Genomic DNA, 57,671 nt, shown 5'->3' on the forward strand with positions numbered 1-57,671 from the left:
TCTTCCGCGAGCCGCCGTCGAGTCCGGCGGCATCCCAGTTGACCTCGCCGGCGTACAGCACACCGTTGCGGCCGCGGCCGATGTCGACGAAAGCCGCCTCCATGCCGGGCAGCACGTTCTGCACGCGGCCGAGGTAGATGTTGCCCACCATCGACGACGACGTCGCCGTGGTGACGAAGTGTTCGACGAGGACGCCGTCCTCGAGCACCGCGACCTGGGTGTAGTCCTCCACCGCGGCGAGCTCGTGGCCGTCGCCGTCGGAGATGCTGCTGTTGGCGCTGCGCTCGCGCACCACCATCACGCGGTCGACGGCCTCGCGACGGGCGAGGAACTCCGACTCGGTCAGGATCGGCGGGCGTCGACGGCCCGCGTCGCGTCCGTCGCGACGGCGCTGACGCTTGGCCTCGAGTCGGGTCGAACCGGAGATGCCCTGCACCTCGTCGCGCGCACGCTTGCTCCGGGGTTCACGTTCGTGGACCACCGTGTTCGGCGGATCGTCCGGCGAACCCTCGTCGGGTTCTCCCCCGCCCTTGCGCCGGCGGCGGCGACGCCGACGGCGGGTCGAGGACGCCTCATCCGAGTCGTCGCCTTCACCGTCGTCCGACTCGGTGTCGTCACCGGAATCGGTGGCCGTCGAGGAGTCGCCCTCCGACACATCCGCGGAAGCGGCCTCCTTCTGATCGGCCTCCTCCGAGTTCTCTCCGGCTGACCGCCGGCTGCGACGACGTCGGCGTCCGGTCGGCTCGCCATCACCGGCGGCCGACTCCTCGGACTGCGACTCATCCGTCTTGTTCTCGTCGCCGGATTCGTCGGCCGTCGACTCGGAGTCGGTTGCCGAGTCCTCGGCGCGGTCACCGGTCTCGTCCGACTCGGTGTCATCCGACGAATCGCCGGACTCGCCCTGGTCGCCGCGGCCGCGACCACGACCACGACGTCCGCGACGGCGACGACGGCTACGACCCGAACCCGAGTCGTCGGCGTCGGTGCTGTCGGTGTCGGTCTCGTCGGCGTCCTCTTCGGGAGCCTGGTCGTCAGCGGAGGTGTCGGCAGAAGGTGCGCCGGTCGACGGCGCTTTCTTCTCGGCTTTCGCCGGCTTGTCGGGCTGCTCTGACTTCTCGGGCTGCGCCGGCTTCTCCGCCTGCGCTGGCTTCTCCGCCTGCGCCGGCTTCTCGGGCTGCGCCGGCTTCTCGGCCTGCTTCGCCGCGCGCGCGGTCTTCGGCTTCTCGGCGGGCGCCTGTGGCTGGAGGAACAGCGGCTGGGTGCCGAAGGACGTGTCGTCCTCGGCGGCCTGCGCCGCGACCGGCTCGTCGTAGCGGGTGGCCGCGGCCGAGAACAGACTCGGCGGCTCCTCGACCTTCGGAACCTCGACGGCCGGCTCTTCCACCTTCGGCGCCTCGGCGACCGGCTCTTCGACCGTCGGTGCCTCGGGGGTGGTCTCTTCGACCTTCGGCGCCTCGGGGGCCGGCGCTTCGACCTGCGGCGCCGCGGGGGTGGCCTCTTCGGCCGGGACCGGCGTCACCGCCTCGTCCGCTTCCACGTTGGCCCGCACCCGTTCGGCCACGGCCTGCGCCAACTCACGGTCGACGCTGGATTGTGGGCTGCGCGTCTGCACCCCGAGATTGGCCAGGTGCGCCAGCACCTGCCGACTCGTCAGGCCCAGGAAGCGGGCCAGTGCGTGCACACGAAGTTTGCTGGGAAATTCTTCCACCGGTTCTGACGCTGCGTTCGCGTCAGCCGGTGACCCGTTGTCGGTCACTCAGTCTCCTCGAACCCCCGGGCGCGTCGGGCTGACGCGGCCACGCGAGGGTCTGCTCTGTGTCCCGGTCACGTATGACCGGTGTTGTGTGGTCTCCGCGTCATCACGCTGATCCGAGAGTCGGTTCAGCAGAGAACGCTCTTGCTGTGTCGATGACCGCATCCCGGGCGCCTTCCACGCCACCGGGCACAGGGCAGAGCCTGAGTGTTCGGCTGCTGGCAGCAGTACGAACCTCGGCGGGATCAGCTGTGGTTGTGGGCGTCGCGATGCGGATCTACCGCACCGCGACGCGCCGAACCAGGGCGCGTCATCCGGCCATCGTCGACAAAGTGTGCCGGCGATAACCCTGCAAGTATCCCACACGGTGGTCGGATGACCGCAAAGTATGCGCGTTTGAGCCGCGCGTCGAACCGAGGGAACCTCGGTCAGCCTGCGAGTTCGGGGAACCAGAGAGCGATCTCACGCTCGGCCGATTCCGGCGAGTCCGAGCCGTGGACCAGGTTGTACTGGGTGTTCAAGGCGTAGTCCGCGCGGATGGTGCCGGGCACCGCCTTATCGACGGGATCGGTGCCGCCGGCGATCTGCCGGAAGGCGGCGACGGCGCGCGGGCCCTCGAGGACGGCCGCGACCAGCGGGCCGGAGGTGATGAACTCCAGCAACGAGGGGTAGAAGGGCTTGCCCTCGTGTTCCGCGTAGTGGCCGCGGGCGACCTCGTCGCTTGCGGTCTTGAGCTCGAGAGCCACAAGAGTGAGCCCCTTGCGCTCGATGCGGCTGATGATGTCGCCGACGAGCAAGCGTTGGACGCCGTCCGGCTTGATGAGTACGAGAGTGCGTTCAGTCACGCCTCACACCTTAACGACCGGCGACCGGATTCCGACGGTCAGGCGCAGTACTCACCGGCGACCGGGAAGAAGCCGTAGTTGAACAGGCTGCCCGACCGCGACTGTGGGTCGACGACGACCTGGAGACACCCACCGGGCGAGGCCAACGCACCGGCGAGAGCGAGGTCGAATTGTTGCGCGAGAGCAAGATTCGCCGGACGGTACTGGGCGGGCACCGGCAACGTCGCGATGGCCTCGGGCGCCTTCATACCCGCCGCGCGCTTGGTGACGGAGTGGGTCGCGAGGTAGCTGAACTCTCCCTGCGAGACGGGAACCGGAGCGCCTGCCTCGGGTACCGCGAACGCTTCCAGGGCCGGCGGCGTCTGCTCAGGTGCGGGTGCCGCCGAGGCGACGGCGGGCGCGGCCAGAGCGAATGCCGCCGCACCGGCGAGGGCCATTCCGGCCGAGCGGCCGATTCGGGCGGAGGTGCGGGGGCGATCAGAACCGGAGGGGGTCCGGGAAAACAGGAACTGCACGTACGTCCTCACGTTGGATGTCGTCACGATGGCGGGTTGCGGTGGGATGAAGCCAGGCGGGAACTCGCCGGCTCCCCACGGCTTGCGCCATTGTTGCAGCAACCCTCGCGGTCCGCTCCCGTTCGCCGATAACGGTCCGGACACAGGTCTTGCGACCACCAAACCGCTGTCGGGACAGCGTTGACTCCCCAGGTGGGACGTGCGTCAGTCGATCGGTTCCTGACCGGGGAGCATGCCCAGTTCGACGCGTTTCTCCACATCTCGCTTGATGTAGACGATGTAGAGCCAGACCGATCCGAAGACCACACCGACGACGGCGATGGACCAGTGGAAGATGCCACCGACGATCACCGCCATCTGCAGGCCGAGGTCGAGCTTGAGCGCGTACGGGCGGCCCTGCATCCCTGCGGCCGCGATCATCGCGAGCACGAGGAGGGTCAGGTATCCGCCGGACAGCCAGGTCAGGCCGCCGCCGAGTCGCCAGACGATCGGGAACGCCAGGATGATCACGATGACCTCGAGGATCATCGTCCCGGCCATCACCCCGCGCAGGCCCTTCCACGGGTCGTTTGTGGGCGGCGTGTACCGGGTCATGAGGGTTCCTTACCGAACAGGGTGCGGGCGGCGCCGGCGGTCACGACCGACCCGGTGATGACCACTCCCGCACCCGAGACACGCTGACCTTCGGAGTCCTCCGCGAGGGCGATGGCTTCTTCGACGGCGTCGGGCAGGAACGGCTTGACGACGACCCGTTCCTCGCCGAACACCGCGTGTGCGTACTCTGCGAGCGTCTCGGCGTCGAGGGCACGCGGCGAACCGTTGTTGGTGATGACGACGGCGTCGAACACGGGCTCGAGAGCCTCGAGTAGTCCTCGGGCGTCCTTGTCGCCGAGCACTCCGATGACGCCGATGAGGCGGCGGAAGTCGAACTCCTCGGCCAGCGCCTGAGCCAATGCGGTCGCGCCGTGCGGATTGTGCGCGGCGTCGGCGAAGACCGTCGGTGCGCTGCGCAGCCGCTCGAGCCGTCCGGGGTTGCCGACGGCGGCGAACCCGCTCCGGATCGCGTCGATGTCGAGCTGGCGATCGGGGCCGGCACCGAAGAATGCCTCCACCGCGGCGAGGGCCAGAGACGCGTTGGCGGCCTGGTGGGCGCCGTGCAGCGGCAGGAAGACCTCGTCGTAGACGCCGCCGAGTCCCTGGATTCTCAGCATCTGGCCGCCGACGGCGGTGGCCGAGTCGAGAACCGCGAACTCCGAACCCTGACGGGCGACGACCGTGCCCGCCTCGACGGCAGCGCGCAGCAGTACGTCCATCACCTCGGGGCTCTGCTCGGCGATGATCGTGACCGGGTCGACGGCGCCGAGTGCGCCGGGCTCGCCGGGTTTGATGATCCCTGCCTTCTCCCCCGCGATGGCGGTGAGCGTGTCGCCGAGGTAGTCGGCGTGGTCCATCGCGATCGGCGTGATGACCGAGACGATTCCGTCGATGACGTTGGTGGCGTCCCAGCGTCCACCCATGCCGGTCTCGACCACCGCGACGTCGACCGGGGCCTCGGCGAAGACCGCGTAGGCCATCGCGGTCAGCACCTCGAACTTGCTCATCCGCGGGCCGCCCGCGGCGGTCGAGCTGTCGTCGACCATCGTGATGTACGGCTCGAGCTCGCGGTAGGTGTCGATGTAGGTCCGCGCGCGGATCGGTTTGCCGTCGACCGAGATCCGCTCGGTGACCCGCTGCAGGTGCGGGCTCGTGATCCGGCCGGTCCGGCGGTGCAGGGCGGTCATCAGCGCATCGATCATCCGCGTCACCGACGTCTTGCCGTTGGTGCCCGCGACGTGGATCGCGGGGTAGCTGTGCTGGGGCGACCCGAGCAGGTCCATCAGGGCCGCGATGCGCGTCAGCGACGGTTCGATCCTGGTCTCGGGCCAGCGGGTGTCGAGTTCGGCCTCGACCTCGGCGAGTTCGGCGAGATCGTCTGCACTGTCGTGGACGGTCAGCGGCGGCCGGTCGGTCTCGGCGTCCGCCGCTCGTTCCTCCGCGTCGAGTAGCTCCGACAATCCCAGCGGATCCTCGCCGACGACGGCGGGATCCTCTTCCGGGAAGCCGGTCTCGTCGCTCACGCGCCGCCGGCCAGACTCGCCAGCTTCGCGTTCAGCCGCTCGACCTCTTCGGTGGCGATCCGCTGGCGGTTCCGGATCTTGCTCACCACCTGGTCGGGAGCCTTGGACAGGAACTGCTCGTTGCCGAGTTTGGCCGAGGTGGTCGCCAGTTCCTTCTCGGCGACCGCCAGGTCCTTGGTGAGACGCTTCCGTTCGGCTTCGACGTCCACGGTTCCGGAGGTGTCGATGGCGACGGTGACGGTTGCGACGGACAGGCGGACCTCGATGGTCGCGGTGGCCCCGAAGCCGGGTCCGGCGGCATCGAGACGCGCCAGCGACTGCACGTAGGGCAGCAACGGCTCGAGGCCGGACTCCCCCAGTCCGTCGAACTGGGCGGCGACCCGCTGCCCCGGACGCAGTCCCTGGTCGCTGCGGAAGCGGCGCACCTCGGTGATGAGGCGCTGCAGATCGGCGATGCGAGCCGCCGAATCGGTCGACCAGTCGCGTCCCGACGGGGTCGGCCACTCGGCGATGACGAGCGATTCGCCCCCGGTGAGCGTCTTCCACAGCACCTCGGTGACGAAGGGCATCACCGGCGACAGCGCGCGAAGCAGCGGTTCGAGAACCGCACCGAGCACGACAGATGTTGTCTCCGAACGCTTCTCGTCATTCTCGGCGAACTGGACCTTGGCCAGCTCGAGGTACCAGTCGCACACCTCGTCCCAGGCGAAGTGATAGAGCGACTCGCAGGCCTTGGAGAACTCGTAGGACTCGAAGCCGGCGTCGACCTCGGCGAGCACCTCGTCGAGACGGCCGAGAATCCACCGGTCGGCGTCGGTCAGGGCCGACGCATCGGGCAGCTCGGCGACCTTGGCGCCGTTCATCAGCGCGAACTTGGTCGCGTTGTACAGCTTGGTCGCGAAGTTGCGCGACGACTGGGCGTGATCCTCGCCCACCGAGATGTCCGCGCCCGGGTTGGCACCGCGAGCCAGGGTGAAGCGCAGCGCGTCGGCCCCGAAGCGCTCGACCCAGTCGAGCGGATCGATGCCGTTGCCCTTCGACTTCGACATCTTGCGGCCGTGCTCGTCGCGGACCAGGCCGTGCAGGAACAAATTGTGGAACGGGATCTCGTTACCCGGACCCAGATCCTTGCCGACGTAGGTCCCGAACATCATCATCCGCGCCACCCAGAAGAACAGGATGTCGTATCCGGTGACGAGAACCGAGGTGGGATAGAACTTCTCGAGATCGTCGGTCTTCTCCGGCCAGCCCATGGTGGAGAAAGGCCACAGGCCCGAGGAGAACCAGGTGTCGAGGACGTCGGTTTCCTGGACGTATCCCTCCGGCGCCTCCTCATCGGGTCCGACGCACACGACCTCGCCGTCCGGGCCGTACCAGATCGGGATGCGATGTCCCCACCACAGCTGACGCGAGATGCACCAGTCGTGCATGTCGTCGACCCAGCCGAACCAGCGCGGCTCCATCGACTTCGGGTGGATCACCGTGGACCCGTCCCGGACGGCGTCGCCGGCGGCCTGCGCCAGCGACGAGACGTCGACCCACCACTGCATCGACAGGCGGGGTTCGATCGGCTCACCGGTGCGCTCGGAGTGTCCGACGCTGTGCAGGTACGGACGCACCTCCTTGACGATGCGCCCCTGCTCGGCGAGGGCTTCGCGGACCTTGACCCGCGCCTCGAAACGGTCCATGCCGTCGAATTGAGTTCCCGTGTCGGCGATTCGGGCCGATTCGTCCATGATCGTCGGCATCGGCAAGTTGTGCCGCTGGCCGAGCGCGAAGTCGTTGGGGTCGTGCGCCGGGGTGATCTTCACTGCGCCGCTGCCGAATTCGGGGTCGACGTAGTCGTCGGCGACGACCGGGATCTTCCGATCGAGGAACGGGTGCGGCAGTTCGGTGCCGATCAGATGCGCGTAGCGCTCGTCGTCGGGGTGCACGGCGATCGCGGTGTCGCCGAGCATCGTCTCCAGACGCGTCGTGGCCACCACGATGTGGGGTTCGGAGTCGTCGAGGGAGCCGTACCGGAAGCTGACGAGTTCACCCTCGACGTCGGCGTAGCTGACCTCGATGTCACTGACCGCGGTCTTGAGGACCGGAGACCAGTTGACCAGACGCTCGGCCTGGTAGATCAGCCCGTCGTCGAACATCTTCTTGAAGACGGTGTGCACCGCGCGTGACAGACCCTCGTCCATCGTGAAGCGCTCGCGGGACCAGTCGACGCCGTCACCGAGGCGACGCATCTGCTCGCCGATGTTGCCGCCGATCTCGGCCTTCTCGGCCCAGACGCGCTCGATGAAGGCCTCGCGGCCCAGGTCGTCGCGGGTCTTGCCCTCGGTGGCCAGCTTGCGCTCGACCATCGTCTGCATCGCGATCGCCGCGTGGTCCATGCCGGGCAGCCACAGCACCTCGTAGCCCTGCATCCGGCGACGGCGCGACAACGCGTCCATGAGGACGTGCTCGTACGCGTGGCCCATGTGCAGCGACCCGTTGACGTTGGGCGGCGGGATCACGATGGAGAACGGGGGCTTGTCACTCTCGGCGTCGGCGGTGAAGTAGCCGGCATCGACCCAGCCCTGGTAGAGCGTCGCCTCGTGCTGGGCGGGGTCCCAGGATTTCGGCAACTCGTTCTCGGGCGGCGCGGATGTGGGGTCGAGTGATGTCACGGCCGCCATTCTATGTTTCCGCCGGGTGTGACCTCGCCCCGGACCTCACGTGAGTACGCGGCAGCGGCGCGTCGGTTCATGCGGTCTCGGCCGGAAGGGCCGGCCCGAGGAGAAGTCCGCCGTCGATGACGTACTCCGATCCCGTGATGAACGACGCGTCGGACGACGTGGGGAACACTCGAGCGCTGCCGTTTCGGGTGAGACCACGAACGGCCCACTTGCCGGCGACGTATGGCGCGTCGAGCGCCGTGCCGCCCGCCCGGCAGGAGGTGTCGGCGACCCGGCCGCGCAGGTCAACTCGTCGACACACGCAGCCGGTGCACGTCCTCGGGCGCGTTCACGTTCACGAGCCAGTCGGCGTCGGAGACGCCCACCCGGTGGGCGTTGAGGGCGTCGATCGCACCGAGCATCCGGCGTTCGCCGCCGGCCACGAGATCGGCGATCACCGGGCCCGCGTCGGTGCGGTAGATCCCGGCCATCGGATGGTCGCGCTGTGCGTCGCGGGCGATCACCGCCTGGGTCGAGCCGGTCAGCCCCCGACGTAGTTCGTCGATGAGCTCGGGGGCGATGAGCGGCATGTCGGTGGCGCAGACGAAGGCGAGGTCGGCGCCTGCGGCCGCGGCCTTGGCCAGGCCCGCGACCAGGCCACCCAGAGGGCCGGTCCCCTCCTGTTCGTCGGTCACCCAGTGCACCTTGGACCGGTCGATGCCGGGGGCGGCGCGGTCGCGGATGTCATCGATGCCGCGGAAGGCCGCGGACGTCTCGCCGGCCACCACCAGCACCGGGTCGCACCGCTGCGCGACGACCCGCACGACGCGGGCGAGCATCGGCTCGCCTTCCCAGTCCAATGCCGCCTTGTCGCTGCCCATGCGCCGTGAGCGCCCGCCGGCCAGCACGATCGCCGCGAGTTTCGAACCGTCTGATCCCGTGTCTTGAGTCACAGCTCCCAGTGTGCGTGATCCGTCACCGCGGCGAGGCGAGATGGTCATCATGCCCCACGACGAAGCCTGTGCGTCAGGCGGTCTTGTCGCGACGCTCGTCGCTCGACGCCTTGCGCGGCACGATCGTCGGCAATACGTTGTCGCGCACCGTCTCACCGGTGACGACGACCTTCTCGACGTCGTCCCGGCTCGGGATGTCGTACATCACCGGAAGCAGCACCTCTTCCATGATGGCGCGCAGACCACGAGCACCGGTGCCCCGATGGATCGCCTGGTCGGCGACCGCCTCGAGAGCGTCCTGGGTGAACTCGAGTTCGACGTTGTCCATCTCGAACAGCCGGGTGTACTGCTTCACCAGTGCGTTCTTCGGCTCCGACAGGATGCTCACCAGTGAGGCCTTGTCGAGGTTGGTCACCGACGCGACGACCGGCAGACGGCCGATGAACTCCGGGATCAGGCCGAACTTGATCAGGTCCTCGGGCATGACGTCGGCGAACTGATCGGTCGTGTCGACGTCGTCCTTGCTCGCCACGTCGTTGCCGAAGCCCAAGCCCCGCTTGCCGATTCGCTCGGACACGATCTTCTCGAGACCCGCGAACGCACCCGCGACGATGAACAACACGTTGGTCGTGTCGATCTGGATGAACTCCTGATGCGGATGCTTGCGCCCACCCTGGGGCGGCACCGACGCCTGAGTGCCCTCGAGGATCTTCAGCAGAGCCTGCTGAACGCCCTCGCCGGACACATCGCGGGTGATCGACGGGTTCTCGCTCTTGCGGGCGATCTTGTCGACCTCGTCGATGTAGATGATGCCGGTCTCGGCGCGCTTGACGTCGTAGTCGGCGGCCTGGATCAGCTTCAGCAGGATGTTCTCGACATCCTCACCGACATAACCGGCCTCGGTGAGAGCGGTCGCGTCGGCGATGGCGAACGGCACGTTCAGCATCTTGGCCAGTGTCTGCGCGAGGTACGTCTTGCCACATCCGGTCGGGCCGAGCATCAGGATGTTCGACTTCATCAGCTCGACGGTCTCGCCCGTGCGGGAGTCCTTCTTCTCCCCCGCCTGGATGCGCTTGTAGTGGTTGTAGACGGCCACCGCGAGCGTGCGCTTGGCGGTGTCCTGACCGATGACGTACTTCTCGAGGAAGTCGCGGATCTCCGCGGGCTTCGGGAGCTCGTCGAGTTTCACGTCGCCGTTCTCGGCGAGCTCCTCCTCGATGATCTCGTTGCAGAGGTCGATGCACTCATCGCAGATGTACACGCCGGGACCGGCGATGAGCTTCTTCACCTGCTTCTGACTCTTCCCGCAGAAAGAGCACTTCAGCAGGTCGCCGCCGTCTCCGATTCGTGCCATCTCGCGTAGTACCTACTTCCTCGTTGCCGGACTGTCGTCATGGTCCGTCGCGTCGCACGCAGCCGGGCACGGGTCATCTGAACGACATCCGAATGCCCAGTAACCCGACGGTACCCGCGCACCGCTCGAACTTCGACCGATAAGGCCAAATGTCGCGACAGAAAATCCCCGCGACTCCTGTGCTGTTTGCGTTGCCGTCAGGACTTCTTCATCGACTTCTTGCGGTACTCGAAGACCTCGTCGATGATTCCGTATTCCTTGGCCGCCGCGGCGGTCAGGATGTTGTCGCGGTCGGTGTCCTTGCGGATCTTCGCCTTGTCCTGGCCGGTGTGGCCGGCCAGGATCTCGTCGAGCCGGTCGCGGATGCGCTCGATCTCGGCGGCCTGGATCTCGAGGTCGGAGACCTGGCCCTGGTAGGCGCCGCCGGTGCGCGGCTGGTGGATCAGGACGGTCGCGTTGGGCAGCGCGGCGCGCTTGCCCGGGGTGCCACCCGCGAGCAGGATCGCCGCCGCCGAGGCGGCCTCACCCAGGCACACGGTCACGATGTCGCAGTGGACGTACTGCATCGTGTCGTAGATGGCGAGCATGTCGGGCACGCTGCCGCCGGGCGAGTTGATGTACATCGTGATGTCGCGATCGGGGTCCTGCGACTCGAGGACGAGCAGCTGGGCCATCACGTCGTTGGACACGACCTGGTCGATCGGGGTGCCGACGAAGACGATGCGCTCCTCGAACAGCTTGGCGTAGGGGTCGTACTGGCGCTGACCGTTCGGGGTGTGCTCGATGAACTGCGGCAGGATGTAGCGCGCCTCGATGTTCTTGAGCGCCAACGCCGACGCGGGGATTCCGGCGGCGACCTCGGCGGGCATGCCGTCCAGGGAAAGGGAGTTGGTCATCTGTTGCTCCAATGAGTAGGTGTGGCTCGGAGGTGGCGGGGTGCTCGGGGCCGGGTCACTGCCCCGGACGCGAGATCACCTTGTCGACGAAGCCGTACTCTTTGGCCTCCTCGGCGGTGAACCACTTGTCGCGATCCGCGTCGGCCTCGATCTTCTCGAGCGGTTGACCACTGAACTCGGCGTTGAGCCGGTTCATCTCCTTCTTGGTGAGCGCGAACTGCTCGGCCTGGATGGCGATGTCGGCGGCGGTACCACCGATACCGGCGGACGGCTGGTGCATCATGATCCGCGCGTGGGGCAGGGCGTGGCGCTTGCCCTTGGCGCCGGCCGCGAGGAGGAACTGCCCCATCGATGCCGCCATGCCCATCGCGTAGGTGGCGACGTCGCACTCGGCGAGCTGCATGGTGTCGAAGATGGCCATGCCCGCGGTGACCGAGCCACCGGGCGAGTTGATGTAGAGGTGGATGTCCCTGGTCGGGTCCTCGGCGGCGAGCAGCAGGATCTGCGCGCACAGCCGGTTGGCGATGTCGTCGTCCACCTGGGTGCCCAGGAAGATGATGCGTTCGCGCAGCAGACGCTCGAACACCGAATCGGTCAGGTTCAACCCAGCCACACCCGAACTCATCGAGGGTGTGTGGATGGTCGGCTCACTCACGGGTTCCTACCTTTGCCTTGTTGTCATGACCTGTGCGCGCCGTCTCGGGCGTCGCACACGTTCCGATCTGTCTGATGACGTCCTCACCGACACTAACCAATCCACACCCCCCGGCACTCCCGAGGACACGTCTATTCGCTGAGAGCAGAACGGGCCATCACAGTGAATGGCGAATGCAGTTCGACGGATTCGACGACGATCGCCGGCCCCCGCGAACGGGGACCGGCGATCGGTGGTGGGAGTTGAGGCTCCGGCCGACTCAGTTGTCGGTGTCGGCGGCTTCGTCCGAATCGCCGTCCTCGTCCTTGCCCCCGAAGAACTCGGAGGTGTCGACGGTCGCGCCCTTGGTGTCGGTGACGGTGAACTCGCCGACGATGCCCGCCAGCGACTTGCCGCGACGGACGTCGGCGTAGACCGCGCCCACCTGGTTGGCCTGCGTCAGCTGCTGGATGAACTCCTGCGGCTGCATGCCGTAGCGCTGCGCGGTGAAGATGATCTGCTGGGTCAGCTCGTCCTGGCTGACCTCGGTCTCCTGCTGGTCGGCGATCGCGTCGAGGAGCAGCTGCTGCTTGACCGACTTCTCGGCCTCCTCGCGGGCCTCGGCGTCCCACTCCTCGCGGGTCTTGCCCTGCGCCTCGAGGAACTTCGCGACCTGCTCGTCGTCGTGGCCGAGAGCGTGGACGATCTGGTGCTGCTGGCCCTCGATCTCTTCCTCGACGACTTTCTCCGGCAACGGGACCTCGACGGTCTCGATCAGCTTCTCGAGCACGGCGTCGCGGATCTTGTTGGCCTGCTCGAGCTTCGCCGACTGCTCGACGCGCTCCGCCAGGCTCGCACGCAGCTCCTCGACGGTGTCGAACTCGCTGGCCATCTGGGCGAACTCGTCGTCGACCTCGGGGAGCTCGCGCTCCTTGACCGACTGCACGGTGACCTTCACCAGGGCCTCCTCACCGGCGTGGTCGCCGGCGACGAGCTTGGTGGTGAATTCCTTGCTCTCGCCGGCCTTCAGACCGATGAGGGCGTCGTCGAGTCCGTCGATGAGCTGGCCGGAGCCGACCTCGTGAGAGAGCCCCTCGGTGGTCGCCTCCTCGACAGCCTCGCCGTCGACGGTGGCCTCGAGATCGATCGAGACGAAGTCACCGTTCTCGATGCCGCGCTCGACACCCTTGAGGGTGCCGAAGCGGGCGCGCAGGCCCTCGAGCTGCTCGTCGACGGCAGCGTCGTCGATCTCGATGGCGTCGACCTCGACCGAGAGGGTCGAGTAGTCGGGCAGGGTGATCTCCGGGCGGACGTCGACCTCGGCGCTGAAGGTGACGGACTCGCCGTACTTCAGCTCCGACAGATCGATCTCCGGCTGGCCGATGGCCTTGGTCTCGGTCTCGGCGACGGCCTCCGAGTACTTGGCGGGGATGGCGTCGTTGACGACCTGCGCCAGGATCGAGTCGCGACCGACGCGGGCCTCGATCAGCTTGGCGGGCGCCTTGCCCGGACGGAAGCCGGGAATCCGGATCTGCTGGGCCAACGACCGGTACGCCCGGTCGAAGTCTGCGGACAGCTCCTCGAACGGGACCTCGACGTTGAGCTTCACTCGGGTCGGGGTGAGTTGCTCGACAGTGCTCTTCACGCCTGGTGCTCCTTATATCTGCGGTGGTGATGAAAGTTCGGTTCGGCGGTTGTGCCGCCGCGACCTACGCGGTCACATCGACAAGTCGGGATGACAGGATTTGAACCTGCGACCCTCCGCTCCCAAAGCGGATGCGCTACCAAGCTGCGCCACATCCCGCGGTCCGTGGTCGCGGTGTAGGCCTCATGGCCGACCGCGCATCAGGGCCAACAGAAGATAGTACGGGGCGCCTCCAGCGCCACGACCAACGGGTGCCCACCGCACCGACGCCCACCCCGATTTCCAGATCCGGCGCGCCGCCAGGTACAGTCACTCATCGCACGCGGCGTACCGGGTCACCGGTGATCGCGAGCACGCGGGTGTAGCTCAATGGTAGAGCCCTAGTCTTCCAAACTAGCTACGCGGGTTCGATTCCCGTCACCCGCTCCACAACGAGGCCACGCCGGCTCCGACGGCGAACCTCGACGAGAGTGCACGCCGACCGCCTGAGTCCGCGTGCATTCGCCGATCCGTCGGGTGCGTTCAGTACCGGTAGTCGTGAAACTCCCATTCGTACCAATACGGGTACGGACGGTAGTAGTGCCACGGGTACTCGTAGTCCTGCGGACGGGATCGTTCCACCCCGGGGGTCGAATCCGGTGAGTCGTCACCGGGGCCCGTCGAGATGACCGGCGGAGGACACGGCGCGTACTGACCGTTCTCGATGTACATCTGGCAGGGCTTGTCTTCCGCTACTGCAGATCCGGCGCCCAGGACGAGGACGCCGGCGAAGGCAGCAAGAGCGACGGTCGACCCCATCAAAGCTCGGTTCATGGGTCTGATCTCTCATCGAAGCTCAGCACCCCCCTCCGCGCGGAAATGTCTCCCGACCTGCGTGCCCTCCCCCGTTCACGCGCCCCGTCCTTCCCGAGTGCCGTCCTATACGTTGCTCCCCCGGGCCGCGAGATCGGGCAAGCTTCGCGAACCTGAAACCAGGCTGTGACCCACGACACATCCCGCGTAAGGTGGGGCCATGCCCTCTTCACACACCAAAACCCAGCGAAAGTGTCCGACCTGCGGGGCGCCGCTGTATCTACGCAGGGACACCACCGAATCCGAGATCGGCGTCAGCCGCGTCGACGTCATGCTCGTCTGTCGCGACGAGGCATGCACCCAGCCGGTGCGCCACCTCCGCACCGAGCACCCGCAACCCGCCTGACCCTCCGACGCCGCTCTGGGACAAGCGACCGGGTTGACACCATCGCGACAGGGACGATGATGTACGTCGTCGAGATGATCGGTCCAAGCGCCGCCGATTTGTGACGACCGTCACATGCAGCACGGTCGATGCGCTCACCACGGGTTTTTGCCAGCCCGCACCCGCTGTTTGCGATCGCGGCACCCGTGCGGGGGCGGCATTCTTTGGCCGCCCGACAACGGTTGTGTAACGATGGATTCGCGCTTTCAGATGTTATGCGCGAGACATTCATCGAACCGAAGGTACGACTAGTGCAGACCAATACTGAGCCGATCACGCGGTCTCGTCGACGCTCGACTCGACGCCTCACCGGGATCGCCGTCGGCGTCCTCGCCATGGCTCTCGCCCTCCCCGGCGTCGCGAACGCTGCACCGGTCACCGTGATCCCGGGTCTGCCCCCGGTGGAGATCCCGGTGATCCCCGGTCTGCCCACTCCGCCGGCACCGAGCGCCCCGAAAGCTCCGGAACCGCCGTCGAGCGCCACCACTCCGGAGAAGCCGGCCGACCCGGCGATCCCGAACGTGAAGACCCCGACCGGCTACATCGCACTCGCCGACGACAAGACCCACACCATCACCTGGTGGAAGAACGGCGAGGTCGTGAAGAAGATGCCGATCTCGATGGGTTCGGACAAGCACCCCACCCCGAACGGCGTCTACCACACCAAGGAAAAGTACCGCGACATGTACATGGACTCGTCCACGTACGGCGTGCCGGTCGACTCCGCCGAGGGCTACCGCACCTACGTCGAGTACGCGACCCGCATGTCCTGGGACGGCATCTTCATCCATGCCGCACCGTGGTCGGTCGCACAGCAGGGCAACAGCAATGTGAGCCACGGCTGCATCAACGTCACGACCGAGTACGGCAAGTGGGTTTACGACAACGTTCCGCGCGGGACCCCGATCGTGGTGCGCAACACCGTCGGCGGCCAGTACCAGGGCGACTGACCTCTCCCCCGCATCCGACTCCGACGAGGGCCGGTCACCGACACGGTGACCGGCCCTCGTCGTCGTATGGGTTCCTCATGCGGCCCGGACGGGACCCGGGGAAGGAGCGGGGACCTCACCGGCGAAGGTCGCCTGCACCTGGAGCCAACCCGCGATCACCTGGCATCCGGTCGAGGCGGGATCGGTGACGGACCCGCGACGGTACGGCTCGTACTGGTACGAGGTGTGGCGTCCGCCCGGCGAGTTCGTCAGCACGATCCCGAGAATCCGCATCATCGACGGCAGATAGCAGCGGATCTCCCACCACGCCGAGGCCAGTCGGTGAACGTCGCGCCGCCACTGCGACGGGCGCACCGCGGTGCGGCGCGCGTTCTGGAAAGCATTGCGGCGCAGTACCTCCCACGCATTGCATCCCCACCGGCCCAGTGCGGCGAAGGTCATCGTCCGCGTCAGGTCGGCGAAGTCACGGACGAGTGAGTCGGCACGCGCGTTGCAGATCACGTCGTCGGGAGCGCCCACCCACATCACCGGGAGTCCTGGCGGCAATTCCGCACCGGGACCCGCGACACCCCATCCGTCGCAGCCGGGTACCGCACCGGGCGGCTGGTGCGGGTCCGCGACGAGTCCGACGCCGAGAAGACGCGTGACGACGGGATCACCCCGCGTCCACAACCCGGCGAGCGCAGCCCGGATCACCACGGCTCCCTGCGAATAGCCCAGCAGGGCAACCGGTCCCGCCGTCCGCTCGAGCAGCCCGGACAGTCGTCGGGCGCCGATCGCCACGCTGTCGGCGAAGCTCATGCCGCCGGGGTGGGGTGCCGGACCGTAGCTCGCCGGGTAGGCGACCCAGCGGGAGTCGAATCGTTCGTCGAGTTCGTCGGTCACCGCCGAGAGAAGACCGACGACCTCGGTACGGACATCGCCGGGGTACGACTCACCGGTTCCACCCACCACGAACACCGTGATACCCGCCGGCGCGCCGTCATCGACGACGTGATCGCGGGCCTGGTCGTCGCTGTACACCCCATCCATCGTGGCGGCCGCACATGTGAGCGGACGTCAGACGACGCTGTGGGTTCGCTGAGATCCGCGAGCGCGTCCCACGACGGGGAGGATCAGAGCATGCCGCCGGGTGGCGGCTTGGCGACGTAGTCGGCCGTCTCGATGATCGCGATGAAGAATCCGCTCCCCTCGATCACGTTCGCGCTGTGGACCAGTCCGGCCGGGATGTAGATACTCGCCGGCGCCTCCACCACATACGACTCGTCGCCCAAGGTGATCTCGTACACCAGATGATCGAGGGACAGGAGGATGTTGATCTCGGGACAGTCGTGCACGTGCGGTTCGCAGTAATCGCGGTTCCCGGCCGACACGGCCCGCATCTCGTGGGCGACGACCCGCTTCTCTGCTTCGGGGAACAGATCGCCCCCGGCGAGCACGCGTCGGGTGACCGGTGCGTGGGATGCGCCGTGAAACGGCACGTCCTTCAGTGGCGAGATCTCACCGCGTGAGATCAGACCCGCGTGGACACGGGAGTCCTCGGCTATCGACACACTTTCCCCCAGTCTCGGCATGGGGCGCCCTGCCCCGATCTTCCCGAGATATTACTGAGGTTTGCCTAGCCTTTCTATTCGGCCTCGCGTCACGTCTGACAGACGGGGCACCAATAGAGCTTGCGCGCATCGAGTTCGGCGAGCACGACCGGTGTACCGCAGATGCGACACGGCTCCCCTGCCCGGCGATAGACATAGGTCCGGGGACGGTTCGCCGCATACGCCGGCGCTCCGTGGTCGTCCTCAGGACGGACCACATGGATACGTCCCCGACGCACGCCAACCTTCATCAACGCCACGAGGTCGTGCCACATCTCGTCGAATTCGCTTCGGAGAAGCCGATTTCCGGGACGCATGGGATCGATCCCGGCACGGTAGAGAACTTCGGCGCGATACACGTTCCCGATGCCCGCGATGACTTTCTGGTCCATCAGCAGCGCACCGATCGGGCGCGACGACCGGGAGATGGCCGCCCACGCCCGTTCCGGGTCGGCGTCACGGCGGAGAGGATCCGGACCCAGCCTCGCGATCAGAGCGTCGAGGTCGGTGGGGTGGTAGAGCTCACACGCCGTCGGACCGCGCAGATCGGTACCGGTCTCCTCGCTCTCGATGCGCAGCCGAACCTGTCCGACCGGTTCGGGCAACGGTGCGGTCAGCTCGGTGAAGGCACCGTAGAGGCCGAGGTGGATGTGCACCATCCGCTCGGTCCGACCGTCGCGATAGCGGTGCAGCAGGTGTTTGCCCCACGCCTCCGCAGCGTGGAAGGTCATCCCGTCCACGGCGGCGGCGCCGTCGGCGAATCGCCCCTGAGGGCTGCTCACCCGGACCCGGCGACCCCCGAAGAGTCGCTGCTGCCGGCGGGCGAGCCGGTGCAGGGTGTGGCCCTCGGGCACCGGTCAGGCCGGCGGCTGCGGGACCTCGGGAGCCACGCCGGTGCGCTCGTACTCGGCGAGGATGTCGATGCGGCGCTGGTGACGCGGCTCCTCCGACCACGAAGTGGCCAGGAAGGCGTCGACGATAACGAGGGCTTCCTCGGTCGAGTGCATGCGCCCGCCGATGCCGATCAGCTGGGCGTTGTTGTGCTGGCGGGCGAGCTGCGCGGTCTCCACGCTCCAGGCCAGTGCGCAGCGGGCGCCGGGCACCTTGTTGGCCGCGATCTGCTCGCCGTTGCCGCTACCGCCGAGCACGATGCCCAGGCTGCCGGGATCGGCCACGGTCCGAGCCGCGGCGTCGATGCAGAAGGCCGGGTAGTCGTCGAGGGCGTCGTAGACGTGGGCGCCGCAGTCCACCACCTCGTGGCCGTTCGCCTTCAGATGGTCGGCGATCTGGTTCTTGAGTTCGAATCCGGCATGGTCGGCACCGAGATAGACACGCATGGCGCCACTATAGATTGAGGGCGTGGACACGCCTGCGCCCATCCCCCGAGCGTCGATGAACCCGATCCCGAACGTGCCCGGGGTCGTCGATCCCCTCCCGGAAACAGCTCCCGATCCGTCACGACACTGGCTGCGAGCGGCCCGCTTCGCCGTGCGCCCGCAACTGCATCCCTGGGAAGTCCCCGTCCTGATCCTCGTCATCCTGACCACGACGGTGCTCTACGCGGCGATCATCATCCTCGTCGCACTCGGCATGGTGAACCAGATCCTGTTGGGCGCGTTGGCCTTTCCGTTGGTGTTGTTCGTGATCCGCGGTCTCACCTATGCGACGCCGCGGGTGAACGGTGTGCAGATGACGCCCACCCAGTTCCCGGAGGGCCATCGGATGGTGGTCGAGGCCGCCGCCCGCTTCGGTCTGGAGTACGTGCCGGACGCCTACGTCGTACTCGGCAACGGGCAGATCAATGCCTTCGCCTCCGGCCACGGGTTCCGGCGATTCGTCGTGGTCTACTCCGACCTGTTCGAGGTCGGCGGTGCCGCCCGCAGCCCGGAGGCGCTGGAGTTCATCATCGGCCACGAGGTCGGACACATCGCAGCCGGTCACACGTCGTACTGGCGTCAGTTGGCGACGGTCCTCGGGACGAGCATCCCGCTACTCGGCGGCGCCCTCTCGCGAGCACAGGAGTACAGCGCCGACAACTACGGCTACTACGCGAAGCCGGTGGGCGCACCGGGGGCGATCGGTGTCCTGGCCGCCGGAAAGTACATGCTGTCCGCGGTCGATTTCGACCAGTTCGCCGACCGCGCCACCCACGAACGCGGATTCTTCGTGCATCTGGTCAACGCGATCTCGACCCATCCGGTCCTCACCTGGCGCGCCGCGGCTCTCCGTGACCGCACCCGGGCCGGAGCGATGCTGCTCCGGCCGCGCCGGATCGTCCGCGGCGTCGGCAGCGGGAACGTCGTGACCGTGCCGCCGCCACCGCACCCGGCCTCGGTGCCGCCCGGTTCGCTCCCGAACGGTCTCGAGCTCCCGCCCCGGTTCTGAAGCGCCGAGGGAGGACTTCGGCGGGACCGGGTACTCATTCCCTCCCGCCACCCTGGTTCCAGTTCTGCGCCGGCCGGGCGCCGTCGAGGGTCAGTCGAACTCGGGATCCTCGGTGCGGCTGCGCTTGAGTTCGTAGAAGTGCGGGTACGAGGCGAGTGCGAGCGCACCGTCCCACACCTTGCCGGCGTCCTCTCCACGCGGGATGCGAGAGAGCACCGGACCGAAGAAGGCGACGCCGTTGACGTGGATCGTGGGTGTGCCGACGTCGTCGCCGACCTTGTCCATGCCCTCGTGGTGGCTCTTGCGGATGGCGTCGTCGAACTCCTCGGAGTCGGCGGCCTGCGCCAGCGAGGCGTCGAGTCCGAGCTCGGCCAGCGCGCCGGCGATGACCTGGTCGAAGTCCTTGTTCCCCGCGTTGTGGATGCGCGTGCCCATCGCGGTGTAGAGCGGGGCGAGGATCTAGTCGCCCTTGTGTGCCGCGGCGGCCGCGATGACGCGGACCGGGCGCCACGCACCCTTGAGTGCCTCGCGATACTCCTCGGGGATGTCCTTGCCCTCGTTGAGAACCGCAAGGCTCATGATGTGGAAGTTCACGTCGATCGGCCGGACCTTCTCGGCCTCGAGAATCCACCGTGAGGTGATCCAGCACCACGGACAGAGCGGGTCGAACCAGAAGTCGACACGATCGGTGGTGGACTGGCCCTGCTCTGACATCGTCTGCTCTGACATCCTCGGCGTCCTCTCAGAAGTTGTGGTCGAGCTCGACCGTACCGGCGGCACCGCCAACCCGGCTCAACAGCCATAGGGGCCCGGCTGTTCCCCGTTTGTGATGTGTGCGGCGAAAATTCGCGACGAATCCGGTTACGGTTTCTCGGGGGACGATTTTGCCACCGTTCTCGGAGAGGAAACGTCCATGTCGTCGCCGCCGCTCGATCCGGACTCCGGTCCCGGGCCGGCGGGCGGGCGTTCCAGTCCCCGGGGTCCGCGGGCGGAACAGATCATCCGGGCTGCGACGGCCCTCTTCCAGGACGCCGGGTACCGCAATGTCAGCATCGAACAGATCGGTGCCGCCGTTGGTCTGACCGGACCCGCGGTGTACCGCCACTTCCCCGGCAAACACGACATCCTCGTGCAAGCGCTGCTCACCCAGGTCGACCTGATGGATGAACTCGTGCGCGAGGCCGACGAGTATGCCGGCACACCCGAGGCCCAACTGTGGCGGTTTCTCGATCGCCTCGGCGATCTGACCGCCAACCAGGACGTGTCCATCCTCTGGCGCCGGGAGCAACGCCACCTCCGCCCCACCCAGCTCGAGCAGATGCGGAGCTACTTCACGAGGTTCAGCGACTACATCGCCGACAAGGTCGCCGCCGCGCGGCCGGATCTGTCATTCGACGACGGACGGCTACTCGGTTTCGCCGTCCTGAGCCTGTACTCCAACACCTCCGTCATCCGCGGGACGATGGCACCTGTACATGTGATGCAGATCCAGCGCGCCGTCGCGCATTCGATCATCAACTGCTCACTGCCCGAGACGAAACCGGACGCCACTCCGGCGATTCCGGTCACGCGGCGTCCGGCCGGCCGACATGAACGCATCCTCGACGCGGCGACGGATCTGTTCGCCGAGCGTGGTTTCCACGACGTCCGGATCGACGACATCGCGCGGGCGGCCGACATCTCCGTCGCCACCTTCTACCAGCAGGTTCCGGGCAAGACCGAGATCCTGCGGGCAGTCCTGGTCCGGGGAGTCGAGGGCATGCTCTATCTGACGACCCACGCCCTCACGGGCGTCGATCCCGGGGACGCCCTCGACGTGCTGATCTCGATTCATGTCGAGCAGGCACTCGGTGTCCACGGGCGGACCATCCCCGTCTGGACCCGCGACATCGTCTACCTCCCCGAGGCGGACCAGGATGCGTTGCGTTCGGCCCAGCGCGCGTACATCGCCGAATGGGTCGCCGCGATCCGTGCCCGGACGCCGGAACTGTCCGAGGCCGACGCCGCAGCCCTCACCCGGGCGTTCATCGGAGTGGCCGACGACATCGTCCAGGCCCCGGATCTGCGCGCACGTCCCGGGATCACCGACGACCTCGCCACGCTGTCGAAGACGATTCTGCAGCCTGTCGGTCTGCTGTCGAACGGCTGAGCACCGTCGGTCTCGATAAGCTGGCCGGTGTGACTGCTCCGAACCTCACCAGAGACCAGGCCCGCGAACGCGCCGCGATCGTCGACGTGTCGAATTACCGGATCGAACTCGACCTCACCGACGGGAAGGGTGCGCCCGGCACCGAGACGTTCCGTTCCACCTCCACGGTCACGTTCACCGCGACCGAGGGCGCCGAGACCTTCATCGACCTCGTCGCACCGACGCTGCACTCGGCGACCCTCAACGGCGTCGAGCTCGACGTCTCCGGCTTCGACGAATCCGCCGGCATCGTGCTGCCCGGCCTGGCCGCGGAGAACACCCTCACCGTGGTCGCCGACTGCGCCTACTCCAACACCGGTGAGGGACTGCACCGCTTCGTCGACCAGTCCGACGACTCGGTGTACCTGTACTCCCAGTTCGAAACCGCCGACGCCAAGCGCATGTTCGCCTGTTTCGACCAGCCCGACCTGAAGGCGACCTACACGCTCACGGTCACGGCCCCGGAGGACTGGAAGGTCATCTCCAACGCCGCACACGTGGAGACCGTCGCCGCCGAACCCGGAATCCATCGCTTCCGCGAGACCGCACCCATGAGCACCTACCTCGTCGCGCTCATCGCCGGACCGTACGCCGAGTGGACCGACGTCTACTCCGACGACCACGGCGACATCCCGCTCGGCATCTACTGCCGCGCCTCGCTCGCCGAGCATATGGACGCCGACCGGTTGTTCACCGAGACCAAGCAGGGATTCGCCTTCTACCACAAGAACTTCGGCATCCCCTACGCCTTCGGGAAGTACGACCAGCTCTTCGTGCCCGAGTTCAACGCGGGCGCGATGGAGAATGCCGGCGCGGTGACCTTCCTGGAGGACTACGTCTTCCGGTCGCGCGTCACCAAGTACCTCTACGAACGTCGCGCCGAGACCGTGCTGCACGAGATGGCGCACATGTGGTTCGGCGACCTGGTCACCATGCAGTGGTGGGATGACCTGTGGCTCAACGAATCCTTCGCCACCTTCGCCTCGGTGCTCTGCCAGTCGGAGGCCACCGAGTACACCAACGCCTGGACGACGTTCGCGAACGTCGAGAAGTCGTGGGCCTACCGGCAGGATCAGCTGCCCTCGACCCACCCGGTCGCCGCCGACATCCCCGACATCGCCGCCGTCGAGGTCAACTTCGACGGCATCACCTACGCCAAGGGCGCCTCGGTGCTCAAGCAACTCGTCGCCTACGTCGGCGTGGAGGACTTCCTCGCCGGCCTGCGCGACTACTTCGCCGCCCACAAGTTCGGCAACGCAACCTTCTCGGATCTGCTGGGCGCACTGGAGCGCTCGTCCGGTCGCGACCTGTCGGACTGGGGCGACCAGTGGCTGCGCACCACGGGCATCAACGTCATGCGTCCCGACTTCGAGGTCGACGGGTCCGGGGCGTTCACCCGGTTCACCATCGTCCAGGACGGCGCCGCCCCGGGCGCGGGCGAGACCCGCGTGCACCGGTTGCGCGTCGGCGTCTACGCCGACAACGGTTCGGGTGCGATCGAACAGACCCACAGCGTCGAACTCGACGTCGACGGCGAGCGCACCGACGTGCCCGGCCTGATCGGCGTGAACCGCGGAGATCTGGTGCTGCTCAACGACGGTGACCTCACCTACGCCTCGATCCGGCTCGATTCCGAGTCGCTGGCCACCGCGACCGCCCGAATCGGCGACATCACCGACTCGATGCCGCGCACTCTCGTGTGGTCGGCGGCCTGGGAGATGACCCGACAGGCCGAGATGCGTGCCCGCGACTTCGTCGAACTCGTGCAGCGCGGTATCGCTTCCGAGACCGAGATCGGCGTGGTGCAGCGTGTTCTGATGCAGGCGACCACCGCCATCGAGTCCTACGCCGATCCCGACTGGGCGGCCACGACCGGCCGGCCCGCGTTCAGCGCCCGCCTGCTCGAACTGGCCCGGGGAGCCGATGCCGGGTCCGACCATCAGCTCGCCTTCGTCAACACCTGGCTGGCCGGCAGGCTCAACGACGACCAGACCGACGTGGCGGGTGCCCTCCTCGAGGGAGCGGACCCGGCCGAACACGGTCTCGACGGGCTGGCCGTGGACACCGACCTCCGCTGGAAACTGGTGCGCGCGTTGGCGACCGCCGGTGCGATCGATCCGGAAGCCGATTCGACGCCGATCATCGACGCCGAGGCTCAGCGCGACAACACCGCCACCGGCACCCGTCAGGCCGCCGCGGCACGCGCGTCGCGACCACTCGCCGAGGCCAAGGGCGACGCCTGGTCGCAGGCGATCGACGACGATTCGCTGTCGAACATCTACACCCGCACCATGATCGAGGGCTTCGCACGTCCGGGCCAGGGCGAGCTGCTCGAGCCGTATGTCGAGAAGTACTTCGAGGCGGTCCCGCAGGTGTGGGCCCGACGCTCGAGCGAGGTCGCCCAGACCGTCGTCATCGGCCTGTACCCGAGCTGGGCGATGACCCAGCGGGCCCTCGATCTCGCCGAGGAGTTCCTGGCCGGTGATCATCCGCCCGCCCTCAAGCGGCTGATCTCCGAAGGCCGTGACGGCGTCGCGCGTTCGCTGCGGGCACGCGAGTTCGACGCGCAGGGCTGAGGATTCGCGGTATCGGTGGCTGTGGTCTCGGTGGCGCTGGTCAGCGTCGGCGCCACCGGTACCGCACCTGCGGCCGTCCGGCCGATCCGTACTGGCTGTCACGATCGAGCACACCGTCGTCGGAGAGCCGCTCCAGGTATCGCCACGCGGTGACCCGCGACGAGCCGAGCGCGCGGGCCACCTCCGAAGCGGTGAGCCCGTCGACACTGTCACGCACCGCGCGGCGGACCGCGTCCTCGGTCTGCGGCGCGGACCCTTTCGCCGACCCCCGGAGGTCCACGGCGCGCAGCTGCGCCAGCGCCCGGTCGACATCGCGCTGGCTGACCGCATCGGTATCACCGGCGAGCGCTTCCCGGTACCGCAGATACTGCTCGATCTTCTCGCGGAAGGCCGCGAAGGTGAAGGGTTTCAGCAGGTAGAGCAAGACCCCGCGGGACATCGCGTCGCGCACGGTCTGCAGGTCGCGTTGTGCGGTGATCGCGATGATGTCGGGAGCCGGACGCACCCCGGACAGCGCGGAGGCGAGGTCGGTGCCCCGGGCGTCGGGCAGACCGAGGTCGAGAAGCACCAGGTCGACGACATGGGTTCGCGCGGTGCGCAACGCCTCCTGAGCGGTGGTCACCGCTCCGACGACGTCGAAACAGCCGATGCGGCCGAGATAGTCACGGTGCGCCGCGGCGATGAGCGGTTCGTCCTCGACGATCAGCACCCGGATCACTGCGTCGCCCCCGCCCGTGACGGCACCGCCAGTATTCGCACCGTGACCACCGAACCGTAGGTGTTCTCCGCGGTCAACGTCCCATGGTGTCGCGCGACCACCTGGGCGACGAGTGCCAGACCCAGTCCGCGGCCCGCCTCGTCGCCACCGGACTTGGTGGAGTACCCGCGGGCTGTCGCCCGGCGGAAGAGATCGTCATCCATGCCGGAACCACTGTCGGCGACGACGATCTCGAGCGCTTCCTGGTCCCCGGTGACACCGACCTCGACCCACGGGTCGGCCGGATCGCACGCGTCGAGGGCGTTGTCGACGAGATTGCCCACCACGGTGACCATCTCTCCCGGCGACAGGATCTGGGTGGCGTCGGGCTGCTTCGTGCGCCTGGGACCGGAGCGCCTCGGCGAATCGTGTCATCGAGTCCAGTTCGCCGGTGATCTCGGCCAACTCGGTCCGGTCGCGGATCGTGACGACCGACGAGCGGCGTCGCCCGGACACCGGCGACCGGCTCACCAGCAGCACCCGCCCGCCCTCCGCATAGAGCTCGTCGGCGGCCGAAGCATCCGCACCGGTCAGGAACGCGGGCAGATCGCCTGCGGGCGTGTCGGTCCCGATTCGGAGGAGGCGTCGCGCCTCGTCGTTGACCAGAGCCGGTCGGCCGTCCTCGACGACGATCAATCCCTCGCGGACCGCGCGCAACACCGCGTCGTGGTGGTCGTACATGAGCCGGAGTTCCTCCGGTGCCAGCCCACCGGTTTGTCGCAGGAGGCGCCGCCGGATCCACCAGACGCCGACGACGGCTGTCACCAGTGCCGCGAACGCGGTGACCGCGATCGGCGGCAGCTCCCCGCGCCATGTCGACGTGAGCGAACGCTGGGTGATGCCCGCCGCCACCATGCCGACGACACGACCGTCGGTCGTCCGCACCGGCGCGATGGTGCGGACGGACGGGCCCAGGGTCCCGGTGTACGTCTCGGTCATCGTCTCACCGCGGAGGGCCGCGTCGATGCTGCCGATGTAGGCCGCGCCGATCAGAGCCGGATCGGTGTGGGTGTAGCGGGTGCGATCCGGACCGAGCACCGTGATGAACGCGATGCCGGTCGCCTTCCGGATCCGGTCGGTGACCGGCTGCAGGATCGCGCTCGGGTCCGGCGAGGTGAGCGCGGAGACCGTCGACGGTGACTCCGCCAGGCTGACGGCCACGGCGGTGACCTCGGCACGTGCGGCCCGGTCCCCGTCGACACGCGCGTCGACCGCAGCCAGGAGGCTGCCCGCGACGACCACCACCGCCACGACGACCAGCGCGAGAGCCGCGACCTGACCGGCCAGCGTTCGCGGATACCACCGCATTCCCGGCCCTCGATTCCTCACCGTGTTTCGACAGACCCCCTTGGGGGATATCTCTCGCCGGATCCCCTGAACGTAATGAACAGAATCGTGACCGGCGCCACCACACCGGTTGACAATCCTAACCACCGATGTCCCCTGCCCACGAGGAGAGAACTGCCGATGAACACAGATCAGAAGGCCGGTGACGGTCCGGCGGATGACGGCAAGGTGGCGGGTGACGCCACGAACGCCGCCCCGCCGGCCAAGCGCGATCGCACGCACTGGCTCTACATCGCGGTCATCATCGCGGTGGTGGCCGGTGTCGTCGTCGGACTCGTCGCCCCGTCGGTCGGCAAAGAACTCGGCGTGCTCGGGACCATGTTCGTCAGCCTCATCAAGATGATGATCGCGCCGGTGATCTTCTGCACCATCGTGCTGGGCATCGGATCGGTGCGTAAAGCGGCGACGGTGGGCAAGGTCGGCGGCCTCGCCTTCGTCTACTTCCTCGTGATGTCGACGGTGGCGCTCGCGATCGGACTGGTCGTCGGCAATCTCATCCAGCCCGGGGAGGGTCTGAACATCTCGTCGATGTCGGGCAAGGGCGAGGAACTGGCCAAAGAAGCCCACGAGTCGGGCGGAACCGTCGACTTCATCCAGGGCATCATCCCCGAGTCCATGCTGTCCGCCTTGACCGACGGCAGCGTCCTGCAGGCACTGTTCGTCGCACTGCTGGTCGGATTCGCGATCCAGGCGATGGGTCGTACCGGAGAACCGATCCTGACCGCGGTCTCGTACTTCCAGAAGCTGGTCTTCAAGGTCCTGACGATGGTGCTGTGGGTGGCGCCGATCGGCGCGTTCGGCGCCATCGCGAACGTCGTCGGACAGACCGGATGGGCTGCCGTGCAGCAGCTGGTGACCCTGATGCTCGCGTTCTATCTGACCTGTCTGGTGTTCGTCTTCGGTGTTCTGGGGGTGATGCTCCGGACGATCGCGGGCGTGTCGATCTTCCGTCTCGTCCGCTACCTGGCCCGCGAATACCTGCTGATCTTCGCGACGTCGTCGTCGGAGTCGGCACTGCCACGACTGATCGCGAAGATGGAGCACCTGGGTGTCGAGAAGACGACCGTCGGTGTCGTGGTGCCCACCGGGTACTCGTTCAACCTGGACGGCACCGCGATCTACCTGACGATGGCCTCGATCTTCATCGCCGATGCGATGGGCGATCCGCTCTCGGTCGGCGAACAGATCGGTCTGCTCGCGTTCATGATCATCGCGTCCAAGGGGGCTGCGGGCGTCAGCGGCGCCGGCCTGGCCACCCTAGCGGGCGGACTCCAGGCCCATCGGCCGGAGATGCTCGACGGCGTCGGGGTGATCGTCGGGATCGACCGGTTCATGTCCGAGGCGCGTGCGGTCACCAACTTCTCGGGCAATGCAGTGGCCACCCTGCTCGTCGGTTCGTGGACACACACCATGGACAAGCACCGGGTCGACGAGGTGCTCTCGGGACGCGCCCCGTTCGACGAGACCAACATGGTCGACGATGAACTCGACCACGCCGGGACGGGAGCGCACGAGAAGGTGCTCGAGGGGTCTGCGACGCGGTCCTGAGCTGCGGCCGGCCCGCGCACCGATGGCGCGGGCCGGAACTCTGGCATGATGGGCGTCGCCCCTTGATGCATCGCAATTACGGTTCATGTCTCTCGTGACGCGCCTCAGCTCCGAAAGCTGATCTCTCCGGCGTACCTGGCAACAATCAGAAGGCCAGAGGTACGCACTCTTGTCCCTTTCATCTGTGTCGCATGCCCGCGACACGAAATTCGTCAGTTCCTACACAGAACTGGCGGCGGAAGTCCGCGCATCGGGCCTACTCGACCGTCGCCGCGGCTTCTACGTCACCCGGATGGCGTTGACCGTCCTCGCGTTCATCGGCGTGTGGGCAGCGGTGATCGTGCTCGGCGACACCTGGTGGCAGCTCGTGCCGGCCGCCGTCCTCGCCGTGGTGAGTACCCAGTTCGGTTTCCTCGGCCACGACGGCGCCCACCGTCAGATGTTCTCTTCGGCCGGCGCCAACGAGTGGAGCGCGCGGATCCTCGCCGCCGCCGGAGCCGGCTTGTCGTTCCACTGGTGGCGGAACAAGCACAACCGTCACCACAAGGCCCCGAATCAGGTGGGCATCGACCCCGACATCGCCGACGGCCCCATCGCTTTCGTGCCGGAGGTCGCCGAGGAGCGGTCGGGCCTGTACGGCTGGTTCACCCGCCGTCAGGGATGGTTCTTCGTCCCGCTGCTGACGCTTGAAGGGGCCGCACTCCACGTTGCGAGTCTTCAAGGTCTCGCCGCACGCAACGCCGTTCCACACCGTGCCGTCGAGATCTCGCTGATCGTGCTCCGGCTCGCCCTGGGTGTCGCGGTTCCGTTCATCGTGATGTCGCCGGCGCAGGCCATCGCCTTCATCGCGGTGCAGCTCGCGGTGTTCGGACTCCTGCTCGGCGGTTCGTTCGCCCCGAACCACAAGGGCATGCCGCTGGTGCCCAAGGACATGCGCGTCGACTTCCTGCGTCGCCAGGTCCTGATGTCGCGCAACATCCGCGGAGGACGGGTCACCGACTTCATGATGGGTGGCCTGAACTACCAGATCGAACACCATCTGTTCCCCAGCATGCCGCGACCCAACCTGGTCAAGGTGCAGCCGCTCGTCCGTGCCCACTGCGAGCGTCATGGCGTGCAGTACACCGAGACCTCACTGATCGCGTCCTACGGGATCGTCATCCGTTACCTCAACCAGGTCGGACTCGGTGATCGCGACCCGTTCACCTGCCCGCTGGTCCGCATGTATCGCTGATCAGCCACCCGCACAACACAGACGAGGCCGCCCCACCGAAAGGTGGGGCGGCCTCGTCTGTGGTTCTTGTACCGGTGGGATCAGCCGGCTGCGGCGGCGGTCGCCATCACACGCAGCGACGCGATCAGGCCGTCGATCAGGTTGCCCTGACGGAAGCCGGTGACCGCAGCGGTCACGCCGAGTGCGGCGACCCGGTCGTTGACGCGGCTCGACACCTCGCGACCGGAGACGATGACGACGTCGCGCGTGTTCGGCGACACCGCGATGAGCGTGCCGTGCGCGGGCTCGGGCGCCTTCGCCAGGATGGCGCGGGCACTCGCGTCGAGGTCACCGTCGAGGTCACCGACATAGATCGAGAAACGCACGAGGGCCTTCTCGCTCGCGGCCTTCAGGGTGTCGTCGAGAGCGATCAGATCCCTCTTGCTGAAGGGCGGCGTCGTCGGCGCATCACCCGGGTAGCGGGCCGCCGAGATACGTCCGCTATTGGTGATCACGGTGCCCAGCGGCAGTTCCGCGGCCGAACGGGCCGCGACCTCTGCACTCACGTTCGCGTGCGAAACCTCACCACTTGCCACTTGCCGAGCTCCCATCAACGTCGCCGGGTTCCGCGTGCCGCGGAAGTGCCATCGGTTCGATGTCGGTGGCACTGAAGAGAAGCGGTGCATGCTCCCATTGCTTGTCGAGGGTGTACTCCTTGACCTTCGGGTACTTGACCCCGCCGGAGAACACCATCGCGACAACGCAGAGCACGACGAAGAGCACCGTCACGATCGTGACTGGCACTCCGATGGGGACGATCAGGCTGTCCATGTCACCCTTTCGATGGTCGCGCCGGACCCGGCCGGTTGTCGGCACAGGTCATCGTTGATCAATCTAGCCCACATCGGACCGACCGGTGCAGGGGCCCCTACAGCGCGTCGTAGACGCTTCCCGGTGACATTCCGGCCGGCGTTTCGAGTGGCTTCCCCCCTCATCATGCGGCACCCGCGTCGATGTACTGCATCCACGCCGGATGGATGTCCTTGACCGCGGCGATGAGGCCCCAGTGCCGGCCTCTCGGGGCGATCGGCCGCGTCCGCAACGCCCAGCCCAGTTCGCCGAGCAACCGGTCCGCCTTGCGGTGATTGCACGACGCACAGCAGGCGACGCAGTTCTCCCAGTTGTGCGCGCCGCCCCGGCTACGTGGGACGACGTGATCGATGGTGGTCGCGGGTCTGCCGCAGTATCCGCAGCGGAACCGGTCACGGTGCATCAGCGCGGAGCGGGTCAACGGCACCGTCGCGCGGTACGGGACCCGCACATAGGTCCGCAGCCGGATCACCGTCGGCACCGGCACCGCCGTCGCGGGCGAGTGGAACGCTCCCCCGGACTCGTCGGCGTGGACCATGTCGGCACGCCCACGCAGGATCAGGACGACGGCGCGGCGGACGGTAACCGCGCTGAGCGGCTCGTACGTGGCGTTGAGCAGCAGCACCCGGCGGCGTGTCCACGTTCGTGACCCGGCCGCCTGCGAGGCCGGTCCGCCGTGGAGCCTCGTCACCTCGGTCGTCGTGGAATGTGACCTGTGCGTCATTCGACCTCCCGCCAGGCCCGCGTGAACAGGTTGACCTGCACAGTTCACCACGGACGCCGACGTCGTGCAGGGAAAATCCGACGCAAGACGGCCTGCCGGGGACCAGTCCGGCAGCGCGTCACGTTGAGGCACTCCGCGGTCGTGGGGACAATGGCGGCTGTGACTGGCGAATCCGGCAACTCCCCCGACCCGTCCCCGCGCAGCTTCTACGAGGAGATCGGCGGCGCGGAGACATTCCGACGGCTCACCGAGGTCTTCTACACCGAGGTGGCGAAGGACGAGGTGTTGCGCCCGCTGTACCCCGAAGAGGACCTCGGACCCGCCGAGCGACGGCTCCGGATGTTCCTCGAGCAGTACTGGGGCGGCCCCCGGACCTACTCCGACGAACGCGGCCATCCGAGGCTGCGCATGCGCCACACCCCCTATCGCGTCGGCCCGATCGAGCGCGACGCCTGGCTGCGGTGCATGCACACCGCGATCGCCGCCATCGACGACGAGACCCTCGACCCGCCGCATCGGCAGGCGCTCGTCGACTACATGGAGATGGCCGCCCAGTCGATGATGAACTCGCCGATCTGAGGTCTCGCAGAAACCTTCTGCCGTTCGCCACCCGAACTCTCGACACGCCGACGACGCGCCGATTGACCTGGATTTCTCGCCGAAAACTCAGGTAAGGCAGAATGACCACGGTGAGCGATGAGACACCAGATGTTGTCCCCGCCGAGCCATCTGACGGGGGTCAGCCCGACGGTGCACACACCGTCGTACCGGAGACCTCGGATACCGAGGGCAACGTGAGTGACTCGTCGGACGACACCCCCGAGATCGCCGGAGACACACCGGATGCCGTGGCCGGTGTCGAGGTGATCGATCCCGCGACGACCGATCCCGAGGCCCTCGACGAGGAGGCCATCGAGGCCGAGGCCGACGCCGAACTCGATCCCGACGCCGAAACCGACGCGGCAGCCGGACCGTTCGAGACCGAGGCCGCGGAATCCGCGGACCCACAAGAGGACTTGGCGCCGGCGATCGTGCCGCAGCTGGACCCGACCGACACCACCTGGTGGAAGTCCGCGGTCTTCTACCAGATCTACCCGCGGTCGTTCTGCGACGCGAACGGCGACGGCGTGGGCGATCTGGCCGGTGTCATCGGCAAACTCGGATATCTCGAGCTGCTGGGCATCGACGCGATCTGGCTGAGTCCCATCATGACCTCGCCGATGGCCGACCACGGGTACGACGTCGCCGATCCGCGCGACATCGACCCGCTCTTCGGCGATCTCGCGACGTTCGACTCGCTCATCGCCGAGGCCCACGAGCGCGACATCCGCGTCACCATGGACCTCGTCCCGAACCACACCAGCGATCAGCACGAGTGGTTCCGCGCAGCACTGGCCGCCGGTCCGGGCAGTCCGGAGCGCGCCCGCTACATCTTCCGGGACGGTCGCGGAGAGAACGGCGACGAGCCACCGAACAACTGGCACAGCATCTTCGGCGGGCCGGCATGGACCCGGATCACCGAGGCCGACGGCAGCCCCGGACAGTGGTACCTCCACATCTTCGCCGCCGAACAGCCCGACCTGAACTGGGAGAATCCCGAGGTCTTCGAGGATCTCGAGAAGACGCTGCGGTTCTGGCTGGACCGCGGCGTCGACGGCTTCCGGATCGACGTGGCGCACGGGATGGCAAAGCCCGCGGATCTGCCCGACATGGATCTCACCACCACCGCTCTGCTCACCAACGACGACGACGATCCGCGGTTCAACAACTATGCGGTACACGACATCCACCGCAAGATCCGCAAGGTGCTCGACGAGTACCCGGGCGCGGCGAACGTCGGCGAGATCTGGGTCAACGACAACGAACGATTCGCGGAGTACCTCCGTCCCGACGAACTGCATCTTGGTTTCAACTTCCGTCTCGCCAAGGCGCCCTTCGAGTCCGGCGCCATCCGCGAGGCCATCGAGAACTCGCTCGACGCCGTCCTCTCGGTGTCCGGCACCCCGACGTGGACGCTGTCCAACCACGACGTCGAACGAGAGGTGACGCGCTACGCCCCCGTCGACCCGGAGACCGGTGAACCCGACCTCGCACGCGGGACGCGGCGTGCGCGGGCGATGCTCGTCGTCGAGATGGCCCTGCCCGGAACGATCTTCCTCTACAACGGCTCCGAACTCGGCCTCCCCAACGTCGACGACCTACCCGAGGAGGTCCTCCAGGATCCGGTGTGGGAGCGGTCGGGTCACACCGAACGCGGCCGCGACGGATGCCGTGTCCCGTTGCCGTGGCAGGGCACCGAGCCACCATTCGGCTTCAGCTCGTCGGCCGACACCTGGCTGCCGATGCCGGAGTCGTGGCATTCGCTGACCGCCGAGGCACAGCTCGAGGACGTCGGCTCGATGCTGTCGCTGTACCGGGCAGCCATCGAATTGCGTTATGACCGAGCGGAATTCGCCGGCGAATCGATCGAATGGTACGAGGCCCCGGAGGGCTGCCTGGCATTCCGGCGGTCCGAGGGATTCCTGATCTGCGCCTTGAACGCGGGCGAGGTGCCGGTGCCGCTGCCACCGGGTGAACTGCTGCTGATCAGTTCGCCGCTGGTGGACGGCATGCTGGCACCCGACGCCGCCGCCTGGCTGGTCTGAGGACCGGTCAGAGAACCGTGACCGACAGGTCGCGATGACGACGCTGGTACACCGAACCGTACCGGGCGTCGATCCGGATCCACGCCGCCGACAATCGGATCCGGACCGGCTCGGCAGCATCGATGTCCTCGACGGGCGAGGTCTCGGTGACCGCGCGCCCTTCGCGGTCACGGATGAACCCCATCCCGGTCAGGGCGAAGAGCGACCGCATGGTGACCGCCGCGTGTAACGCGCCGTCCTCGGTCGAGACCTCGAGCACGTCCTGGTCGAGCAATCCCGTGGCGGGTCCATGAGCGCTGCCCTCGTCGCGCGCCACACGGGCACCGTCACGTGCCAGACCGACGATGCTGCGCGCGGGCACGTCGTCGACGTGCCGGTAGCCGGCGGATGCGGGAAGTGCACCGCGCCAGGCACTGTCGAGGGAGAACCCGGGATCGATCTGCGCGCCCGCGGGTGCGACGGCGAGCGCCGAGTGCAACGACGCGGCATCGCAGACGATGTCGGCCGGCGCAACGCGTCCCGAGACCGCGCGGGTCGCGAGTACCTCGAACCCCGTGTGGGTCCAGAGGCCGACCAGGCCGTCGGAGCGCGCCACGACCCGCACCACGGCGGCGTCGTCGAGCCTTCGGGCATGCGCGAGGAACGCCGATGCGTTGGACCGATCCGATTCCGCGATCTGGATGAACCGTTCCATCAGCGCGGCGTCGCTGACGTGTCGTCGGGGCGCCGGAAGCGGTTCAGGTAGTCCTTCTGCTCCGGGGTGAGCCGGGCGACGCGCTGCGCGCCGACGTCGAACGCGACGAGTTGGGTACTGGCGACGACTGCCGGTTTCGATTCGGGGTCGGCACCGGCGGGACGGACCTCATAACCGACGGTGAAGTCCACCGCGCGCAGGCGCTGGACGTACATGGTGACCTCGATCGGCCCCTCGGAGTGCCGCAACTGTGCCTGGTACTGCACGTGCAGGTCGGCCACGAGGCAGCCGTCACGCAGTGGCGCGGTGGGGCGGCCGTCGAGGAACAGCCACGGGATGCGCGCCTCCTCGAGCAGCGTGACCATCCGGGCATGGTTGATGTGCTGGTAGACGTCCATGTCCGACCATCGCACCGGGACCTTCACCACGTAGCCGTCGGCCGTCGCGGTTCCCGAGTCCTCGTTGAGCACGTGCGTCATCCCCTGTTCGGTCCGAGATCTCCTGGTACGACGCCGCCGGGCGCCGCGGATTCAACCCTACGCACGCCGTCCCGCCGCGCTCGCCGATGGGCGGGCGGACGCCGCCGGCTCAGGCCGGACCGATCTCGACCCGCAGGCCGTTGAGGACGGCGGTTCCCGACAGCGGATCGAGTCGAGTTCCGTCGTTGAGGTTGTTCACGTTGACGCCGGGCTCCACGGCTGCCACACGGAGACGGGACCCGGCATCGTCATGCCCCCAGCCGTGCGGCATCGACGCCACGCCGGGTTTGATGTCGGCGGTGATCTCGACCGGGACGGTCAGCGATCCGCCTGCTCCGCGGACCGTCGCGAGCCCGTCGATGCCCAGCCGTGACGCATCGTCCGGGTGGATCTGCAGCGTGCACCGATTGGTACCGCCGGTGAGCGCGGGCAGGTTGTGCATCCAGCTGTTGTTGGACCGCAGGTGCCGGCGTCCGACGAGGAGGAGCGACGCAGGGTCGCTGTCCGCCGGGTTCTCTGCGTCGACGGCGGCGCGCAGCCGGGCCAGATCTGCGATCAGCGGGTCCGGCGCCAACTCGACCTTCCCCGAGGCTGTGCGGAGCACGGTGAGCAGACGCGGCCGCATGGGTCCGAGGTCGACGCCGTGCGGAGCCGCCAGGACGTCGGCGAACGTGAGGCCCTCCCGGGCGCCGAACCCGTCACCGTAGGCGCCGATGCGCAGCATCATGTCCAGGCGGCGCTGGTGGCCCGGGGCGTCGGGCAGCATCGCCACCAGCGACTCGACGTCGCGACCGGCGACCGGTGAATGCGGATCGGTCACCTCCTTGGCCAGGGTGGCGGCGATGACCTGCTCGTCGACCAGACCCGGATCGGCGTCGACGCCGACTCCGGACAGGCCCAGGATCAGACGGCAGACGATCTCGATCTCGTCGGGCCGTCCGTCGGGAAGCGGCAGCACCGGCGGCGAATAGCGGGCGGTGGCCCGCACGGCCAGGTTGTTGAGGATCGCATCGAAGTGCGGCGTCTGCGAGGGGCGCGGGGGCGGCAGGATGATGTCGGCGTGCCGGGTGGTCTCGTTCAGATACGGGTCGACGCACACGACGACGTCGGCGGCGTCGAGTGCGGTCGCCAGCCGGCCACCGTCGGGCGCGGACAGCACGGGGTTGCCCGCCACCGTCACCAGTGCCCGTAACCGTCCCTCGCCGGGTGTCTCGAACTCCTCGGCCATCGCGACCGCGGGCAACTCCCCCGCCACCTCGGGATGTCCCGACACCCGGCTGCGCCAGCGCCCGGTCCGGAAGCCCCGACCCGGATGTGCCGGACGGGGCGCCGGCGCGGTCGGCGCCATCGGGAACAGAACACCGCCCGGTCGATCGAGGTTGCCGGTGAGGACGTTCACGACGTCGATGAGCCAGCTTCCGAGAGTGCCGAATTCGACCGCCGTGGTACCCAGGCGCCCGTAGACCGCGGCGGACGACGACGCCGCGATCGCACGGGCGAGCCCGCGGATGTCCTCCGCCGGTACGTCGCAGTACGGTGCGACCCGCTCGGGTGTGAGATCACTGATCTCCCTGTGCAGTTCGTCGACACCCTGTACATGGGGCCCGATGCCGCCGAGGTCGTCGGCGACGAGTCCCTCGTCGAGCAGGCACGTGACGACACCGGCCAGCAGCGCGGCGTCGGTACCCGGTCGAGGTGCCAGATGGGTGTCGGCGAGCCGGGCCGTGCGGGTGCGCGCCGGGTCGATCACCGTGAGACGACCCCCGCGGTGCCGCAGGGCGTTCAGTTTGCCCGGGAAGTTCGCGGCGGTGGTCATACTGCCGTTGGAGACAACGGGATTCGCGCCGATGATCACCAGATGGTCGGTGCGGTCGAGGTCGGGGACGGCGAAGGTCCCGGCGTGACCGAAGAGGTAGCCCGAGGCGGCCTGTTTGGGCATCTGGTCGAGCGTGCCGGCGCTGAACACGTTGCGGGTATGCAGCGCCCGGACCAGCAGGGGCGCGTACAGCGTGCCCGCGATGGTGTGGGCCGACGGATTACCGAGGTAGAAGCCGACCGACGATCCCCCGTGATCGGCGATGACCCGCCCGAGGCGCTCGACCGCGAGCTCGAGCGCCTCGTCCCAGCCGACTTCGACGAATCGTCCATCGCGTTTGACGAGCGGGTTCTGGAGGCGGTCGGGGTCATTGTCGAGCTGCGGGAAGCTCGCCCCCTTCGGACAGATGTAGCCGTGGCTGAACACGTCGTCGGCGTCTCCGCGGGCACCGGTGACGAACTCCTCGCCGCCGTCACCGGGATGGTGGTGGGAGTCGACCACGAGGGTCAACCCGCAGGTCGCCTCGCAGAGCGGACAGATTCGCGGTGCCGTGCGCGTCATGTGCCCAGGCTAGGCCCGGGCATCGGGTCGGCGGGGCCGAAACGGATCACGGGCCGAAGCGTGTCAGCGGATCACACTCCGGAGTTGTCGTGCCGCGACCGACAACGTCGCGAGGTCGAGGGTCCCGGTCTCCTCGATCTCCCCGAGGACGCTGCGCAGGCGACTGAGCCGGTTCGACTGGGAGGACTCCCATTCGGCGATCTTCTCGTCACTCGACTCGTCGGGTTCGCTGACCTCGAGGATCTTGAGGGTGAGCGCACGTAGCGCGCCGTGCATGTCGTCGCGAACCGCCAGCCGGGCGAGCGCGTGCCAGCGGTCGCCGTAGTCCAGGTTCGACACCGCGGTGAGCAGTTCCTCGAGTCCGAAGTGTTCCATCACCGCGAAGTAGAGGTCACCGACCTCTTCGGGATCGCGGTCGGAGATCTCCGCGGCGTCGATGATGTCGAGCAGGCAGAACCGGTGCAGGCTGACGGCCACCGTCCGGGCGAGGTCGTCGGGGACCCCCTCGTCGACATACACGCGCACCCGGTCGCCGATGTCCTTCGCGGAGCTCTCCCCCAGCCACCCGTCGACGGACGCGGACAACCGGGTGATTCGATCGGAGTAGCGGGTGATCTCGGCAGCCAGGGCGAGCGGCTGCGGACGGAACGCGAGCAGCCACCGCGACGCCCGGAACAGCAGCCGGCGGGCATAGAGCATCATCCCGTCGACGACCTCGGCCGGTGCCGGTGCGTGCCGGATGCTCTCGAAGACCTCGCCCATGCCGAAGATCCTGTTGGACACGACGTAGGCGCGGACACCTTCTTCGGTTGTGCACCCCGCGCCCTCGCTCAACCGGAACAGGTGCGTCATCCCGGCGTGATCGATGACGTCGTTGACGAGGGTCGTCGTGACGATCTGCCGTCGCAGCCGGTGGGAGTTGATCTGCTCGCCGTACGTCTCGCGCAGGGCTTGCGGGAAGTAGCGGGCGACGCGTGGGGCGAAAACGTCGTTGTCGGGGAGGTCGCTGGCCAGCAGGTCCGACTTCGCCTCGAGTTTGACGTGCGCCATCAGGGTTGCGAACTCGGGTGAGGTGAGTCCGCGGTGTAGCTCCCCCTCGAACCGCTTGCGGAGCTCCCGCGCTTGCGGGAGGGCTTCGAGCCGAAGGTCGACGCCGCGTTCGCGGGAGAGCTGGTCGAGCATCCGTGCGTGCACCTCGACGCGGGTCAGCTCGAAGGTGCGGCAGAACCCCAACTCCGAGTTCTGCGAGATGTTGTCGGCGAGAACGAGGTCGGCGACGTCGTCGGTCATCGATTCGAGCAGCGGGTTCCGGTCGCCGGGATCGAGCGCACCGCCCGACACCGCCGAGTCGAGCAGGATCTTGATGTTGACCTCGTGATCCGAGCAGTCGACGCCTGCCGAGTTGTCGAGCGCGTCGGTGTTGATCCGGCCGCCCGCGAGATCGAACTCGATCCGGCCGCGCTCGGTGACCCCGAGGTTGCCGCCCTCTCCGATCACCTTGGCCCGCACCTGATCACCGTCGACGCGGATCGCGTCGTTCGACTTGTCGCCGACGTCCCCGTGGGTCTCCGTCGACGCCTTGATGTACGTGCCGATCCCGCCGTTCCAGAGCAGGTCGACCGGCGCGAGGAGGATCGCCCGGATCAGTTCGGGCGGCGAGAGTTCGTCGACGCCCTCCTCGATACCGAGCGCGGCCGCCATCTCCGCACTGACGGGGATCGACTTGCGGTCGCGGGACCACACCCCGCCGCCCACGCCGATCAGATCGGTGTCGTAGTCGGCCCACGACGATCGCGGCAGCTCGAACAGGCGGCGGCGTTCGCGGTGGGACCGGTCCGCGACGGGTTCCGGGTCGACGAAGATGTGCCGGTGATCGAAGGCGGCGACGAGCCGGATGTGCTCGCTGAGCAGCATGCCGTTGCCGAACACGTCCCCGCTCATGTCGCCGATTCCGACGACCGTGAAGTCCTGCGTCTGGGTGTCGACGCCCATCTCCCGGAAATGCCGTTTGACCGATTCCCAGGCACCGCGCGCGGTGATGCCCATGGCCTTGTGGTCGTAACCGGCCGAGCCGCCCGAGGCGAACGCGTCACCGAGCCAGAAGCCGTATGACTGTGACACCTCGTTGGCGATGTCGGAGAACGCCGCGGTGCCCTTGTCGGCCGCGACCACCAGGTAAGTGTCGTCCTCGTCGAGCCGGACCACCCCGCGTGCCGGGATGACCTCGCCGGTCGAGCGATCGATGTTGTCGGTGATGTCGAGCAGACCGGAGATGAACTGTCGGTAACAGGCGATCCCCTCCGCGCGCTGCGCATCCCTGTCGGCGGCGGCGTCCCCGGTCGGCGCCGGCGGGCGTTTGACGACGAACCCGCCCTTCGCGCCGAGGGGGACGATGACGGCGTTCTTGACGGCCTGAGCCTTCACCAGGCCGAGGATCTCGGTACGGAAATCCTCCTTGCGATCCGACCAGCGCAGCCCACCGCGCGCCACCGCACCGAACCGCAGGTGGACGCCCTCGACCCGAGGCGAGTACACGAAGATCTCGTGGAGCGGACGGGGTTCGGGGGTCTGCGGGATCTCGCGGGGCCGGAGCTTGAACGAGATCACCGGGCGATGCTCGCGACCCCCTTCACCGGTTGTGTCCGTCACGAAGTAGTTGGTCCGTGACGTCGCGGTCATGACGGCCGCGAAGGCCGACACGATGCGATCGGCGTCGAGGCTCAGCACCGTGCCGATGTCGGCCCGGAGTTGTTCGCTCACCCGCTCGCGCCGGTCGAGGTCGGCGGCGACCGGGTCGAAAGACGCCACGAACAGATCGACCAGCCCGCGTGTGATCTGCGGATGACGACCGAGCACATTCGCGACATGGGCTGTGCTGTAGGAGAATCCGCACTGCCTCAGGTACTGCCCGTAGGCACGCAGCATGGCCGCCGATCGCCAGTCCAGGCCGCAGCGGATGATCAGCTCGTTGTAGTCGTCGACTTCTGCTGCAGCGAGCCAGATCCGACGGAACGCCTCGGTGAAGCGCTCCTCGAGGTCGTCGGCATGGTCGAGGTCCACCGACATCCCGGCGGCCAGTTGCACGATGAACTCGTAGGCCCAGCAGACGGTGTCGTCGGACCGCCGGATCTCGTACGGATGCTCTTCGAGAACGTCGAGGCCGAGACTGTGCAGCACCGGTAGGACGTCGGTGAGGGTCGCCGATTCCCCGCACAGGTAGAGGGTGAACCGCCAGCGGTGGCGGTCGCCCGGCCCGCGGTCCTCGGTGGCGTCGAGTGTCACCGCGAGCGCGCCCGGTTCGAGGGAGACGACGTGGATCAGGTCCTCGAGGGCGTCCTGGGGTTCGCGGATCTCCTTGTAGTCGTCGGAGAGCGAGGGTAGTTGTCGCAGAAAGAGCTCCGGACCGCCCGAAGACGACCCGAACCGGTCGCCGAGGGTCGCGGCGAGTTCCCGGACACGTTCGTCCCAGCCACGGATCGTCGCCGCGAGAGCCGCCTGCATCCGGGCATGCGCGGGCGACCCGGTGTCCACCGATCCCAGTTCGGATGCGGCGCCCGGTTCGATACAGACCAGCACCTGGAGGAGGGCGAGCGGCATCTCGCTCACACGAGCCGTGTATTCGAGTGCGCTGCCGTGCAATTCGTCCATGAGGGCACGTTCGAGGGCGAGTCGACTCTGGGTGTTGTAGCGATCCCGCGGTAGGTAGATGAGGGCGACCGCGGTTTTGCCGTCGACGTTGGTACGCACGAACAGCCGCAGCGAGCGGGTCGCGACCGCGTCGAGCATCTCGGTGACGCGACGGGTGAGCTCGTCGGTGGTGGAGGCGAACATCTCCACCACCGGATAGTTCTGCAACAGCTCGATCATGGACTGCCCAGCGAAGGAGTCCTCGTCGACACCGGCCCGCGCGAGCACATCGTGCACCTTGGTACGCAGGACCGGGACGTCGAGCACGGTCTGGTGCAGACCGGAGGAAGTCAGCGTACCGAGGAACCGGTGCTCACCGTCGTAGTTGCCGTGCGAATCGAAGGCCGGGACCTGCAGCAGCACAGGGAAATTCGACCGTTGGATGCCGGTGGCGACGAAGATCCGACTCGCTCGTGGGAGCAGTGGCCGCGTGGTCACCGACGGGAAGTCCCGGTTGATGGAGTCGGTGCGCCAGACACCGAGCCGCTCGTCGCCGTCCCCGACTCCGTCGGTGCCCACCCGGGTGTAGCCGAGGGGGTGGAAATGGTTTCCGGCGAACCATTCGAGGAGTTTGGCGTACTCGTAGCGGTCGGTGTTGCGGATGCCGGTGGACTCGCGCACCGGTGCCACCGACAGGTCGGCGGCACAGGATGTCATCCGCGACCGCATCCGGGCGGCGTCGTGGTCGACGTCGCCCACCCGGAACACGACCTCGAGGAGGTCCGATCGGAGCACATCCGGGTCGACGCCGGGATGTCCGGCGAGCCCGCCGACGAAGATCCAGGACTCCCAGACGGCGCCGGGCCCGTCATCGATCGCCTCGAGCCGGCCGTCGGTGTCGCGTTGCACCGGCATGACCGGATGGTCCATGCGGTCGATGGAGAGGTCGTGTGCCTCGACGGTCGCCAGCACCGCCTCCACGAGCATCGGCATGTCGTCGTTGACGACGACGATCTCGACCGCGCCGCCCTCGTCGACGGCGACGTCGACCAGTGCCTGGCCGGGATCGCGCCGGGTCGCGACGTCAAGGTGACGCACCACCTGCTCGGCGGCGCTGTCCGCCCCGGAGCCTTCGGCCCGGGACTTGAAGTAGTGGTTCACCGCGTCCGGCACGAGTGAGGTCACATCGCCGATGCTAGTCACCCGTGCCGGACGGGCCGGTATTAATCGCGGGTGAGTTTGCGGTGGGTCACCCGGTGCGGGCGTGCCGCGTCGGCGCCGAGTCGCTCGATCTTGTTCGCTTCATATGCCTCGAAGTTGCCCTCGAACCAGAACCACTTTCCTTCTTCGACGTTGCCCTCCCACGCCAGGATGTGGGTACAGGTGCGGTCCAGGAACCAGCGGTCGTGGCTGATGACCACGGCACAGCCGGGGAAGTTCTCGAGCGCGTTCTCCAGCGATCCCAGGGTCTCGACGTCGAGGTCGTTGGTCGGCTCGTCGAGCAGGATCAGGTTGCCGCCCTCTTTCAGGGTGAGCGCGAGGTTCAGGCGGTTGCGCTCACCACCGGAGAGCACCTCGGCCTTCTTCTGCTGATCCGGGCCCTTGAAGCCGAAGGCACTGACGTAGGCGCGCGACGGCATCTCGTTCTGGCCGACCTCGATGAAGTCGAGTCCGTCGGAGACGACCTCCCACACGTTCTTCTTGGGGTCGATGTTGGCGCGCGTCTGGTCGACGTAGCTCAGCTTGACCGTCTCGCCGACCTTGACGGTGCCCGAGTCGGGCTCCTCGAGACCGACGATGGTCTTGAACAGCGTGGTCTTACCGACACCGTTGGGGCCGATCACGCCGACGATGCCGTTGCGCGGCAGCGTGAAGGACAGGTCCTTGATGAGGACACGGCCCTCGAAGCCCTTGTCGAGGTGGGAGACCTCGACCACCACGTCGCCGAGGCGCGGCGGCGTCGGGATCTGGATCTCTTCGAAGTCGAGCTTCCTCGTCTTCTCGGCCTCGGCGGCCATCTCCTCGTAGCGGGCGAGTCGGGCCTTGTTCTTGGTCTGGCGGGCCTTCGAACCCGAACGGACCCAGGCGAGCTCTTCCTTGAGGCGCTTCTGCAGCTTCTGGTCCTTCTTGCCCTGGACCTCGAGACGCTCGGCCTTCTTCTCCAGGTACGTGGAGTAATTGCCCTCGTAGGGGTGCAGCTTGCCGCGGTCGACCTCACAGATCCACTGCGCGACGTGATCGAGGAAGTACCGGTCGTGTGTCACGGCCAGGACGGCGCCCGGGTAGGAGGCGAGGAACTGCTCGAGCCACAGCACCGACTCGGCGTCGAGGTGGTTGGTGGGCTCGTCGAGGAGCAGCAGGTCGGGCTTCTGCAGCAGCAGCTTGCACAGCGCGACGCGGCGGCGCTCACCACCGGAGAGGTGGGTGACCGGCGAGTCGGCGGGCGGACAGCGCAGGGCGTCCATGGCCTGCTCGAGCTGCGAGTCGAGGTCCCAGGCGTCGTTGTTGTCCAGGTCTTCCTGGAGCTTGCCCATCTCCTCCATCAGCTCGTCGGAGTAGTCGGTCGCGAGCTGTTCGGCGATCTCGTTGAAGCGGTCGAGCTTCACCTTGATCTCGCCCATGCCCTCTTCGACGTTCTCCTTGACCGTCTTCTCCTCATTGAGCGGGGGCTCCTGGAGCAGGATGCCAACGGTGGCGTCCGGGTCGAGAAAGGCCTCACCGTTCGACGGCTGATCGAGGCCCGCCATGATCTTCAGGATCGACGACTTACCTGCACCGTTGGGACCGACGACGCCGATCTTGGCGCCCGGGTAGAAGGACATGGTGACGTCGTCGAGGATGACCTTGTCGCCGTGCGCCTTGCGCACCTTCTTCATGGTGTAGATGAACTCAGCCACGTGAAAACTCCTTCGGACCTGCTCGATGCGGGTAGATGTCAGCAATTTGAGATGCTCTGGCGCACGCACCGTCGGTGCGCATACATAGGCCCCAGCCTAGTGGTCGGCCCCGGCGGGCCCGTCGCCCGGTGACCCGCTCCGCCCGGACCGGGCCGCGCATTTGGCCGGATGCCGGGCGCGACGCACGGTTTGTCGCGAGAATGGTTCGCGTCGGCGTGGGCCGACGACGGGTGTGTGAGTTGTGGCGCCGGGCGAGCACAAGTGCGGCGCCGGGGTGAGCGATGGGAGTGTCATGCGCTCGGTTGGTAGGTGGACGGTGCTGACGGTGGTCGTGGGCGTGATCGTCACGTCGATGGGTGCCGTCGGCGCCTGTGCGGCCGAGCCCCGGCAGTGTCCTCCGACCATCTCGCCGCTGTACGGTCCGGCAGGCTCATGTCTGCGGTTCGGCATCACGACGCCGAGCGGCCCGCTCGAGCCCGCGGAGGTCGCCGGCGTCACCGCGCTGACCGGGGTCTCTCCGACCATCAACATGTTCTTCGAGGACTTCACCGCCATCCCGCCGATCGCGGCGCTGAACGCGGTGATCGGCGCAGGGGCCGAGCCGATCGTCACCTGGGAGCCCTGGCGGCATGTCGGCGACGGCACCTACGATCGTGCCGCGTTCTCGATGTCCTCGATCGTTGCCGGAACGCACGACGACTACCTGTACCGCTGGGCCGACGAGCTCGTCGCCTGGGGTTCGACCGTCTATCTGAGGTTCGCCCACGAACCCAACGGCGACTGGTACCCGTGGAGTCCCGCGGGTGGGACGCCGCCCGAGCTGTACGTCGCGGCGTGGCGCCACGTCCACGACCTTTTCGCGTCGAAGAACGCGGTGAACGTGAAGTGGGTGTGGGCGCCGAATGTGCCCATCTCCGACGCTCCCCTGTCCCGCTGGTACCCCGGCGCCGACTACGTCGATGTCCTCGGCGTCGACGGCTACAACTGGGGCTCGGTACCCGGCCACCGATGGACGTCGCCGAACGACCTCTTCGGGCCCTCTCTCGACCAGCTGCGCGAACTCGCGCCCGACAAACCGATCCTCGTCACCGAGATCGGTTGCGCCGAGGCCGGCGGTTCGAAGGCCGACTGGATCGCAGATCTCGTCGACTACCTCGACGAAGCCGACGGGGTCACGGGTTTCGTCTGGTTCGACCACGACAAGGAAGCGGACTGGGGTCTGACCAGCTCGCCGGAGGCGGGCCAGGCAATGGCACGCGCACTGGAGGAAGTGGGATTGCGGTGAAGGGAATCGAGCGGTGACGGGGGTCGAGGCGGACAGTCCGGGTCAGGTCGCGGTGGACGAGACACACGCGCGGATCGATCCCGACGTCGAAGAAGCGCGTCTGCGGTCGGTGCAGCAGCTCAACCTGCTCGACTCCGAGCCCGAGGACCGGTTTGCGCAGATCACCCGCATGGCCAAGGCGGTGTTCGGTGTACCGATGTCGACGGTGTCTCTCCTCGATCGGGATCGGCAATGGTTCAAGGCGGTCGACGGCATCGAACTGCAGAACCAGCCACGCGAGCAGACCGTGTGCCAGGTGACGGTCGCGCGGGCCTACACGCGCCCTGCCGACCCGGCGCTCGTCATCGAGGACGTCTCGACGATCCCGTTCTTCGCCGAGATACCCCAGATCAGCGGGGAGGGCGGAATCCGTTTCTACGCCGGGTATCCGTTGTACGGTCCGGGCGGTCACCCGGTGGGCACCTTCTGCGTCTACGACACCCGGCCCCGGCAGCTGACCGCCGACCAGTTGGCCGCGTTCCGCGAGCTGGCGGCCTGGGCGCAACGCGAGATCGAGAACTCCGACGATCTCGAACGCGCCGCGAAGGTGCAACGTCAGTTGCTCCCCCCACCGCTCGGTATCGTGCCCGGCTACTCCATCGAGACGATGTGCCTCCCCGCGTTCGCCGTGGGCGGCGACTTCTACGACCACTACCCCTGCAACGACGGACTCGTGTTCACCGTCGCCGACGTCATGGGCAAAGGTCTGGGAGCGGCGATCCTCACCGCGACCGTGCGGTCGGCGATGCGGGCCGCCACACGGGCTTTCGACGCCACGTGCGGTGAGAGCGCGGACCACGACCTCGGCGAGGTCGTGGGCACCGTCGCCGGGCAGCTCGCCGAGGACTTCGCGGGCACCGAGACCTTCGCGACGCTGTTCCACGCCCGGCTGCGGACCCGAGACGGTCACGTCGACTACGTCGACGGTGGCCACGGCCTGGCCACCGTCCGTCGTGCCGACGGCCACTGCACCGTCCTGCGCGGTAGCGGACTCCCGATCGGCATCCTGCCGGAGGACACCTGGCGTTCGGCCGCAGTCGATCTCGGCCCCGGCGACATGCTCGTGATCGCCTCGGACGGTCTCCTCGACCTCGTCGCCGGCGGGGACGCGTTCGAACTACTCCGAATGCTCTCCGGCACAAGCACTCCTGCTGCGGTCCGAACGAAGGTCGAGGAAATGGTGGCCAGTACCCCTCCTGTCGACGACGTCACCCTCGTCGCGATCCGACGGGACGAGGCCGGATGAGCGAGAGCATCGAGGAGGCCGCCCTCGCAAGGACCGCCCCGTCGCCGTGGTTGCGGCTGCTCATCGTCACGGCCGCCGTGCTCGGCCTCAACTACATCGTGTGGCGCTGGCTGGCATCGGTGAACTGGGAGGCGTGGTGGATCGCCGTCCCGCTGGTCGTCGCCGAGACCTACAGCCTCATCGACTCGCTGCTGTTCGGGCTCACCATGTGGAAGCTGCAGCACCGCCCCGACCCTCCGCCGCCGCCCGCGGGCGCGACGGTCGACGTCTTCATCACCACCTACAACGAGCCGGTCGACCTCGTGATGAAGACCGCTCTCGCCGCCAAGGCCATCACCTACCCGCACACCACCTGGATTCTCGACGACGGTGACCGCGCCGAACTCGCCGAGGCCGCGCACGAGGTCGGCATCGGTTACCTCACCCGGTCGTCGAACTGGCTGGACAAACCACGACATGCGAAGGCGGGCAATCTGAACAACGCGCTCATGCAGACCGAGGGTGAGTTCATCCTCATCCTCGACGCCGATCAGGTCCCCGAACCGCAGATCCTCGACCGCACGCTCGGCTACTTCCACGACGAGAAGATGGCCCTGGTCCAGACGCCACAGTACTTCGTCAACGTACCGCCGTCGGACCCGCTGGGATCGCAGGCACCGCTCTTCTACGGACCGATCCAGCAGGGAAAAGACGGTTGGAACGCGGCCTTCTTCTGCGGCTCCAACGCCGTGCTGCGGCGGGAAGCGTTGATGCAGCTCGGGATCACGCAATACGTCACCGCCGTCGAGGACGGCGTCGACCGTGCCCTGCGCACCGCACGGACCGTGCTCCGCAAGACCAGACGCCGCGTCCGCGACAACGCTCCGGCACTCGCCGCGCTCGACCGGGTGGCTGCCGCGGTCAAGGAGGCGCGGGCACAGCTGAAGAACCGGGAACCGCTGGCCGACATCACCTACCGATTCCAGGCTCGGGTCGACGAGGCCGCCCGCGGACTCGTCGACGCCGACGTCGAGGCGATGCGTGCCGACCTCGAGGCGATCGAGGCCCTCACCGAGTTCGGCGAACAGGAAACCGGTGCCGGATCGCTCGACTTCGACGCTCTGGCGGTTCTGGCCGAGCGCGAATGGTCCCCGCTCGGCGCCATCGAATCGATCCGTGCCCTGGTCGCCGCGGTCGACGTCGGCAGATCCGATGAGGCGCAACCGATGTTGCCCCTCGCGACGATCTCGGTCACCGAGGACATGGCCACCTGTATGCGGCTGCATGCCCTGGGATGGAACTCCGCCTACCATCATGAGAACCTCGCCTACGGACTGGCTCCCGAGGACCTGAAAACGATGCTCACCCAACGCCTTCGGTGGGCTCAGGGCACCATCCAGGTGATGCTGCGAGAGAACCCGCTGGTCCAGAAGGGGCTGACCGTCGCCCAGCGACTCATGTACTGGGCGACGATGTGGAGCTACCTGGCCGGATTCGCGGCGATCGCCTACATCGCCGCCCCGGTGGTGTACCTCGTACTGGGAGTTCTCCCCGTCCAGGCCTACAGCTGGGACTTCTTCCTCCGCCTCATCCCGTTCCTGGTGATCAACCAGGTGCTGTTCCTCGTGGTGGCCAGAGGCACCCCGACCTGGCGCGGGCAGCAGTACAGTCTCGCGCTGTTCCCGGTCTGGATCCGGGCCTGCACCACGGCGTTCCGCAACGTCTACCTGAACCGACCTCTGGGATTCGCGGTCACGCCGAAGACGAAACAGTCCCAGGACGCGTTGCCGTGGCATCTCGTCCGGCCTCAGCTCGCGGCGATGGTCCTCCTCGTCGTGGCGTCGGTGATCGGCATCGTGCAGTTGTGGCGGGGCGCTATCTCCGTTCTGGGCGTGGGGGTCAACCTGTTCTGGGTACTGTTCGATCTGGTGATCCTCAGCGTCGTCATCATGGCGGTCCGCTACCGCGGTCACGACGAGACCACTGCGGCCGGTACCACCGCGAACGACTCCGCCGCCGACAGCTCCACAGACGAAAGGCCATGATGACGACCTTCGCAACCCGCGCCGTGAACGGTGATGCCGTGGCGATCACCCCCGCGGGCCGGCTCAACATGGTGGCGGCCCCCAAGCTGCGCGATCAGCTGCACGAGCTCGTCGGCGCCGGGTCGTCCCGGATCGTCGTCGACCTGTCCGGGACCGACTTCATCGACTCGTCCGGTCTCGGCGCGCTCGTCTCCGGGCTGAAGGTGGCGCGGCAGGCCGGTGGAGATCTGCGGATCGCGGCTCCCACCGAGCAGGTCGTGACCGTCCTGGAGTTGACCAATCTCAATCGGGTTCTGCGCGTGCACGAGTCCGCGGACTCCGCGTTCGGCCCGGCCGCGGAGACCGTCGAATGAGATCCGCCGGATCACCGTCATGACCGAACAGACGGGGACGCGCGAACTCGAGGAGATCACGTCCGACGACACCCTCGAGCACGTCCACGCGCTCCTCGCGGACCTGTTGCGCACATGCCCCGTCGGCGACATGGATGCCATGCAGTTCGAGCTCGCCCTGGCCGAGATCGGCGCGAACATCATCGAGCACGCCCGGGACGGGAGCACCGTGCACCTCCGCCTCGAGGTCGAGGTGACCCCGGACCGGATCGAGGCACGTTACCGCGATGACGGCCATCCGGCTCGCGTCGACCTCGACGCCGTGAGCCTGCCCGAGGATGTCGCCGAACGGGGACGCGGACTCGCCATCGCCGTCAGGGTCCTCGACGAGTTGTCCTACCGTCGCTCCGACGGACACAACCTTTGGCGACTGGTCCGCAACCGGACGGCGTGAAAGTCACGCCGCCGTCTGGGTTTCCGCCTTGTCTGCGGCGGCGACCGGCAAGGCGGCCGCGATGTCTCGCTCCGACGACGGCGTGCCGCGGTAGGTGACGATGCAGCGACTCAGGTCGAGTCCCACGGCGACGGCGGTCATCTCGAGGTCGGAGCGGCGTGACCCGTCGGCCGTCGGGTACTCGTTGGTCTTGATCTGACCGTGCGCCATGACGGGCCGCCCCTTCGCGATGGCGAGGCCGACGCCGGCGAGGAGTCGGCGCCAGCAGCTCACCGTCAGATACAGCGTCGGGCCGTCCACCCATTCGCCGCTGCGCTTGTCGATGCGGCGCGAGGTGCAGGCCACGCGGAACGAGATCACGTCCTCGCCGGTGGTGGTCTGGCGTCGGCGGGGCTCGGACACAACGGTTCCGATGACGGTCGTGTACGTCTCAAACATGGTCGTCTCCTACTGGTGTCGGCCACGGGAAGTGTGGCCGCATCAGCATCTCCCCCGGCGTGCGTCCGAGACGGGGACCTGATCGGGTTGTGGAGAACTCTCCGAGGTTTACCCACAGATCGCCGGTACCTCTGGCGTTCCGCCCATAGGATCGCGATATGCGACTGCGAGGGTTCCTGGTGGGTCTGATGGCGGCCTCGACGTTGGTCGCGCCACCCTTGTCCACGCCACCTCTGTCTGCGGCGGCGCCGTCCCCTGCTTTGTCGGGCTTGACCGACGCGGTCGCCGGGCGCCTCGCGCTGGCCGACGCGGTGGCCGCGTCGAAGTGGGCATCCGGCGCGGCCATCGACGACCCGGCGCGCGAGCAAATCGTCCTCGAGACGGTGTCGCAACTGGCTCTGGACCTCGATCCCGCCTACGTACGCACGGTGTTCCGTGACCAGATCGAGGCGAGCAAGACCGTGCAGCGAGGGCTGTTCGCCCAGTGGCGGCTGCCCGGACAGACAGCACCCGCTGCGACACCGGATCTCAGTGCGGTCCGGGCGGCGATCAACGAGTTGAACGTCGCGATCGTCGACGAACTCGCGGCCTCACGCGGCATCGTGACGACCCTTCGATGCCCGCCGGAGCTGGTCGCATCGACCACGCGCACGGCCGCCGATCTCGGTTTCGATCCACTGCACGTCGCCGCCCTGGTCCAGGCCGGGGCGTCCGTCTGCGCGGTCTCGACGGGGTCGAGCTGAGTCCGGTGCAGATCAGCCGCGCTTGTTGAGTTCCTTGAGCATGTCGTTGTAGTTCTCGAGTTCGGCGTCGTGGTCGCGGACCGCGTTGCGGTCGTAGCGTTTGGCTTGCCGGGTGTCGCTGCGCTGCCACTGGACCAGTAGGGCCAGCATGATGACGACGAGCGGGATCTCGCCGGCCGCCCAGGCGATTCCGCCGCCGGCGCGCTGGTCGTCGAACAGGTTGTAGGTCCACGGCAGATTGAGTCCGCGGTAGTAGTTCTCGGCGATGACGGCCGTGGTCATCATCAGCGCCACACCGAAGAAGGCGTGGAACGGCAGCGAGCCGAGGACGATGCCGAGCTTGGCGACCGGTTTGACCTGTCGTGGTGCGGGGTCGATGCCGATGACGAGCCAGTAGAACAGGTAACCGCTGAGCAGGAAGTGCAGGTTCATCAGCAGGTGAGCGGCGTGGTACTCGACCACCGACTCGTACAGCCCGCCGAGGTAGAGGATGTAGAAGCTGCCGACGAACATGATCGCCGCGATCAGCGGGTGCGTCAGGAAGCGCGACGGCCCCGAGTGCACGCCGGCCTGAATCCACTCGCGGGGTCCGGGTGGGTTGCCACGGCCGGCAGGCGGGAGTGCGCGCAGAGCCAGCGTCACCGGACCGCCCAGCACCAGCAGGACCGGGATCATCATCGACATCAGCATGTGGGCGATCATGTGGACGCTGAACATCGCGGGGGCGTACCGCCCGAGGCCCGACGACGTCGCCAGGAGCAGCAACAGACATCCGAGAAGCCACGCGAAGGTGCGGCCGATCGGCCAGTCGTCGCCGCGTCGTTTCAGTCGCACGACGCCACGGATGTACACGACCGCCAGGACGATCGCGGCGAGACCGAAGATGAGGTCGAAACGCCAGTCGGTGAAGAACCGGACGAAGGTCGGCGGGCCGTCGATGTCGTAGCCGATGGCGTTCTCGACCGAGGAGACGTTCGCAGTGTCGAGGGCCGGCGGCGGGGTCCGGCTCAGGCCGACCGCGAGACCGAAGGTGGCCGCGAAGACGGCCAGCTCCACGAGTCCGAAGCGCACGAACAGCGACGGCCGCTCAGCCGAATCGAGCTGGGCGATGGTCACACGGCGGTGCCACGCGCCGAGCGCGCCGAGGACGATGAGCGCCGCGACCTTGGCGATGACGAGCCGGCCGTAGGTGTCGGAGAACAGCTGATCGAGGGGCACTCGCACCAGTGCGTTGATCACGCCGCTGAGGCCGACGACGATGATGCACCAGAACGCGACGCGGGAGAAGCGTCGAACGGCCAGCCCTCGCCACCGGCCGGACGCGAGTGCGTAGACCACGACGGCGGCGAGCCCGCCCAGCCAGACGGTCGCGCCGATCAGGTGCAGGATGAGACTGTTGGTGGCGATGTCATGGTTGCCGCCCGACGACGAGTGCCCGGCCAGCGCGGACGGCATCAGGCTGAAGATCATGAACACGATGACCGCGACGGTCGGCCCCCATTTGAGGACCATCCGCGCGATGACCGCGCCGACCAGCGCGAACACCGCCGTCCAGAACCAGGTGCGCACCTCGGCGACCTGGCCGTATGCATTGAGCAGGTTGGCCGGTTTGATCGCCTCCGACAGCGGCGACCCGCTCACCTCCGACGCCGACAGCGGCATCAGCAGCAGCGCGCACACCGACCACACCAGTGCCGATGAGGCTGCGATCCGGATGGCACGATAGCCGCCGACGTCGAGCACGTGGTCGGACTGCGGTGGCACGAAGAATGCGGCGAACACCGCACACCCGAGGGCGATCGCGGCCGCGAACTCACCGATCGCCGTGAGCGTCGGGAGACCGTAGGTGGTGAGCGGCCCGGGGTCGGGGACGCCGGTCAGCTTGAGCGCGGTGGACGCGGACACGGCGGTGACGGCGACGGCCACGATCGCGGCGAGCCATCCCGACGCCCACAGGACCGCGGAGACGACGCCGCGTGGTTCGTTCATCGCGTCGCGATTCTGATCCGGCGAGGCGGACGTCGACGTGCGGGTCATTACTCAACTGTAGGTCCGGGCGCGGACCGCACACCGTCCGACCTGGTGACGCCGTGGTGTGCGGCACACCTGCAGCGGGGGTGGCGTCATGTCGTAAACTCCATGTGCCCGACGCCCCGTGACCTTTTGCCACGAGTGCGCCGGTCAGCCTCCGTAGCTCAGGTGGATAGAGCAAGGGCCTTCTAATCCCTAGGTCGCAGGTTCGAGTCCTGCCGGGGGCGCAGTGACCAGGGTCATCCTGTGTTGCCGCGACCGAATTAGCTCGTCAGGTCGACGATTATTCGACGCTTAGTCGGTGAGAGCGCTATCGGGCGGGGATATGTCCCACAGCACATGCCGACCGTCGGGCTGCAGGTATGGACACGCGAATCGCGGGCCCAGCTCTCTCGACATGGCGAAGTCGTCTGGAACCATCGCCATACACTCAGCCCGCGTCTCTCGAAGCCAACGACCACGCTTCGAGTCGAGACGGGTCACATGCATCGTGACAACGACGATCTGATCGTTGCTCAACACGAAACCGTCCACGATTCCTGCGTCGAGAAGGTAGCTAGGTAGTCCCCCGTCAATTCGAGGCATCCCCGTGTCGGCAAGATCAACGCGAAACTCAGTCACCGTGTCCGTGCGCTCAGGTTTCGCAATCCATCGAACTCCCCCAGCTCCGTCCCACCCCGCCCCCGGACTCGGCACCACGTCCTCGGTGGGCACCATGAAAGTGATGAGGTGAGTCCAACCCGGTACGAACTCCTCCGGCCGTTGCCAAGCATGGAGGCGCCGGTTGTCCGGATCTGGACGAGTCACCCACTTTGCGCCGGCGTGCTCGGTGGACGACAAATGGTAGATGTACGTGCCACTCTCATGAAACGAGTACTTGGCCAAGTCCTTCCATGTCCTAATGGACGCGTAGACGTCGAACTTGTCGCGGTTCGCCCAGACCCTAAACACACTGGAACACTCGCCCGGACGTCCGACCGCGAACCTGATCGCAGACCCCTTCTTCACAGGGTCAAACGTGACAACCGGATCCTCCGGGCGCGGGGGTAAGTGGTAGACGTCCGCCCGGCGAGTCGCCGGGTCAAGGTCCATCACCATGCCAGCAAGCCGGGGCACTTTCCACGGCAAGTCACCAGGCGATTTCACACGTCGAGGTCGAGATGACATGGCGGAATACTAGACACTAACGAAGTGCTGCGGACGGGTCAGCGCGATCGGCGGCCGCTGGCGGGTACCGTCAGTCGTCGTGACGACCGCGAAGTGGTTGGCACGCTCGCCCGTTCGGACGACAATGTCACTTGGTTCAACGACCCGTCGCTAGTATTCCCGCATGCCGGAAACACGCAAGGTTCTTGATTCGGTCACGCTCCGTTTCGTCGGGAATGAGGAGTCGGATTCTGACCTTCACGAGCTGAGAGCTATCGACGTCTCGGACGTACTTCGAGGCCTCGCCGGCATCGTCGGCGATTTCGACAAGGCCGGCGTGTTTCACGTCGAAGGACCCGCCGATTCACAAGTACTCGTGCGCCCTCCGAAAGAGGGCTCGTTCGTCATCGAGGCGATTCGACTGGCCTCCGAGAACTGGGAAGGTGTCGCGGCGATAACCGGAGTGCCGTCGCTGGCGACACTCATTCAGGTGTCCACCAAGTCGGCGCGTGCAGGGGTCCAAGACTTCGAATACCTCGAGAACGGCAACGTGAAGATCACCTGGCAGGACAATACGGTTCACGAGGTCCCCAAACCTGCCTGGGATGAACTGAACAAGCGTAAACGTCGCCGAAAGAAGCAATTGCGGGAAATCATGGCACCGCTCAGCGACGAACGAGTGTCCGAGCTCGATGTCAGCGGTCAGGCCCCGAGCGAAGAGGGCACGCCTGACGAGGCTCCGGCTCCTGAACCGTTTGTCCTCACCCGCGCCGACTATGACAGCGTCGCCCCAGAGGACGAGGTTGAAGAGTCCGCGGAGACGTTTGAGGTAGACGCCCAGATGCAGACCATCGACTTCGGCGACCCAAAAAAGTGGAGGGTGAAGGCCGCCGGCCGGACCCGAAAGGCGTCGGTTGAGGACGCTAGCTTCCTACGGCGTGTCGCACAGGGCCTCGCGATCAGTAACAGCGACATCTTCCGACTCAAGATCCGCGCGGATAAGATCGTGAAGAACGGTCGTGAACGGACTACGTGGACCGTTCTGGAAGTCAAGGGCCCATCGAAAAGGACGGCAGGTGATGACGACACCTAGACAACCGTCGCGTCGACGCCTCGACGTCTCGGGCCTGCTCCTGATGACCATAGGACTGGTGTTTGGAGCTATTTCGTACTGCCTCATCACCTTTGGCACTGTCAACGTTCTGGTGATCGTCCCCTCGGTCGTCGCAGCCACCGTCGGTGCGATGCACCTAATCAAACGTGAGGCCCCACGCGCCTGACCTAGAAAGGCAGCGGAACCGACGCAGGGGGTGGCGACGTCTAACCATTCGTGACTCCCCGCATCCGTCTCCGTCGTGTCTGCCCGCCCGACGCCCACGACTGTGAGCGCTGCCTCATGATTGCCAGGCAGTCGTCGCGCCGACGCCTCGACCTCTCGGGCCTACTCCTGATGACCGTAGGACTGGTGTTTGGAGCTATTTCGTACTGCCTCATCACCTTTGGCACTACCAACGTTCTGGTGATCGTTCCCTCAGTCGTCGCCGTCACCGTCGGCGCGATGCACCTAATCAAACGTGAGGCCCCACGCGCCTGACCTAGAAAGGCAGCGGAACCGACGCAGGGGGTGGCGACGTCTAACCATTCGTGACTCCCCGCATCCGTCTCCGTCGTGTCTGCCCGCCCGACGCCCACGACTGTGAGCGCTGCCTCATGATTGCCAGGCAGTCGTCGCGCCGACGCCTCGACCTCTCGGGCCTACTCCTGATGACCGTAGGACTGGTGTTTGGAGCTATTTCGTACTGCCTCATCACCTTTGGCACTACCAACGTTCTGGTGATCGTTCCCTCAGTCGTCGCCGTCACCGTCGGCGCGATGCACCTCACCAAACGTCAAGCCCCGCACGCCTGACCTAAGGATCGAGGATTCGGGCCAATCCCGCAGGGCTCGCCGTTAAGCGAATCGTTAGTGCTACGCCGTTCCATTAGGACCAAATCACTCGACAACCTCGCGATGATCTGCTCGACGAGTCCGCTCGATGTAGTGAGCGCGCGTCAATGCCGCATCGGCGTGCCCGAGCTGTTCGGCAGCGGCATCGGCGCCCTTCGCCGTCGCCACCGCTGTCGCAACAGCCTTGCGGATCACATGCGGCGTCACCCACTCGGATAGACCCTGACGCTCGCGGGCCGCACGCCACTGGTCGCGGACGTTGCACGCGTCGCGCAGAGTGCCGACCGCGCTCGCGAACACGACGTCATGTTCGTTGGGGAGCGCTGCGAGCTACCGCGCCATGAGCATGGGGACCACCCACCGCGGGAGCGCCAGCACGAGGGCTTGATCCTCGGCCTTGCCCTTACCGTGCGCCTGGATGACCAGACCCGCCCTTTCAACCTCGCCACCGTTCCTCGGATCGTGACCGTCGCCGCCGCGTCTCCGTCGGGCGAGGTCGAGATCCGCCCACCGCACCGCGAGCGCCTCACCGATGCGGACACCGGTCGCGGCGAGGAACGACACCAGGTCGGGCAGGTCGGCGCGTACCGATCGCTCATCGGCACGTAGAGCGACGAGCAGGTCGCGCACCTCCTCGATAGACATCGCCCGCGGCGTCGGCCGCTTGGAGACGACCTTGACGTCCCGGACCGGGCTCGTCGGGACGGCGCCGTTCGCGAACGCGATGGCGAACATGCCGCTCAGCACCGACCGGGAGAGCTTGGCGGTCGCCGCTCCCCTGGTGTCGGCGATAGCCTGGACGGCGGTGTTCATCCGATGCGGTGTGCACTCGCGCAGCGTGAGGCCACCGACGGGCGGGAGGACGTAGGACTCGACGACTTCGCGGTACCGGCGTTTGGTGTTCTCGGCCAGCTCGCCGCGCTCGGTGTCGGCAAGCCAGTCGGCTGCCAGTACCGAGACACGGGTGTCAGCGGTGATCCCCTCGTCTGCGGGAGCAACCCGCTCGGCCAGCTTGCGTTTGAGGCGTTGCTCCGCGTCGAATCGACTGCGCCCGGTCGCCGTGACGACGCGAGTGTGTCCATCGAGATGCGGAATCGACACCACGCCTTAGCGTTTGGCGGCACACCTCGCGAGCTGATACGCCCGAACGTGCCGACGTCCAGGCGCGGGCGTCCGCGGCTCATCGCACGAGGTCGGCCAGCGCGTCGGCCAAGCGCGCGACCTCCGCGTCAGTGAGGTCGATCGCCGCGTCGGCGTCGCCGTTCAACTCGACGCGCCACAATCGCTCGCCCGTCAGATCACTGTCGCAGTCGTGAGACACCAGCAGACTGCCACCGAGGCCGCGAGCTGCCACCCACGGGCGCGAAAGATCATCGCTCATTGTCGTTCCGTTCTCGTCAGCCGACGGCGCTCGCCGCCGGGGTCTACTTCGCCAGGGCGGCGGCGTCCTGGCTGTCCAATACGGCCTTGACGGTCGATGCACGCCACATGCCCCCGCGGGCGGTGGCGATGCCGGCCTCGGACAGCTCGGCGGCGATGGCTCGCAGGCTCAGGCCGCGCGCCTTGGCATCGACGATGCGCCGCGTCACCTCGGCCGGCGTCTCGCTCGGACGTCCGAGACGGACGCCCTGGGCACGCTTCTGCGCCAGCGCGTCCTTGGTGCGCTGCGAAATCAGGCGGCGCTCCAGCTGAGAGAACACGATCATCATCGACGCCGCGGCCTCGCCCGCAGGCGTGGTCTGGTCGACGGCCAGATCAGCCGAGAGCACGCGCCAGCCGTTGCGGCTGGCCTGGTCGAGCAAGCGCGAGGCGTCGGCGACCGACCGTGACAGGCGGTCAAGCTTGGCGACCATCAGCGACTCGGCCTGACCGGCCTCGACGGCGGCGATGGCCTCAGCCAGCGCGGGCCGGTTGGCGATGGCCTTGCCTGAGATCCCCTCGTCGGAGAAGAACTCGACGATCGTCAGGCCGCGCCGGGTGGCCTCGGCCTCGATGGCCGCGCGTTGGGCCGCGAGACCCGCACCGCTGGTGGCCTGCTCCTCGGTGCTCACACGGAGGTAGGCGACGGCGGTCGCGGCGGGGGCGGTGCGCTTGCTCATGTCCCAAGTGTACATAAAACGACCATTTTATGTACGCCTTACTCGTCGGAGATAAGGCGCAAGGCGACTATCGCGCCTTCAATGGCCGCTCGCTCGCTGGTCTTGATCTCGATCTGCTGATCATCGACCGATGCGAGAAAGCGGGAGAGACTGTCCGCGATCTGCTGGGGTGTCGGGTTGGCTGTAGTCATCCGCTGTCGTCTGCCATTCAATGAGTTGATCCCATTGCTGCTCAGTATGATTCAATCATCGCACGGCATGAGCGGTGCGGATGCCTCGTGGAACGGAGATAACCTTGTCCGCTCGTGGAAGTCTTTGTCTGACAGTCAGTCTCGCGATGACCCTAACCGTCGCAGCCTGTGGGGGCGCGAACGACGACGGACCAAAAGGGCCCACAGATGACGAGCTCGCGCAGCAGATT

Annotated in this window: 48 protein-coding genes, 3 tRNA genes and 3 pseudogenes (1 of these 54 only partly in view); 18 read left to right on the forward strand and 36 right to left on the reverse strand. The window is 67.3% G+C overall.

What is annotated here, in order from left to right; genetic code table 11:
- From GAA2_RS14325 to GAA2_RS14385, 13 genes are all read right to left on the reverse strand, one after another.
- Positions 1 to 1,756 carry the 5' portion of a translation initiation factor IF-2 N-terminal domain-containing protein gene (locus GAA2_RS14325; RefSeq protein WP_024498371.1) on the reverse strand. Its footprint begins 1,613 nt before the window's first position, so the window shows 1,756 of its 3,369 coding nt (coding positions 1-1,756); the start codon lies at positions 1,754 to 1,756; the stop codon falls past the left edge of the window.
- 425 nt (positions 1,757 to 2,181) lie between these two features.
- Positions 2,182 to 2,598 (reverse strand): nucleoside-diphosphate kinase, encoded by a 417-nt coding sequence (ndk, locus tag GAA2_RS14330; RefSeq protein ID WP_024498370.1) that lies wholly within the window; start codon positions 2,596 to 2,598, stop codon positions 2,182 to 2,184.
- Positions 2,599 to 2,636: 38 nt separating this feature from the next.
- Positions 2,637 to 3,113: a hypothetical protein gene (locus GAA2_RS14335; RefSeq protein WP_024498369.1), complete on the reverse strand. Its 477-nt coding sequence runs from the start codon at positions 3,111 to 3,113 to the stop codon at positions 2,637 to 2,639.
- Between the two features lie 204 nt (positions 3,114 to 3,317).
- Entirely contained in the window at positions 3,318 to 3,707 is a 390-nt protein-coding gene (locus GAA2_RS14340) for a DUF4233 domain-containing protein (protein ID WP_024498368.1), read from the reverse strand.
- Complete coding sequence (gene folC, locus GAA2_RS14345; RefSeq protein ID WP_024498367.1) at positions 3,704 to 5,230, reverse strand: bifunctional tetrahydrofolate synthase/dihydrofolate synthase; 1,527 nt, start codon at positions 5,228 to 5,230, stop codon at positions 3,704 to 3,706. Before folC ends, GAA2_RS14340 begins: the two co-directional genes overlap by 4 nt.
- Positions 5,227 to 7,899, reverse strand: a complete 2,673-nt coding sequence (locus tag GAA2_RS14350; RefSeq protein ID WP_035760346.1) for a valine--tRNA ligase — start codon at positions 7,897 to 7,899, stop codon at positions 5,227 to 5,229. Before GAA2_RS14350 ends, folC begins: the two co-directional genes overlap by 4 nt.
- A 67-nt stretch (positions 7,900 to 7,966) precedes the next feature.
- Complete coding sequence (locus tag GAA2_RS23220) at positions 7,967 to 8,200, reverse strand: hypothetical protein (protein WP_232513100.1); 234 nt, start codon at positions 8,198 to 8,200, stop codon at positions 7,967 to 7,969.
- Positions 8,184 to 8,831: a molybdenum cofactor guanylyltransferase gene (locus GAA2_RS14360; RefSeq protein ID WP_024498364.1), complete on the reverse strand. Its 648-nt coding sequence runs from the start codon at positions 8,829 to 8,831 to the stop codon at positions 8,184 to 8,186. Before GAA2_RS14360 ends, GAA2_RS23220 begins: the two co-directional genes overlap by 17 nt.
- Before the next feature lie 73 nt (positions 8,832 to 8,904).
- Complete coding sequence (gene clpX, locus GAA2_RS14365; RefSeq protein WP_024498363.1) at positions 8,905 to 10,185, reverse strand: ATP-dependent Clp protease ATP-binding subunit ClpX; 1,281 nt, start codon at positions 10,183 to 10,185, stop codon at positions 8,905 to 8,907.
- A 197-nt stretch (positions 10,186 to 10,382) separates the two neighbouring features.
- Positions 10,383 to 11,081 carry an ATP-dependent Clp protease proteolytic subunit gene (locus tag GAA2_RS14370; RefSeq protein WP_024498362.1) on the reverse strand — a complete coding sequence of 233 codons (699 nt, stop codon included), beginning with the start codon at positions 11,079 to 11,081 and terminating at the stop codon, positions 10,383 to 10,385.
- A 55-nt stretch (positions 11,082 to 11,136) separates the two neighbouring features.
- The gene (locus tag GAA2_RS14375; protein WP_024498361.1) at positions 11,137 to 11,736 is read right to left on the reverse strand and encodes an ATP-dependent Clp protease proteolytic subunit; all 600 of its coding nucleotides are present in this window, start codon (positions 11,734 to 11,736) and stop codon (positions 11,137 to 11,139) included.
- A 259-nt stretch (positions 11,737 to 11,995) separates the two neighbouring features.
- Positions 11,996 to 13,360 (reverse strand): trigger factor, encoded by a 1,365-nt coding sequence (gene tig / locus GAA2_RS14380; RefSeq protein ID WP_024498360.1) that lies wholly within the window; start codon positions 13,358 to 13,360, stop codon positions 11,996 to 11,998.
- An 85-nt stretch (positions 13,361 to 13,445) separates the two neighbouring features.
- A tRNA-Pro gene (locus GAA2_RS14385) sits at positions 13,446 to 13,519 on the reverse strand.
- A gap of 196 nt (positions 13,520 to 13,715) precedes the next feature.
- Between GAA2_RS14385 and GAA2_RS14390 the strand changes: the two genes are divergently transcribed.
- Positions 13,716 to 13,789, forward strand: a tRNA-Gly gene (locus GAA2_RS14390).
- A gap of 93 nt (positions 13,790 to 13,882) precedes the next feature.
- On the opposite strand, the gene GAA2_RS14395 is transcribed toward GAA2_RS14390, so the two are convergent.
- A complete protein-coding gene (locus GAA2_RS14395) occupies positions 13,883 to 14,173 on the reverse strand; it encodes a hypothetical protein (RefSeq protein WP_024498359.1) in 291 nt (96 codons plus the stop codon).
- Between the two features lie 199 nt (positions 14,174 to 14,372).
- Between GAA2_RS14395 and GAA2_RS14400 the strand changes: the two genes are divergently transcribed.
- Positions 14,373 to 14,558, forward strand: a complete 186-nt coding sequence (locus GAA2_RS14400; protein WP_081712409.1) for a hypothetical protein — start codon at positions 14,373 to 14,375, stop codon at positions 14,556 to 14,558.
- 254 nt (positions 14,559 to 14,812) lie between these two features.
- Positions 14,813 to 15,547, forward strand: coding sequence for a L,D-transpeptidase (locus GAA2_RS14405; RefSeq protein ID WP_232513099.1), 735 nt, complete (start codon positions 14,813 to 14,815; stop codon positions 15,545 to 15,547).
- A gap of 75 nt (positions 15,548 to 15,622) precedes the next feature.
- On the opposite strand, the gene GAA2_RS14410 is transcribed toward GAA2_RS14405, so the two are convergent.
- The 4 genes from GAA2_RS14410 to GAA2_RS14425 all read right to left on the reverse strand — a co-directional run bounded on the left by GAA2_RS14410 (position 15,623) and on the right by GAA2_RS14425 (position 18,476).
- Positions 15,623 to 16,579, reverse strand: coding sequence for a PE-PPE domain-containing protein (locus GAA2_RS14410; protein WP_024498357.1), 957 nt, complete (start codon positions 16,577 to 16,579; stop codon positions 15,623 to 15,625).
- 83 nt (positions 16,580 to 16,662) lie between these two features.
- Entirely contained in the window at positions 16,663 to 17,121 is a 459-nt protein-coding gene (locus tag GAA2_RS14415; protein ID WP_407043575.1) for a homocitrate synthase, read from the reverse strand.
- 68 nt (positions 17,122 to 17,189) lie between these two features.
- The gene (locus GAA2_RS14420; RefSeq protein WP_024498355.1) at positions 17,190 to 17,993 is read right to left on the reverse strand and encodes an Fpg/Nei family DNA glycosylase; all 804 of its coding nucleotides are present in this window, start codon (positions 17,991 to 17,993) and stop codon (positions 17,190 to 17,192) included.
- 3 nt (positions 17,994 to 17,996) lie between these two features.
- Positions 17,997 to 18,476 carry a ribose-5-phosphate isomerase gene (locus GAA2_RS14425; protein WP_024498354.1) on the reverse strand — a complete coding sequence of 160 codons (480 nt, stop codon included), beginning with the start codon at positions 18,474 to 18,476 and terminating at the stop codon, positions 17,997 to 17,999.
- Positions 18,477 to 18,498: 22 nt separating this feature from the next.
- On the opposite strand from GAA2_RS14425, the gene GAA2_RS14430 reads away from it, so the two are divergent.
- Positions 18,499 to 19,524, forward strand: coding sequence for a M48 family metallopeptidase (locus GAA2_RS14430; protein ID WP_024498353.1), 1,026 nt, complete (start codon positions 18,499 to 18,501; stop codon positions 19,522 to 19,524).
- A 90-nt stretch (positions 19,525 to 19,614) separates the two neighbouring features.
- On the opposite strand, the pseudogene GAA2_RS14435 reads toward GAA2_RS14430, so the two are convergent.
- A pseudogene (locus GAA2_RS14435) lies at positions 19,615 to 20,238 on the reverse strand (DsbA family protein).
- A 199-nt stretch (positions 20,239 to 20,437) separates the two neighbouring features.
- Here GAA2_RS14435 and GAA2_RS14440 point away from each other — a divergent pair.
- Together GAA2_RS14440 and pepN are read left to right on the forward strand one after the other, a co-directional pair.
- Entirely contained in the window at positions 20,438 to 21,673 is a 1,236-nt protein-coding gene (locus GAA2_RS14440; protein WP_024498352.1) for a TetR/AcrR family transcriptional regulator, read from the forward strand.
- A 29-nt stretch (positions 21,674 to 21,702) separates the two neighbouring features.
- Entirely contained in the window at positions 21,703 to 24,288 is a 2,586-nt protein-coding gene (pepN, locus tag GAA2_RS14445; RefSeq protein WP_024498351.1) for an aminopeptidase N, read from the forward strand.
- Positions 24,289 to 24,328: 40 nt separating this feature from the next.
- Here the strand turns inward: pepN and GAA2_RS14450 are convergent, their stop codons facing one another.
- Positions 24,329 to 25,006 (reverse strand): response regulator, encoded by a 678-nt coding sequence (locus GAA2_RS14450; protein ID WP_024498350.1) that lies wholly within the window; start codon positions 25,004 to 25,006, stop codon positions 24,329 to 24,331.
- A pseudogene (locus GAA2_RS14455) lies at positions 25,003 to 26,353 on the reverse strand (ATP-binding protein). Before GAA2_RS14455 ends, GAA2_RS14450 begins: the two are co-directional and overlap by 4 nt.
- Before the next feature lie 159 nt (positions 26,354 to 26,512).
- On the opposite strand from GAA2_RS14455, the gene GAA2_RS14460 reads away from it, so the two are divergent.
- Positions 26,513 to 27,940 (forward strand): cation:dicarboxylate symporter family transporter, encoded by a 1,428-nt coding sequence (locus tag GAA2_RS14460; protein ID WP_024498349.1) that lies wholly within the window; start codon positions 26,513 to 26,515, stop codon positions 27,938 to 27,940.
- 169 nt (positions 27,941 to 28,109) lie between these two features.
- Positions 28,110 to 29,174, forward strand: a complete 1,065-nt coding sequence (locus GAA2_RS14465; protein ID WP_024498348.1) for a fatty acid desaturase family protein — start codon at positions 28,110 to 28,112, stop codon at positions 29,172 to 29,174.
- 80 nt (positions 29,175 to 29,254) lie between these two features.
- On the opposite strand, the gene GAA2_RS14470 is transcribed toward GAA2_RS14465, so the two are convergent.
- From GAA2_RS14470 to GAA2_RS14480, 3 genes are all read right to left on the reverse strand, one after another.
- On the reverse strand, positions 29,255 to 29,749 hold the full coding sequence (locus GAA2_RS14470; RefSeq protein ID WP_024498347.1) for a DUF5130 domain-containing protein: 495 nt from the start codon (positions 29,747 to 29,749) through the stop codon (positions 29,255 to 29,257).
- A complete protein-coding gene (locus GAA2_RS14475; RefSeq protein WP_024498346.1) occupies positions 29,736 to 29,984 on the reverse strand; it encodes a hypothetical protein in 249 nt (82 codons plus the stop codon). Before GAA2_RS14475 ends, GAA2_RS14470 begins: the two co-directional genes overlap by 14 nt.
- A 163-nt stretch (positions 29,985 to 30,147) precedes the next feature.
- Positions 30,148 to 30,747: an HNH endonuclease gene (locus GAA2_RS14480; RefSeq protein ID WP_024498345.1), complete on the reverse strand. Its 600-nt coding sequence runs from the start codon at positions 30,745 to 30,747 to the stop codon at positions 30,148 to 30,150.
- A 150-nt stretch (positions 30,748 to 30,897) separates the two neighbouring features.
- Here GAA2_RS14480 and GAA2_RS14485 point away from each other — a divergent pair, with 150 nt between their 5' ends.
- Positions 30,898 to 31,326: a globin gene (locus GAA2_RS14485; RefSeq protein WP_024498344.1), complete on the forward strand. Its 429-nt coding sequence runs from the start codon at positions 30,898 to 30,900 to the stop codon at positions 31,324 to 31,326.
- Between the two features lie 101 nt (positions 31,327 to 31,427).
- Positions 31,428 to 33,392, forward strand: coding sequence for a glycoside hydrolase family 13 protein (locus GAA2_RS14490; protein WP_024498343.1), 1,965 nt, complete (start codon positions 31,428 to 31,430; stop codon positions 33,390 to 33,392).
- A 7-nt stretch (positions 33,393 to 33,399) separates the two neighbouring features.
- On the opposite strand, the gene GAA2_RS14495 is transcribed toward GAA2_RS14490, so the two are convergent.
- The 5 genes from GAA2_RS14495 to ettA form a co-directional block, all read right to left on the reverse strand.
- A complete protein-coding gene (locus tag GAA2_RS14495) occupies positions 33,400 to 34,086 on the reverse strand; it encodes a hypothetical protein (RefSeq protein ID WP_024498342.1) in 687 nt (228 codons plus the stop codon).
- Positions 34,086 to 34,565 carry an acyl-CoA thioesterase gene (locus GAA2_RS14500; RefSeq protein WP_035760344.1) on the reverse strand — a complete coding sequence of 160 codons (480 nt, stop codon included), beginning with the start codon at positions 34,563 to 34,565 and terminating at the stop codon, positions 34,086 to 34,088. Before GAA2_RS14500 ends, GAA2_RS14495 begins: the two co-directional genes overlap by 1 nt.
- A gap of 109 nt (positions 34,566 to 34,674) precedes the next feature.
- Positions 34,675 to 36,942, reverse strand: a complete 2,268-nt coding sequence (locus GAA2_RS14505; protein ID WP_024498340.1) for a molybdopterin-dependent oxidoreductase — start codon at positions 36,940 to 36,942, stop codon at positions 34,675 to 34,677.
- Positions 36,943 to 37,005: 63 nt separating this feature from the next.
- Positions 37,006 to 41,754, reverse strand: coding sequence for an NAD-glutamate dehydrogenase (locus tag GAA2_RS14510; protein WP_191834433.1), 4,749 nt, complete (start codon positions 41,752 to 41,754; stop codon positions 37,006 to 37,008).
- Positions 41,755 to 41,792: 38 nt separating this feature from the next.
- Complete coding sequence (ettA, locus tag GAA2_RS14515; RefSeq protein ID WP_005198902.1) at positions 41,793 to 43,466, reverse strand: energy-dependent translational throttle protein EttA; 1,674 nt, start codon at positions 43,464 to 43,466, stop codon at positions 41,793 to 41,795.
- A gap of 292 nt (positions 43,467 to 43,758) precedes the next feature.
- Here ettA and GAA2_RS14520 point away from each other — a divergent pair, with 292 nt between their 5' ends.
- From GAA2_RS14520 to GAA2_RS14540, 5 genes are read left to right on the forward strand one after another with little or no spacing between them, the layout of a single operon-like run.
- Entirely contained in the window at positions 43,759 to 44,751 is a 993-nt protein-coding gene (locus GAA2_RS14520) for a glycoside hydrolase family 26 protein (protein ID WP_024498338.1), read from the forward strand.
- A gap of 13 nt (positions 44,752 to 44,764) precedes the next feature.
- A complete protein-coding gene (locus tag GAA2_RS14525) occupies positions 44,765 to 46,036 on the forward strand; it encodes a PP2C family protein-serine/threonine phosphatase (RefSeq protein ID WP_024498337.1) in 1,272 nt (423 codons plus the stop codon).
- Positions 46,033 to 48,060 (forward strand): glycosyltransferase family 2 protein, encoded by a 2,028-nt coding sequence (locus GAA2_RS14530; protein ID WP_024498336.1) that lies wholly within the window; start codon positions 46,033 to 46,035, stop codon positions 48,058 to 48,060. The genes GAA2_RS14525 and GAA2_RS14530 overlap by 4 nt, the downstream gene beginning before the upstream one ends.
- Positions 48,060 to 48,413, forward strand: a complete 354-nt coding sequence (locus GAA2_RS14535; RefSeq protein WP_006866745.1) for an STAS domain-containing protein — start codon at positions 48,060 to 48,062, stop codon at positions 48,411 to 48,413. Before GAA2_RS14530 ends, GAA2_RS14535 begins: the two co-directional genes overlap by 1 nt.
- A 19-nt stretch (positions 48,414 to 48,432) precedes the next feature.
- Entirely contained in the window at positions 48,433 to 48,846 is a 414-nt protein-coding gene (locus tag GAA2_RS14540) for an ATP-binding protein (protein WP_024498335.1), read from the forward strand.
- Positions 48,847 to 48,849: 3 nt separating this feature from the next.
- Here GAA2_RS14540 and GAA2_RS14545 read toward each other — a convergent pair whose 3' ends face one another.
- On the reverse strand, positions 48,850 to 49,284 hold the full coding sequence (locus GAA2_RS14545; RefSeq protein WP_006866743.1) for a single-stranded DNA-binding protein: 435 nt from the start codon (positions 49,282 to 49,284) through the stop codon (positions 48,850 to 48,852).
- A 158-nt stretch (positions 49,285 to 49,442) separates the two neighbouring features.
- Here GAA2_RS14545 and GAA2_RS14550 point away from each other — a divergent pair, with 158 nt between their 5' ends.
- Positions 49,443 to 50,027: a chorismate mutase gene (locus GAA2_RS14550; protein WP_024498334.1), complete on the forward strand. Its 585-nt coding sequence runs from the start codon at positions 49,443 to 49,445 to the stop codon at positions 50,025 to 50,027.
- 12 nt (positions 50,028 to 50,039) lie between these two features.
- On the opposite strand, the gene GAA2_RS14555 is transcribed toward GAA2_RS14550, so the two are convergent.
- The gene (locus GAA2_RS14555; RefSeq protein ID WP_024498333.1) at positions 50,040 to 52,064 is read right to left on the reverse strand and encodes a cytochrome c oxidase assembly protein; all 2,025 of its coding nucleotides are present in this window, start codon (positions 52,062 to 52,064) and stop codon (positions 50,040 to 50,042) included.
- A gap of 147 nt (positions 52,065 to 52,211) precedes the next feature.
- Here GAA2_RS14555 and GAA2_RS14560 point away from each other — a divergent pair.
- Together GAA2_RS14560 and GAA2_RS14565 are read left to right on the forward strand one after the other, a co-directional pair.
- Positions 52,212 to 52,285 (forward strand) — tRNA-Arg (locus tag GAA2_RS14560).
- Positions 52,286 to 53,388: 1,103 nt separating this feature from the next.
- Positions 53,389 to 54,297: a hypothetical protein gene (locus GAA2_RS14565; protein WP_024498331.1), complete on the forward strand. Its 909-nt coding sequence runs from the start codon at positions 53,389 to 53,391 to the stop codon at positions 54,295 to 54,297.
- A gap of 899 nt (positions 54,298 to 55,196) precedes the next feature.
- On the opposite strand, the pseudogene GAA2_RS14570 reads toward GAA2_RS14565, so the two are convergent.
- The 5 genes and pseudogenes from GAA2_RS14570 to GAA2_RS14590 form a co-directional block, all read right to left on the reverse strand.
- Positions 55,197 to 55,454 (reverse strand): annotated as a pseudogene (locus GAA2_RS14570) (tyrosine-type recombinase/integrase); the annotation flags it as partial.
- A gap of 27 nt (positions 55,455 to 55,481) precedes the next feature.
- Entirely contained in the window at positions 55,482 to 56,252 is a 771-nt protein-coding gene (locus GAA2_RS14575; RefSeq protein WP_157753384.1) for a tyrosine-type recombinase/integrase, read from the reverse strand.
- 79 nt (positions 56,253 to 56,331) lie between these two features.
- Positions 56,332 to 56,532 carry a hypothetical protein gene (locus GAA2_RS14580; RefSeq protein ID WP_152528516.1) on the reverse strand — a complete coding sequence of 67 codons (201 nt, stop codon included), beginning with the start codon at positions 56,530 to 56,532 and terminating at the stop codon, positions 56,332 to 56,334.
- A gap of 43 nt (positions 56,533 to 56,575) precedes the next feature.
- Positions 56,576 to 57,250: a recombinase family protein gene (locus GAA2_RS14585; protein WP_232513098.1), complete on the reverse strand. Its 675-nt coding sequence runs from the start codon at positions 57,248 to 57,250 to the stop codon at positions 56,576 to 56,578.
- Between the two features lie 38 nt (positions 57,251 to 57,288).
- Positions 57,289 to 57,441: a hypothetical protein gene (locus GAA2_RS14590; protein ID WP_157753383.1), complete on the reverse strand. Its 153-nt coding sequence runs from the start codon at positions 57,439 to 57,441 to the stop codon at positions 57,289 to 57,291.
- Between the last annotated feature and the right edge of the window lie 230 nt (positions 57,442 to 57,671).

It is taken from the genome of Gordonia ajococcus (assembly GCF_012974285.1).
Lineage (GTDB): Bacteria > Actinomycetota > Actinomycetes > Mycobacteriales > Mycobacteriaceae > Gordonia > Gordonia amicalis.

Bases quoted from the DNA above. Each gene is read 5' to 3' on its own strand.
- GAA2_RS14340 (WP_024498368.1), bottom strand. From the start codon at position 3,707: ATGACCCGGTACACGCCGCCCACAAACGACCCGTGGAAGGGCCTGCGC.
- GAA2_RS14350 (WP_035760346.1), bottom strand. From the start codon at position 7,899: ATGGCGGCCGTGACATCACTCGACCCCACATCCGCGCCGCCCGAGAAC.
- clpX (WP_024498363.1), bottom strand. From the start codon at position 10,185: ATGGCACGAATCGGAGACGGCGGCGACCTGCTGAAGTGCTCTTTCTGC.
- GAA2_RS14370 (WP_024498362.1), bottom strand. From the start codon at position 11,081: ATGACCAACTCCCTTTCCCTGGACGGCATGCCCGCCGAGGTCGCCGCC.
- GAA2_RS14395 (WP_024498359.1), bottom strand. From the start codon at position 14,173: ATGAACCGAGCTTTGATGGGGTCGACCGTCGCTCTTGCTGCCTTCGCC.
- GAA2_RS14400 (WP_081712409.1), top strand. From the start codon at position 14,373: ATGCCCTCTTCACACACCAAAACCCAGCGAAAGTGTCCGACCTGCGGG.
- GAA2_RS14405 (WP_232513099.1), top strand. From the start codon at position 14,813: ATGCGCGAGACATTCATCGAACCGAAGGTACGACTAGTGCAGACCAAT.
- GAA2_RS14410 (WP_024498357.1), bottom strand. From the start codon at position 16,579: ATGGATGGGGTGTACAGCGACGACCAGGCCCGCGATCACGTCGTCGAT.
- GAA2_RS14415 (WP_407043575.1), bottom strand. From the start codon at position 17,121: ATGCCGAGACTGGGGGAAAGTGTGTCGATAGCCGAGGACTCCCGTGTC.
- GAA2_RS14425 (WP_024498354.1), bottom strand. From the start codon at position 18,476: ATGCGTGTCTATCTCGGTGCCGACCATGCCGGATTCGAACTCAAGAAC.
- GAA2_RS14440 (WP_024498352.1), top strand. From the start codon at position 20,438: ATGTCGTCGCCGCCGCTCGATCCGGACTCCGGTCCCGGGCCGGCGGGC.
- GAA2_RS14460 (WP_024498349.1), top strand. From the start codon at position 26,513: ATGAACACAGATCAGAAGGCCGGTGACGGTCCGGCGGATGACGGCAAG.
- GAA2_RS14475 (WP_024498346.1), bottom strand. From the start codon at position 29,984: ATGGACAGCCTGATCGTCCCCATCGGAGTGCCAGTCACGATCGTGACG.
- GAA2_RS14480 (WP_024498345.1), bottom strand. From the start codon at position 30,747: ATGACGCACAGGTCACATTCCACGACGACCGAGGTGACGAGGCTCCAC.
- GAA2_RS14485 (WP_024498344.1), top strand. From the start codon at position 30,898: ATGGCGGCTGTGACTGGCGAATCCGGCAACTCCCCCGACCCGTCCCCG.
- GAA2_RS14490 (WP_024498343.1), top strand. From the start codon at position 31,428: ATGACCACGGTGAGCGATGAGACACCAGATGTTGTCCCCGCCGAGCCA.
- GAA2_RS14495 (WP_024498342.1), bottom strand. From the start codon at position 34,086: ATGGAACGGTTCATCCAGATCGCGGAATCGGATCGGTCCAACGCATCG.
- GAA2_RS14500 (WP_035760344.1), bottom strand. From the start codon at position 34,565: ATGACGCACGTGCTCAACGAGGACTCGGGAACCGCGACGGCCGACGGC.
- GAA2_RS14505 (WP_024498340.1), bottom strand. From the start codon at position 36,942: ATGACGCGCACGGCACCGCGAATCTGTCCGCTCTGCGAGGCGACCTGC.
- GAA2_RS14520 (WP_024498338.1), top strand. From the start codon at position 43,759: ATGCGCTCGGTTGGTAGGTGGACGGTGCTGACGGTGGTCGTGGGCGTG.
- GAA2_RS14530 (WP_024498336.1), top strand. From the start codon at position 46,033: ATGAGCGAGAGCATCGAGGAGGCCGCCCTCGCAAGGACCGCCCCGTCG.
- GAA2_RS14535 (WP_006866745.1), top strand. From the start codon at position 48,060: ATGACGACCTTCGCAACCCGCGCCGTGAACGGTGATGCCGTGGCGATC.
- GAA2_RS14540 (WP_024498335.1), top strand. From the start codon at position 48,433: ATGACCGAACAGACGGGGACGCGCGAACTCGAGGAGATCACGTCCGAC.
- GAA2_RS14545 (WP_006866743.1), bottom strand. From the start codon at position 49,284: ATGTTTGAGACGTACACGACCGTCATCGGAACCGTTGTGTCCGAGCCC.
- GAA2_RS14550 (WP_024498334.1), top strand. From the start codon at position 49,443: ATGCGACTGCGAGGGTTCCTGGTGGGTCTGATGGCGGCCTCGACGTTG.
- GAA2_RS14555 (WP_024498333.1), bottom strand. From the start codon at position 52,064: ATGACCCGCACGTCGACGTCCGCCTCGCCGGATCAGAATCGCGACGCG.
- GAA2_RS14565 (WP_024498331.1), top strand. From the start codon at position 53,389: ATGCCGGAAACACGCAAGGTTCTTGATTCGGTCACGCTCCGTTTCGTC.
- GAA2_RS14580 (WP_152528516.1), bottom strand. From the start codon at position 56,532: ATGAGCGATGATCTTTCGCGCCCGTGGGTGGCAGCTCGCGGCCTCGGT.
- GAA2_RS14585 (WP_232513098.1), bottom strand. From the start codon at position 57,250: ATGAGCAAGCGCACCGCCCCCGCCGCGACCGCCGTCGCCTACCTCCGT.
- GAA2_RS14590 (WP_157753383.1), bottom strand. From the start codon at position 57,441: ATGACTACAGCCAACCCGACACCCCAGCAGATCGCGGACAGTCTCTCC.